At 40.5% G+C, this 57,671-nt stretch carries 56 protein-coding genes, 1 other RNA gene and 1 pseudogene (1 of these 58 cut by a window edge); 41 read left to right on the forward strand and 17 right to left on the reverse strand.

The features are described from left to right. Together bshB1 and MED217_RS12420 are read right to left on the reverse strand one after the other, a co-directional pair. On the reverse strand, positions 1-623 hold a 623-nt coding region (bshB1, locus tag MED217_RS12415), incomplete at its 3' end, for a bacillithiol biosynthesis deacetylase BshB1 (RefSeq protein WP_009780872.1). A 56-nt stretch (positions 624-679) separates the two neighbouring features. Further along, on the reverse strand, positions 680-1,855 hold the full coding sequence (locus tag MED217_RS12420; RefSeq protein ID WP_009780873.1) for a trans-sulfuration enzyme family protein: 1,176 nt from the start codon (positions 1,853-1,855) through the stop codon (positions 680-682). 130 nt (positions 1,856-1,985) lie between these two features. Here MED217_RS12420 and MED217_RS12425 point away from each other — a divergent pair, with 130 nt between their 5' ends. The 5 genes from MED217_RS12425 to MED217_RS12445 all read left to right on the forward strand — a co-directional run bounded on the left by MED217_RS12425 (position 1,986) and on the right by MED217_RS12445 (position 5,710). Next, positions 1,986-2,447 (forward strand): GNAT family N-acetyltransferase, encoded by a 462-nt coding sequence (locus MED217_RS12425; RefSeq protein ID WP_009780874.1) that lies wholly within the window; start codon positions 1,986-1,988, stop codon positions 2,445-2,447. Between the two features lie 72 nt (positions 2,448-2,519). Next, positions 2,520-3,323: an MBL fold metallo-hydrolase gene (locus MED217_RS12430; RefSeq protein WP_009780875.1), complete on the forward strand. Its 804-nt coding sequence runs from the start codon at positions 2,520-2,522 to the stop codon at positions 3,321-3,323. Positions 3,324-3,530: 207 nt separating this feature from the next. Continuing rightward, positions 3,531-4,655: a lactonase family protein gene (locus tag MED217_RS12435; RefSeq protein ID WP_009780876.1), complete on the forward strand. Its 1,125-nt coding sequence runs from the start codon at positions 3,531-3,533 to the stop codon at positions 4,653-4,655. Positions 4,656-4,694: 39 nt separating this feature from the next. Next, positions 4,695-4,928, forward strand: a complete 234-nt coding sequence (locus MED217_RS12440) for a hypothetical protein (RefSeq protein ID WP_009780877.1) — start codon at positions 4,695-4,697, stop codon at positions 4,926-4,928. 116 nt (positions 4,929-5,044) lie between these two features. Continuing rightward, entirely contained in the window at positions 5,045-5,710 is a 666-nt protein-coding gene (locus tag MED217_RS12445) for a hypothetical protein (protein ID WP_154648939.1), read from the forward strand. A gap of 3 nt (positions 5,711-5,713) precedes the next feature. Here the strand turns inward: MED217_RS12445 and MED217_RS12450 are convergent, their stop codons facing one another. The 3 genes from MED217_RS12450 to MED217_RS12460 all read right to left on the reverse strand — a co-directional run bounded on the left by MED217_RS12450 (position 5,714) and on the right by MED217_RS12460 (position 12,263). Then, positions 5,714-7,348, reverse strand: coding sequence for an amidohydrolase (locus MED217_RS12450; protein WP_009780879.1), 1,635 nt, complete (start codon positions 7,346-7,348; stop codon positions 5,714-5,716). Positions 7,349-7,446: 98 nt separating this feature from the next. Further along, on the reverse strand, positions 7,447-9,210 hold the full coding sequence (locus tag MED217_RS12455) for a TonB-dependent receptor (protein WP_230199268.1): 1,764 nt from the start codon (positions 9,208-9,210) through the stop codon (positions 7,447-7,449). A 29-nt stretch (positions 9,211-9,239) separates the two neighbouring features. After that, a complete protein-coding gene (locus MED217_RS12460; protein WP_009780881.1) occupies positions 9,240-12,263 on the reverse strand; it encodes a tetratricopeptide repeat protein in 3,024 nt (1,007 codons plus the stop codon). Between the two features lie 233 nt (positions 12,264-12,496). Between MED217_RS12460 and MED217_RS12465 the strand changes: the two genes are divergently transcribed. From MED217_RS12465 to MED217_RS12475, 3 genes are read left to right on the forward strand one after another with little or no spacing between them, the layout of a single operon-like run. Next, entirely contained in the window at positions 12,497-13,180 is a 684-nt protein-coding gene (locus MED217_RS12465) for a cell division ATP-binding protein FtsE (RefSeq protein WP_009780882.1), read from the forward strand. A gap of 15 nt (positions 13,181-13,195) precedes the next feature. Beyond that, the gene (locus tag MED217_RS12470) at positions 13,196-14,092 is read left to right on the forward strand and encodes a glycosyltransferase family 2 protein (protein WP_009780883.1); all 897 of its coding nucleotides are present in this window, start codon (positions 13,196-13,198) and stop codon (positions 14,090-14,092) included. After that, positions 14,079-15,008 (forward strand): glycosyltransferase family 2 protein, encoded by a 930-nt coding sequence (locus MED217_RS12475; protein WP_009780884.1) that lies wholly within the window; start codon positions 14,079-14,081, stop codon positions 15,006-15,008. Before MED217_RS12470 ends, MED217_RS12475 begins: the two co-directional genes overlap by 14 nt. Here the strand turns inward: MED217_RS12475 and MED217_RS12480 are convergent. Both MED217_RS12480 and MED217_RS12485 read right to left on the reverse strand, forming a co-directional pair. After that, positions 14,995-15,387 carry a sugar 3,4-ketoisomerase gene (locus tag MED217_RS12480; protein WP_009780885.1) on the reverse strand — a complete coding sequence of 131 codons (393 nt, stop codon included), beginning with the start codon at positions 15,385-15,387 and terminating at the stop codon, positions 14,995-14,997. The two genes, MED217_RS12475 and MED217_RS12480, sit on opposite strands and share 14 nt — an antisense overlap. After that, positions 15,380-16,480, reverse strand: a complete 1,101-nt coding sequence (locus MED217_RS12485; RefSeq protein ID WP_316907023.1) for a glycosyltransferase — start codon at positions 16,478-16,480, stop codon at positions 15,380-15,382. Before MED217_RS12485 ends, MED217_RS12480 begins: the two co-directional genes overlap by 8 nt. A 37-nt stretch (positions 16,481-16,517) precedes the next feature. Between MED217_RS12485 and MED217_RS12490 the strand changes: the two genes are divergently transcribed. Continuing rightward, on the forward strand, positions 16,518-17,714 hold the full coding sequence (locus tag MED217_RS12490) for a glycosyltransferase (RefSeq protein WP_009780887.1): 1,197 nt from the start codon (positions 16,518-16,520) through the stop codon (positions 17,712-17,714). On the opposite strand, the gene MED217_RS12495 is transcribed toward MED217_RS12490, so the two are convergent. From MED217_RS12495 to typA, 5 genes are all read right to left on the reverse strand, one after another. Beyond that, entirely contained in the window at positions 17,638-18,645 is a 1,008-nt protein-coding gene (locus tag MED217_RS12495) for an acyltransferase family protein (protein WP_040532806.1), read from the reverse strand. The genes MED217_RS12490 and MED217_RS12495 overlap by 77 nt on opposite strands. After that, positions 18,639-19,931, reverse strand: a complete 1,293-nt coding sequence (locus tag MED217_RS12500) for an O-antigen translocase (protein WP_009780889.1) — start codon at positions 19,929-19,931, stop codon at positions 18,639-18,641. Before MED217_RS12500 ends, MED217_RS12495 begins: the two co-directional genes overlap by 7 nt. Beyond that, positions 19,924-21,024 carry a DegT/DnrJ/EryC1/StrS family aminotransferase gene (locus MED217_RS12505; protein WP_009780890.1) on the reverse strand — a complete coding sequence of 367 codons (1,101 nt, stop codon included), beginning with the start codon at positions 21,022-21,024 and terminating at the stop codon, positions 19,924-19,926. The genes MED217_RS12500 and MED217_RS12505 overlap by 8 nt, the downstream gene beginning before the upstream one ends. Beyond that, positions 21,021-22,022: a GNAT family N-acetyltransferase gene (locus MED217_RS12510; protein WP_009780891.1), complete on the reverse strand. Its 1,002-nt coding sequence runs from the start codon at positions 22,020-22,022 to the stop codon at positions 21,021-21,023. The genes MED217_RS12505 and MED217_RS12510 overlap by 4 nt, the downstream gene beginning before the upstream one ends. A gap of 104 nt (positions 22,023-22,126) precedes the next feature. Then, positions 22,127-23,923, reverse strand: coding sequence for a translational GTPase TypA (typA, locus tag MED217_RS12515; RefSeq protein WP_009780892.1), 1,797 nt, complete (start codon positions 23,921-23,923; stop codon positions 22,127-22,129). 279 nt (positions 23,924-24,202) lie between these two features. Between typA and kdsA the strand changes: the two genes are divergently transcribed. Continuing rightward, on the forward strand, positions 24,203-25,018 hold the full coding sequence (gene kdsA, locus MED217_RS12520) for a 3-deoxy-8-phosphooctulonate synthase (protein ID WP_009780893.1): 816 nt from the start codon (positions 24,203-24,205) through the stop codon (positions 25,016-25,018). A 208-nt stretch (positions 25,019-25,226) separates the two neighbouring features. Then, complete coding sequence (locus MED217_RS18580; RefSeq protein WP_009780894.1) at positions 25,227-27,119, forward strand: redoxin domain-containing protein; 1,893 nt, start codon at positions 25,227-25,229, stop codon at positions 27,117-27,119. Between the two features lie 73 nt (positions 27,120-27,192). On the opposite strand, the gene MED217_RS12530 is transcribed toward MED217_RS18580, so the two are convergent. Next, complete coding sequence (locus tag MED217_RS12530; protein ID WP_009780895.1) at positions 27,193-27,543, reverse strand: DUF1801 domain-containing protein; 351 nt, start codon at positions 27,541-27,543, stop codon at positions 27,193-27,195. Between the two features lie 144 nt (positions 27,544-27,687). Here MED217_RS12530 and MED217_RS12535 point away from each other — a divergent pair, with 144 nt between their 5' ends. Then, positions 27,688-28,533: a hypothetical protein gene (locus MED217_RS12535; RefSeq protein WP_009780896.1), complete on the forward strand. Its 846-nt coding sequence runs from the start codon at positions 27,688-27,690 to the stop codon at positions 28,531-28,533. Here the strand turns inward: MED217_RS12535 and MED217_RS12540 are convergent. Further along, the gene (locus MED217_RS12540) at positions 28,530-30,077 is read right to left on the reverse strand and encodes an IS1182 family transposase (protein WP_009780326.1); all 1,548 of its coding nucleotides are present in this window, start codon (positions 30,075-30,077) and stop codon (positions 28,530-28,532) included. The genes MED217_RS12535 and MED217_RS12540 overlap by 4 nt on opposite strands. Positions 30,078-30,115: 38 nt before the next feature. Here MED217_RS12540 and MED217_RS12545 point away from each other — a divergent pair, with 38 nt between their 5' ends. From MED217_RS12545 to MED217_RS12590, 11 genes are all read left to right on the forward strand, one after another. Further along, complete coding sequence (locus tag MED217_RS12545) at positions 30,116-30,457, forward strand: hypothetical protein (protein WP_009780897.1); 342 nt, start codon at positions 30,116-30,118, stop codon at positions 30,455-30,457. A 14-nt stretch (positions 30,458-30,471) separates the two neighbouring features. Continuing rightward, positions 30,472-32,082, forward strand: a complete 1,611-nt coding sequence (locus MED217_RS12550) for a BCCT family transporter (RefSeq protein ID WP_009780898.1) — start codon at positions 30,472-30,474, stop codon at positions 32,080-32,082. 2 nt (positions 32,083-32,084) lie between these two features. Then, a complete protein-coding gene (locus tag MED217_RS12555) occupies positions 32,085-32,942 on the forward strand; it encodes a universal stress protein (RefSeq protein ID WP_009780899.1) in 858 nt (285 codons plus the stop codon). A 103-nt stretch (positions 32,943-33,045) separates the two neighbouring features. Further along, positions 33,046-33,684, forward strand: coding sequence for a hypothetical protein (locus MED217_RS12560; RefSeq protein WP_009780900.1), 639 nt, complete (start codon positions 33,046-33,048; stop codon positions 33,682-33,684). A gap of 33 nt (positions 33,685-33,717) precedes the next feature. Next, complete coding sequence (locus MED217_RS12565; RefSeq protein WP_009780901.1) at positions 33,718-34,017, forward strand: winged helix-turn-helix domain-containing protein; 300 nt, start codon at positions 33,718-33,720, stop codon at positions 34,015-34,017. Beyond that, a complete protein-coding gene (locus MED217_RS12570; RefSeq protein ID WP_009780902.1) occupies positions 34,010-34,516 on the forward strand; it encodes a hypothetical protein in 507 nt (168 codons plus the stop codon). Before MED217_RS12565 ends, MED217_RS12570 begins: the two co-directional genes overlap by 8 nt. An 11-nt stretch (positions 34,517-34,527) precedes the next feature. Then, positions 34,528-35,421, forward strand: coding sequence for an inner membrane CreD family protein (locus tag MED217_RS19340; protein WP_009780903.1), 894 nt, complete (start codon positions 34,528-34,530; stop codon positions 35,419-35,421). Positions 35,422-35,464: 43 nt separating this feature from the next. Continuing rightward, positions 35,465-35,905 (forward strand): inner membrane CreD family protein, encoded by a 441-nt coding sequence (locus MED217_RS19345; protein ID WP_009780904.1) that lies wholly within the window; start codon positions 35,465-35,467, stop codon positions 35,903-35,905. Positions 35,906-35,971: 66 nt separating this feature from the next. After that, positions 35,972-36,802 (forward strand): hypothetical protein, encoded by an 831-nt coding sequence (locus MED217_RS12580; RefSeq protein ID WP_009780905.1) that lies wholly within the window; start codon positions 35,972-35,974, stop codon positions 36,800-36,802. Positions 36,803-36,896: 94 nt separating this feature from the next. Beyond that, complete coding sequence (locus tag MED217_RS12585; RefSeq protein ID WP_009780906.1) at positions 36,897-37,571, forward strand: DUF1361 domain-containing protein; 675 nt, start codon at positions 36,897-36,899, stop codon at positions 37,569-37,571. Between the two features lie 3 nt (positions 37,572-37,574). Continuing rightward, positions 37,575-37,961 (forward strand): ribosomal maturation YjgA family protein, encoded by a 387-nt coding sequence (locus tag MED217_RS12590; protein ID WP_009780907.1) that lies wholly within the window; start codon positions 37,575-37,577, stop codon positions 37,959-37,961. On the opposite strand, the gene MED217_RS12595 is transcribed toward MED217_RS12590, so the two are convergent. Beyond that, complete coding sequence (locus MED217_RS12595; protein WP_009780908.1) at positions 37,940-39,154, reverse strand: NAD(P)-dependent oxidoreductase; 1,215 nt, start codon at positions 39,152-39,154, stop codon at positions 37,940-37,942. The genes MED217_RS12590 and MED217_RS12595 overlap by 22 nt on opposite strands. A gap of 149 nt (positions 39,155-39,303) precedes the next feature. Between MED217_RS12595 and MED217_RS12600 the strand changes: the two genes are divergently transcribed. The 9 genes from MED217_RS12600 to MED217_RS12635 all read left to right on the forward strand — a co-directional run bounded on the left by MED217_RS12600 (position 39,304) and on the right by MED217_RS12635 (position 46,494). Continuing rightward, complete coding sequence (locus MED217_RS12600; protein WP_040532810.1) at positions 39,304-40,131, forward strand: GIN domain-containing protein; 828 nt, start codon at positions 39,304-39,306, stop codon at positions 40,129-40,131. A gap of 39 nt (positions 40,132-40,170) precedes the next feature. After that, positions 40,171-40,571, forward strand: a transfer-messenger RNA (tmRNA) gene (ssrA, locus tag MED217_RS18765). Positions 40,572-40,856: 285 nt separating this feature from the next. Then, positions 40,857-42,101: a site-specific integrase gene (locus tag MED217_RS12605; RefSeq protein WP_009780910.1), complete on the forward strand. Its 1,245-nt coding sequence runs from the start codon at positions 40,857-40,859 to the stop codon at positions 42,099-42,101. A gap of 297 nt (positions 42,102-42,398) precedes the next feature. Further along, the gene (locus tag MED217_RS12610; protein ID WP_009780911.1) at positions 42,399-42,686 is read left to right on the forward strand and encodes a helix-turn-helix domain-containing protein; all 288 of its coding nucleotides are present in this window, start codon (positions 42,399-42,401) and stop codon (positions 42,684-42,686) included. An 18-nt stretch (positions 42,687-42,704) separates the two neighbouring features. After that, entirely contained in the window at positions 42,705-43,883 is a 1,179-nt protein-coding gene (locus MED217_RS12615) for a virulence-associated E family protein (RefSeq protein WP_009780912.1), read from the forward strand. 241 nt (positions 43,884-44,124) lie between these two features. Next, positions 44,125-44,979 carry a toprim domain-containing protein gene (locus MED217_RS12620; RefSeq protein ID WP_009780913.1) on the forward strand — a complete coding sequence of 285 codons (855 nt, stop codon included), beginning with the start codon at positions 44,125-44,127 and terminating at the stop codon, positions 44,977-44,979. An 87-nt stretch (positions 44,980-45,066) separates the two neighbouring features. After that, positions 45,067-45,363, forward strand: coding sequence for a mobilization protein MbpA (mbpA, locus tag MED217_RS12625; protein WP_009780914.1), 297 nt, complete (start codon positions 45,067-45,069; stop codon positions 45,361-45,363). Further along, on the forward strand, positions 45,360-46,187 hold the full coding sequence (locus MED217_RS12630) for a relaxase/mobilization nuclease domain-containing protein (RefSeq protein ID WP_009780915.1): 828 nt from the start codon (positions 45,360-45,362) through the stop codon (positions 46,185-46,187). Before mbpA ends, MED217_RS12630 begins: the two co-directional genes overlap by 4 nt. Beyond that, positions 46,180-46,494: a DUF6730 family protein gene (locus MED217_RS12635; protein WP_009780916.1), complete on the forward strand. Its 315-nt coding sequence runs from the start codon at positions 46,180-46,182 to the stop codon at positions 46,492-46,494. Before MED217_RS12630 ends, MED217_RS12635 begins: the two co-directional genes overlap by 8 nt. A 509-nt stretch (positions 46,495-47,003) precedes the next feature. Here MED217_RS12635 and MED217_RS19030 read toward each other — a convergent pair. Both MED217_RS19030 and MED217_RS12640 read right to left on the reverse strand, forming a co-directional pair. Beyond that, positions 47,004-47,264, reverse strand: a pseudogene (locus MED217_RS19030) (integrase core domain-containing protein); the annotation flags it as partial. 46 nt (positions 47,265-47,310) lie between these two features. Then, on the reverse strand, positions 47,311-47,661 hold the full coding sequence (locus tag MED217_RS12640) for a winged helix-turn-helix transcriptional regulator (protein WP_040533575.1): 351 nt from the start codon (positions 47,659-47,661) through the stop codon (positions 47,311-47,313). 193 nt (positions 47,662-47,854) lie between these two features. Between MED217_RS12640 and MED217_RS12645 the strand changes: the two genes are divergently transcribed. The 9 genes from MED217_RS12645 to MED217_RS12685 form a co-directional block, all read left to right on the forward strand. Continuing rightward, positions 47,855-48,643 (forward strand): NADPH-dependent F420 reductase, encoded by a 789-nt coding sequence (locus MED217_RS12645; protein WP_009780918.1) that lies wholly within the window; start codon positions 47,855-47,857, stop codon positions 48,641-48,643. A 129-nt stretch (positions 48,644-48,772) separates the two neighbouring features. Continuing rightward, positions 48,773-49,792 (forward strand): LLM class flavin-dependent oxidoreductase, encoded by a 1,020-nt coding sequence (locus MED217_RS12650; protein ID WP_009780919.1) that lies wholly within the window; start codon positions 48,773-48,775, stop codon positions 49,790-49,792. Then, positions 49,792-50,919: an LLM class flavin-dependent oxidoreductase gene (locus MED217_RS12655; protein ID WP_009780920.1), complete on the forward strand. Its 1,128-nt coding sequence runs from the start codon at positions 49,792-49,794 to the stop codon at positions 50,917-50,919. Before MED217_RS12650 ends, MED217_RS12655 begins: the two co-directional genes overlap by 1 nt. A gap of 52 nt (positions 50,920-50,971) precedes the next feature. Then, on the forward strand, positions 50,972-51,394 hold the full coding sequence (locus tag MED217_RS12660; protein ID WP_009780921.1) for an organic hydroperoxide resistance protein: 423 nt from the start codon (positions 50,972-50,974) through the stop codon (positions 51,392-51,394). A 216-nt stretch (positions 51,395-51,610) separates the two neighbouring features. Further along, positions 51,611-52,360, forward strand: coding sequence for an NADPH-dependent F420 reductase (locus tag MED217_RS12665; RefSeq protein WP_009780922.1), 750 nt, complete (start codon positions 51,611-51,613; stop codon positions 52,358-52,360). Between the two features lie 41 nt (positions 52,361-52,401). Continuing rightward, positions 52,402-53,712, forward strand: a complete 1,311-nt coding sequence (locus tag MED217_RS12670) for an NtaA/DmoA family FMN-dependent monooxygenase (RefSeq protein WP_225599919.1) — start codon at positions 52,402-52,404, stop codon at positions 53,710-53,712. A gap of 788 nt (positions 53,713-54,500) precedes the next feature. After that, positions 54,501-55,091, forward strand: a complete 591-nt coding sequence (locus MED217_RS12675; protein ID WP_009780924.1) for a TetR/AcrR family transcriptional regulator — start codon at positions 54,501-54,503, stop codon at positions 55,089-55,091. 31 nt (positions 55,092-55,122) lie between these two features. Further along, on the forward strand, positions 55,123-56,178 hold the full coding sequence (locus MED217_RS12680) for an efflux RND transporter periplasmic adaptor subunit (protein ID WP_009780925.1): 1,056 nt from the start codon (positions 55,123-55,125) through the stop codon (positions 56,176-56,178). A gap of 11 nt (positions 56,179-56,189) precedes the next feature. Then, positions 56,190-57,671, forward strand: partial view of an efflux RND transporter permease subunit gene (locus MED217_RS12685; RefSeq protein ID WP_009780926.1) — the 5' portion only. Its footprint extends 1,644 nt past the window's final position; only the first 1,482 of its 3,126 coding nucleotides appear in the window; it begins with the start codon at positions 56,190-56,192; its stop codon lies beyond the right edge, outside the window.

The following is a 57,671-nucleotide window of genomic DNA, read 5'->3' on the forward strand; positions in this document are numbered from 1 at the left end:
GCTCTATATTTTACGCTATCTTGAAAGTTCTTGCTCGATATCGGCGTATTGTTATCCGGGTTATTAGGATCATAAAACTGCGAACCGTAAGCAAGTACAGATTCCATCTTTACATCCATAAAACCGCTAATGTCTACCACAACATCGGGCTGCAAGTTTTTCCATTGAATGTAATGATATACGTGTTTAGGTCTCCAGGCTTCTTGAGCTTCGCCTTCAAAGGTTGTTTCGATCTTTTTCAAACCGCTTAAAAAACACGCGTCGCTGGCCAATTTGCTTCCCTTACCGTGATCGATATGTCGATCATCAATAGCATTGCACAGCACAATCTCCGGGCGGTATTTACGTATGATCTCAATAATACGCAACTGTGATTCTTTATCATTGGCAAAGAAACCATCGGCCAAAGCGATGTTTTCGCGCACGCTTAATCCTAAAATTTTTGCTGCGGCAGCTGCCTCCTGATCTCTGATTGCTGCTGAACCGCGTGTTCCCAGTTCGCCACGTGTAAGATCTAGAATTCCTGTTTTCTTTCCGCGGCTGGCTTCCTTGGCAAGAACACCACTGCAGGAAAGTTCTACATCATCAGGATGCGCACCAATGGCAAGTATATCTAATTTCAATAGTTGTTATTTTAAATCGTATCTATTTTCTGTCGGCAAGCAACAGCGAACCTAACTTAAATACTAAAGTTTAAACTGTCTTTCACCACTTTTTCAAGCGCTTGCTTGAGATCGGCAATCAAGTCTTCTTTCTCTTCGATGCCTACAGAAAAACGCAACAAGCCGTCTGCGATTCCTTGATTTTCGCGTTCTTCAGCACTTAACAAAGCATGTGAGGTTTGTGTAGGCGAAAGAATGGTCGACTCAACACCTGCAAGACTCATCGAGGGTTTGATCAACTTCAATTCTTTCATAAAAGCAGAAGCATCCAACTCGTCTGAAAGTTCAAAAGAAAGCATTCCGCCAAAACCGCTCATTTGCTTTTTAGCAAGTTCATAATCAGGGTGTGTTTTTAAACCGGGATAATACACCGCTTTTACATGCCCGTTTTGCTCAAGCCATTTCGCAAGTTTCTTAGCGTTTTTGTTTTGTTGCTTTACGCGCAAAACCATCGTCTTCAAACTACGTTCAAGCATCCAAACCGAAAAGTCACTTAAGCTTCCGCCCAGGTTCTTGGCTTTATTCCAGATCTTATCCATATGCGCTTCAGAACAGGCAACAGCACCGGCAAGAATATCACTGTGACCGCCCATATATTTGGTTGCACTGTGCAAAATAATATCGATGCCAAATTCAGCCGGATTCTGATTAACCGGAGAAGCAAAGGTGTTATCAATCATCGTGATTATGCCTTTAGCCTTTGCCAGATCTGCTACCATTTGCATATTGGTCACCGTCATCAACGGATTTGATGGTGTTTCAATATACACCACTTTGGTGTTTTCTTTGATTGCAGCTTCAAAGTCGGCTTGCTCTAGCCCAGAAGTGAACGTATACTCGATTCCCATTTTTGAGAATTCTTCTTCCACGAGATTAAAGGTGCCGCCATAAAGCGTCTTTTGTAATACAATATGATCGCCCGCATTTAAAAAAGCGAGTAAAGCGGTACTCACCGCAGCCATCCCGCTACCAAAGATCATCCCGGCTTCGGCACCCTCAAGGGCAGCGATCTTTTTACCCAGCATCTCTTGGTTAGGCGTATTGAAATATCTTGGATAACGCTTTACTTCAACATCTTCATAAGCGTAAGAAGTAGACATATATATGGGCGACACTGCGCCTTTGAATTGCTCATCTTTCACCTCACCCACGTGAGTGCAAATGGTATTTAAACCTAATTTTTGATCGGTCATAATAGGGTTATTTAGTCTGCTTCGAATTTACAAAAAGCCGACTGAACATCGCGTTAAGACTGCTTTAATTAGCATCAAATTGAATGCGTCAATTCCTTCTGTATTAACTTTGCAGCCCTAAATTTACCCTATGAAACTTGTTTTTGACACCTATAAGACTGAATATGATGCTCCTTTCAAACAACTTAATCTGCATTGGCTGGAGCAATACTTTGTGGTAGAACCACACGACGATGAAGTACTGAGCGATCCGTATCGTTTTATTATTGAACCCGGCGGCGATATTCTTGTGGTTCTCTTAGAAGGAAAGGTTGCCGGTGTGGTCGCCTTAATGCCCGATGAGAATGGAGTATTTGAAATGACAAAAATGGCTGTAGACACCAACCTAAGAGGACAGAAAATAGGTCAAAAATTATTGCAGTATACGCTTGATTTTGCACGCGATAAAGGCCTTGACCAACTCATCTTATATTCGAACCGAAAGTTAGAAAATGCGATTTACCTCTATCGTAAATTCGGCTTTGAAGAAATCCCTTTAGAAACCCCAAACCCCTATGAGCGTGCCGATATTAAAATGAAAATCAAGCTTTAAGGTTTACGATTTCTTTAATACATAAAGCTCATTTTTCTTAGTTCCTTTGTAGCTAAACCATTTAATACGACTATGAAAAAAATTATACTTTCTGTTTTTGTTGCTACGGCTTTATTAAGCTGTAAAAATGAAAACAAGACCGCAGATGATGCTACCAAAGAAACCGAAGAAGTAGCAATGAACACTGAAGCTTTAGAGGCAGAAGCAGAATTTAACCTTACACCTATTGAGCATGCTACTGCTGTTTTTGAATTTGGGGATAGCGTTTTTTATATCGATCCTGTAGGTGGTGCAGAAGCTTTTGAAGGCCAACCGGATCCAGACGTAATTCTGGTAACAGACATTCACGGCGATCATTTAAATCAAGCTACACTTAAGGCTGTTGCGACGCCTGAGACTACCATTTATGCGCCGCAAGCGGTTTTTGATCAACTTGAAGGTCCTATACGCGCTCAAGTAACTGTGATCAATAATGAAGAAGCTAAATCTTGGGATGGCTATACGTTGACCGCGATACCTATGTACAACTTGAGAGAAGAAGCCAAACAATTTCACACTAAGGGAAGAGGTAATGGCTATGTACTTGAGAAAGATGGAATGCGCGTTTATTTCTCCGGAGATACCGAAGATATCCCAGAGATGCGTAATCTGGAAAACATCGATAAAGCTTACGTTTGTATGAATCTTCCGTATACAATGACTGTTGAAAGTGCAGCAGATGGCGTGATCGCATTCAAACCGAAAGAGGTGTATCCGTATCACTTTAGAGGTAAGGACGGCCTAAGCGATGTAGAAAAGTTTAAAGGAATTGTAGATTCTGCAAATGTTGGCACCGAAGTGATGCTACTCGATTGGTATCCCAACGGCGCTGAATAAACTTTCAAAAATTATAAAATCCCAATACAACGTGTTGGGATTTTTTAATGCGATACTCTTTTAGGGCAACCTAAGTGGAAAAGCATTAGCTTCAAGGATCAAGTAATCTATTTCAAGGCAAGCCTATGAGAAATAAATCCTTTGGCGACGCCAATAAATACAGTATTTTTAAAGTTCGCTAAAGCGGAATAATTAAAAAAACAATCCATGAAAGCTGTATTCTTAAGTCTTTGCTTAACTGCGCTAATTTCCTGTAAAAACACCGAATCTCAAAAGGAAACTCCAATGACTGAAACTCAAAATACGGAGCATACCAGCTTTTATATTGGCACCTATACCGATGGCGATAGCCAAGGAATCTATAAAGCAAGTCTTGAAGCAGATGGCACCTTTACCAAACCGGTACTTGCTGCAGAAGTTGCTAACCCTTCTTTCCTCGCATTTAATGATGCTAAAGACATTTTGCTTTCGGTTACCGAAAGGGAACAAGGGAAAATAGGAACTTTTAAAGTTGCAGGCGATACCTTAACACCGATTAACGAACAAAACAGTGGCGGCGCAAATCCGTGTTTTGTAACGATAAACGAAGCCAATTATGTACTGGTTGCTAATTATACCGGGGGAAACGTCGGACTTTTAAAATTGAATGAACAAGACGGCAGTCTTTCAGAGTTGCTTGATGTGGAACAACACGAAGGCCAAGGCACTACCGATCGTCAGGAAGGACCACACGCACATTCCGCTTGGTTTTTACCCGATGGTAGCGGAATCGTCTCTGCTGATTTAGGAACCAACCAATTATGGTTTTCAAAGATCAACACACAAACAAATAAACTCGAACCTGCTGAACCACAAAAGCTGGATTTACCAGAAGGTGCTGGTCCGCGGCACTTGGTTTTTCATCCATCCAACGGCTTTATCTATGTGTTGAATGAGTTAGACAACACCGTAGCACAAATAGGTAAAGAGAATGAGCGTTATAGCGTTAAAACAGTGACTTCGATACTACCTGAGGACTTTGATGCCTTCAGTAAAGCAGCCGATATACACATCAGTAAAGACGGCAAGTTTATTTACGCTTCAAACCGCGGTCACGACAGCATCGCTATTCTTGAGGTGACAGAAGACGGAAGTTTAACCCTAATTGCAAACGAGCCTACAAAAGGAAAAGATCCGCGTAACTTTCAATTGACACCGGATGAAAAGTTTGTGATCGTAGCCAATCAAAACAGCAATAACCTCGTTTCTTACACCCGAGATCCTGAAAGCGGTTTGATGACCTACGCTTCAGAAATCACTGCTCCTACTCCGGTTTGTATTTTGTTTGAATAGATCTATTTTTTATCTTATCTCAAACAAAATCTTATAACCATGAACCGTTTTACAGTTATCTTTCTAAGTACGTTTGCTTTCTTTATCAGCTATGTAGGCATTTGGTATTTGCTGCAGTGGCTGTTTCCTAGCTTTGATGGTGCAGTTAAAGCCGCAACTTGTGCTGTAGTTACTGTGATCTTAACGCCACGAATTCAAAAAATAGATTCCCAATTGGGTAAAAAACAAACCCTGATCTCCTGGATGCTTGTGGGTAAAAGTTGGGTGGTTTAAACGTGCTGTTCACTTACTGATTCGTCAACATAATCTGAAAAACAACGACATTTCTACGCAACCAATCAAACAGTTAAGCATCTTAATAAGAGTTTAATAACTGAAAAATAAACTCCATGAGTTTATTTTCAAAACGCACTGTTTGTATGGCCAAAATATTCAGCTACCTTTTTCTTTCAATTGTTGTATTAGGTTGTAGTAAAGATGATTCGATACACGTAGACTTATCAAAGTTCGATACAATTACTGAACGTTTTCCATATACCGATTTGAATCCGGAGGTTACCTTTAATTACTATGAACTTTTGTATTCAATAGAAGGTAATGCAGATGAAGAACTTATTACCTCCGAAGGTACTCTTTGCGCTAATGTTTCTGATGCTGATACGTGTGCTGAATCATTCAACGCTATGGAGACGATGTTTGGTTTTGCAGGAGGTTGTCTACCTTCCTATTGTTTTCTATATATCAAATTGCAAGAAGAGGGCACCAATGCAATTTTGAACACGCCAGAGCAACTTTTGACATTCTTAGGTACAATAGACAGTGCATCTGAAGCTATACTTTGGGCTAATGTAAACGGGTATTCCCACAGTTCTAGCAGTAAAGAAACGGGGGCCATCCGAAAAGTAGACGACCATTTTGAACTTTTAGTTTCTGAACTTGTAAGTGGCTGCCTTCCTTATCAAACAGACCAAGTTCATTTGCGCATTGATTCAGACGGTAAAATTATTGAGCTGGGTAGAGCCGTTTTCTCCTATGCTAAAAACAGCTGTATCTAATCCTTACTTGACCTGCTTCCCGCCTAGCCAGGTTTGATTGACACTTAGATTAGGAATAGCATCTTCATCGATGGTCATAATATCCTGATCCATCACGATGAAATCTGCAAATTTACCGGCTTCGATGCTTCCTTTTTCGTTCTCTTCAAAATTGGAATAGGCAGCCCAGATGGTCATGCCGCGTAGAGTTTCTTCACGCGTTAAAGCATCTTTTTTCTGAAAACCACCTTCAGGAAACTGCATCAGATCCTTACGAGCGACGGCAGCATAAAACGTGTAAAACGGATTGACACGCTCTACCGGAAAATCGGTTCCTAATGCGATCACTCCGGCTTCATTCAATAGTTTTTTATACGCATAAGCGCCTTTCATTCGGCGTTCGCCTAAACGCTCTTTTGCCCAATACATATCGCTGGTTGCGTGTGTAGGCTGTACCGAAGGCAAAATATTATCATCAAAGTAATCAAAGTCATCTGGCGAGATCACCTGTGCATGCTCTACCTTCCAGCGACGATCAGATTCATCTTTTAAAGCTTCGGCATAGGCATTTAAGATCACCGTATTTGCCGAATCACCAATCGCATGCGTATTCATTTGAAAATCGGTTTTTGCCAGTTTTTTAGCCAAACTGTAAATACTGTCTACCGGCGTTACCATCGCTCCATAGTGGTTATGACGGTCAGAATACGGTGCACGCAAAGCAGCACCACGAGAACCTAAAGCTCCGTCGCCATAGACTTTAACCGATCTTACATTGAGTTTTTCAGTTTTTAAAATTCCGTTCTCAATAAAATAATCTACATCGGCTGCGGTATTGCTGATCATCGCATACATACGCATCTCAAGCGTTCCTGCCTTTTGTAAACTATCTATAAGTAAAATCGTGTTTCGATCGAGACCGGCATCATTTACCGTGGTCAAACCATAATCAAAACAATAGTCTTGTGCATCCTTTAGCGCTTGTATACTTTGTTCTCTACTTAATTTTGGCATGACATTATAGACCAGATCCATTGCATTATCGATCAAAACGCCGGTTACTTCTCCGCCTTCCTGAATGACTTCGCCGCCTTCGGTAATTGTGGTGTTATCAATTTTAGCAAGATCTAAAGCTTTCTGATTTACCAATAAGGCGTGACCGTCAATACGCTGAAGCGCTACAGGAATATCCGGAAAAAGAGAATCTAGTTTTGCTTTAGTAGGAAAGGCTTTATTTTCCCAATCGTTTTGATCCCAACCGCGACCAAAAACAAAATCACTAGGTTTTTCCTTCTGAAAAGCGGCAAGTCGATCTATGATCTCGTCATAACTTTGGGTACCTACCAGATCTGCATTTTGCAACGACTCACCAAATCTGTAGAAATGACAATGCGCATCGATGAGTCCCGGAAGTACGGTCTTTCCGGCAAGATCGGTCATCGTTTTAGCCGAATAGTTTGCCTGGATAGAATCGGTTAAACCTACTGCTACAAATTTCCCATCTTTTACTGCAAAAGCTTCGGCCTTAGAAAAACCCGAATCTACAGTATATATATTTCCGTTGTAAAAAATAGCATCGACCTCAACCTTATCTGAAGCCTTATCTTCACAACTCAACAACACCAGAAAACCTAATAAACCAAAAAGAACATTGCGCATAGTCTGTATTTTTTTGCGAATGTACAAATTAAGACGGCATTGCCTAAAACAAAAAAACTCCCAAAATTGGGAGTTTATATTGTAATGGTCCTGATTTTTCACCAGTCGAAGCGGTAGGTAGCACCTGCCATTCCCTGAATTCCTTGTACAGGATAGTTAACCCAACGCTGATAATTATTACCAAAAGCATTGTTTACACGCGCAAAAAATGATAACTGATCATTAACGCGATAACCCGCGTGCGCATTAGCATCAAAGTAACTCTCTAACTCCACCAACTGCGGATTAGACACAATCGAACTGGTTTGTACATCTACCTGATCGTTACGTGCGCCCACATAGAACAACGTCACCCCGGCAAACCAATGTTCATCGATCTGGTAATCTGCAAAGAATGAAGCTTGAAAATCGGGTAAATTCCAGGCTTCTTCTTCCATATCTGTATCGTAGCTAAAAGCTTCCCCGTTGATGCGCATTTTTAAATTGCTATTCACATCAAAGTTGAGCTCTCCAAAAATGGAAAGTGTTTTCAAGTTGTCATTCACGATACCAAAAGAATTACCAAACTGATAATTTTCTGCTCCTGCAAGTGTTCCTTCACTTACCGATCTGAAGTTGTTTTTGTACAATAATCTGTTGTCCTCTGCCAAATAGCTGGCGCGTAAATTATAGCTCATTGCGCTGCTTAACTTTCCTTTAATTCCCGCAAATAGATCGTATTTCTGATCGGTTGGTGAAAGTGAATCTAATGTTGGAGACACAAACGGATTTTCGGCAGCAAGCTCCTGATAGCTGTTTTGCATCAGACCTCCTTCAAGACCACCATAAGCAATAAAATATTCATCTACCACATTGTAGGAAGCCTGTACACTTGGATAAATATTGATATCTGTTTTGTCTGCGTCAGGATTTAGATCTGCGGCTACATTGACTCCCAGATCCAGCCTAAGATCCTCTAATAAAATCTGCAAACTAGGATTGGCACTCGCTATAAAATGCGTGTATTCTATAGCTTCTGAATTGCGATAGTTACGATCAAAACTTCCACTTAAATAATCCAATTTGAGATCGATGCTTATTTTCTGATCGGTAATAGGAATCATAAATTCCGGAGCAATGACTGCGCGTATTTCGCTCGACTCATATGAGTCACCAAAATATCCCAAACGTGCTGTGGCTCCTTCAAAAAAGCCTTCGTTAAATTCAACACCTCCGCTTAATCCGGCTTGGAAATAGCTGTGTACAGGATCTATACTTTCAACCAATGTAGGTGAAGCCGCTACAAACTCATCAAGGCCGTACCAATTAAAAAGTTTGTGGCCCAGGTCAAGATCTGCATACCAATTATAATCGCGATCTCGTGTAGCATAACTCAAATTCAAATCGGTATCGTAAAACTGATTATCCAGCACAACACCATCAATTTCTCCCTGAGACGAATTATGATTGAGGTATATTCCGAAATTAGAATCCCGGTCGATCTCAAAATTGCTGTAAAATTCAGCCAAAGCAGTGGTATAGGTACCAAAGCCCAAACGCGCATAATTGTCGTATAATTTTACAGGTTTTGCTTTTTCTACCTGAGCAGCCTTTCCTTTTGCAGGCGTAAAAGTAGAAGCTACCGGTACCGAAAAAATACCGTAGGTTACTTTTTTCTTAGCCGTATTTAAAGAATCATTTAAAGCCGGAGTCGCTTTGACTTTAAATGCATCACCAATCTCTGGAGTGTAGGGCTTAACCACATTTACTACTTCGGTTCCCAGATTCCCTTTATCCTGAGCCTGCGCAAGACTTAGCCCTGCCAGCATCAACGTGAGCGTGAAAATGGATTTTATATATTGAATCTTCATAGATGTTTTCATTAATGATTGTTTGCACATAAACCTCAACTTTAGTTATTTCCTTCCTCTAAAGAAGAATTGGTTTTAGATTCTGCAGCTTTAATACGGGTAAGTTCTTGTTGCGCTTCAGCAACAACTTCAGGATAATCTGTAAAATTGGTGATCACGTTATCTAATATATAAGTCGCTTGATACGCGTCATCCAACTCATAAAAGTTTTGAGCCATCAAGACCAAACCTTTTGCTCCGTACTCTTTATAACCACTATAATCTTTAGCCAGCTTTTGTACCGATGCATTAGAACCGGTATAGTCAGCGTTCTTGTTCTTAAAATACGCATCGTAGTACAAGGCTTCTGCGGCTAAGGCACCAGTTGCAATTTTTGAAACTTCGCGATAGGCTGCGGCTGCTTTATTCTCATCACCGGTTTGCATTGCGCTACGCGCGATAATCACCTGCGCATCACTTTTTACATTATTATCGATTTTGGAATTCGCCAATACTTTATCGGCATAACTTACAGCATTGGCATATTGCTGCAACTCGTAATAGGATTTCATCAAGTTACTTTGTGCAAAAATCACGTTCTGTGCACTATCCGCTTCGGTCTCCAGACGTTTTAAAACAGGAACCGCATCGGCATAATTGCTTTCACTCAAATACACCTGACCCAATCGTGCCAGGGCCTGCTCGGTAAATTCGCTGCGTTCTTTGTCGATCACATATTTATAATGCGACTTTGTTTTTGCATATTCATTCTGACCAAAATAAAGCTGACCTAAGTAAAAATGTGCTTCCATCGCACGTTGTCCGTTAGGGTATTCTCTCAGGTATTTTTCGAAATTCTGAATTGCTTGCGCGTTGTTGCTTCCTACCAATTGCTGCTCTGCAGAAGAGAAAGCCGCATCGTCCAATTCTGAATCTTCAACCGAAATATAATCTAGGGTATTGGCCCATCTTCCGTATTCATCAACCTGACCTTTGTCTATATAAATTAGTTTTGCTGAAGCTACCGCCTGCACACCCTCAGGCGTTCCCGGGTAATCTTGAGCTACACGCTTGAATAAATTCAATGCCTGATCGCTTCTACTGGTATTGTCGTAAATAAGCGCTTTTTTAAGCTGGGCTTTTGCTGCGAACTTGCTCTTTGGAATCTCACGCACCAGACGATCGTAGGCCTGAATACCACGCTCATTATCACCTGTAGCAACGTAAGTGTTTCCTAATTCATACAAAGCATCATCTCTGTAGCTCGACTGTGGAAAAACGTTAGCAAAATTGCTTAAGCCTTCGATCTTTTGCGCGTTGCGATCTACAAAACCGTAGCTTATCGATTTCTGAAAAGTCGCATAGTCTTTATTTCCACCAGGCATTGCGATAGCGGCATTGTAAGCTTCCATCGCCGGCCAATACTCACTTTCAATAAAATGGCTATCACCCAGACGCATATAGGCATCCATCTTTCTCACATTATCATCCGTTCCCGATTGGGTAAACTGACTAAAGTATTTTGTCGCCTGATTGTAGTTTTTCTTTTTGAAATAGGCATAGCCCAAGTTGTAGGCTAGGTTGTCATATTCTGGTAACGAGCGTGCGGCGCTGTTCTGTTCAAACTGCTTAAACGTCAACAACGCATCATCAATACGGTTTATGGTGTATTCACTTTCGGCTTTCCAATATAGCGCGCGTGCGGTGAACTCCGGAGTGCGTGGTTCACTTAAAGATTTTTCAAAATTGATGATCGCCTCTTGGTAGTCGCCGTCATTATAAAGTTCGATTCCGCGGTAAAAAGCCACCTTTTGATAGGCTACTTTATCTTCAAAATTTCGGTTATTCTCAATGAGTTCCATCGCTCCTTCATAATTCTTAGAAGTGATGTACGAGTCGATGAGTAAAGTTTGCAATTGCTGACGCTCGGGAGTGTCAGGATATTGTTCTAAATAGTTACCAATGGCTTGCGGAGCCGGCTCATAGGCATTCCCGATCTCATAACTCAACTTGGTGTAATTGAGTCCGCTATCTTCTTTGATCTTCGGTTCAAAATCCATTTGGTAAGCATTTCTAAACGCATTTAAAGCTTCCTGCTTTTTACCGGTTTTTAAATAGGCATCAGCAAGATGGTAATACGCATTTTGAGCAACGCTGTTTTTTCCATCTATAATTTTATTGAACTCCCCTATGGCGCTGTCATAATCACCTTGCTTGTAATACGCATAGCCCAGTTGATAGTAATCGGTGTTGCTCCAACGTCCACGTTTACCGCGATATTCTTTTAGGTAAGGAAGCGCTTCATCAAATTGTCCTAAGTTGAAATAACTCTCTCCAATGATCTTATTCAATTCAGATTGCTCGAGTCGGTTTGCAGTAGGAAGTTGTTCTTTGGCCAATTGGATCGCTTCTTCAAAATTACCTTGTTTAAAGTTTAGATCGGCTTTAAAATAACTCAGGTCTTCGCGGGTTCCTTCTTCGGCTTCTATTTCTTCAAAAAGCTGACTCGCCTCTTCATAATCATCATTTTCATACGCCATAAAACCTTCATAATACTTCGCCTGCGCTCCGTACTTTTCAGAATTGCGCACACGGCTAAAATACACTTTGGCCTCCTGAGGTCTGTTGGTTTTTAGATGAATGTACCCCATATTGAAATTATAGCGCTCGAGCTCGCTCCAGTTCAAGCGAGACAGGTCTACTTGCTCATACCAGCGCTTAGCTACCGAATATTTCCCGTTCTCGTAGTAATAATCGGCGACATCCTTATAAGCAGAATTGCGCTTGGTACTCGTAGGATATTCTTCAACAAATTTTTGCATCGCGGCATCGGCACCACTTTGGTTGAGGCGCACCGCAGCATTTGCGATATAATACGCACAATCTCCTTTGATCGTAGGATCGTCTGCTTCCTGTTTTATTTCGTTGAAAAGTGTTTGCGCGGCGAGGTATTGTTTGCTGTTATACAGCGAGAGCGCCTTGTTGTATTTTGCCAGATCGTTTGTAAAAGCGGCAGACTGCTGTGCCAAGAGAAGCGGCATTGTGAGCAGTGTGAGAAGCCCTATACAGGCATATTTCTTGATCATATGTTCTAGGTTAAGTTGCAAAAGCAGCACGTTCAAAAGTATGTTTTTTAAAAAGTGACTACTGTTAATAACGTTACAAAACTAGGATAATTATATCTACAGTAGGCTTCTTAAAAAGAACTTCCTTTCAGGAATTTAAAGGCTTCATTCAATAGACCCTAAAGCTACTATACAAATGAAATAGTTATTGTACTTTTGACGTTAGCTAATTATCAAATATTAGAAGCTTCTTTATGTCTACACCGGTTCTGCAACTTCAAAATGCCTCTATTTTTCAACGCGAAAGTCTTATTCTTTCTGAAGTAAGCCTTACGATCAATAAAGGCGAATTTGTGTACCTCATAGGGAAAACCGGAAGCGGTAAAAGTAGTTTTATGAAAACGCTTTACGGTGATCTCCCATTACAGCAAGGCCAGGGAACCATTGTAGACTTTGACCTGACGACTTTAAAAGAAAAGCAAATCCCATACCTACGCAGAAAACTGGGCGTTGTTTTTCAGGATTTTAAACTGCTGAATGATCGCACCGTAAAAGAAAATCTCAAGTTTGTTTTGAAAGCCACAGGCTGGAAAAACCAAAACGAGATGGACGACAAAATCGATAAGGTGCTGGATAAAGTAGGAATGAAAACTAAAGGCTTTAAATACCCTTACCAACTTTCTGGCGGTGAGCAGCAACGGGTAGCTATCGCGCGTGCGCTTTTGAACGACCCAGAATTGATTCTTGCCGATGAGCCAACCGGAAATCTCGATCCGCAAACTTCTGTAGAAGTTATGGGTGTTTTGCAGGAGATCAACAAAAACGGAAATACCATTTTAATGGCTACGCACGATTATGCACTGCTTTTAAAATACCCTTCCAAAACCCTCAAATGCGACGGAAATAAAATCTTTGAAGTCGTACAAAAGACGATTTAATTCTAATTTCGGGATATGTTATCCATTCTCATACCCGTCTACAATGATGCACTAGATAAACTTTTAGCCGGCTTGTCTAAGATGACCGGCGATTTGCAGATCGCTTTTGAGATCTGTATTGCAGATGATGCTTCGACAGCTAGTGAAATTCAAAAAGCAAATAAGCTACTTGCAGCGCAGCATAATTGCCGGTATACCCGATTTAGTGAAAATCGTGGCAGAACCGCAACACGCCAATTTCTTGCAACCCAAGCGCACTACGATCATTTACTCTTTCTCGATGCCGATGTGCTTCCGTTACGGAAAAACTTCTTAACGTCGTGTGTTGAACATCTTGATCAAGCTCAGGTGGTTTTTGGCGGTATCGCCTATCCTAACACACTTCCTCAAAAGGAAAATGCCTTGCATTATACGTATGGTAAAAACCGGGAGGTAAAATCGGTGTCTGAGCGTAATCAAAAAACCTATTTGGCTTTAATCAGTCAGCATTTAGTTATTGAAAAATCGGTATTCCTAAAATGCAATCCGGCTCAAGAAAAAGCCTACGGATTGGATCCCTATTTTTCGCATCGTTTAGAGCAACAACAGGTTTCGGTTTTACATCTAGACAATCCCACCGTGCATCACGGCATTGAAACTTCGGCTGCTTATTTATTAAAAACGCATCAGGCCCTGGAGACGCTTGTTCATTTAGAAGAGCAACAGTTGATTCCGCCAGATTATCGCCCGCTTCAGCGCGTGAGACAAGCCCTGGAAAAACGCAAACTAGCCCCCTTTTTACTTCGACAGTTTACGCGTTACGAGCATCGTATTTTAAAAAATCTCTGCGGAAGCAATCCCAACTTAAGACTTTTTGACCTGTACCGGCTGTGCTATTATTTAAAGTTAAAGCGAGAAGATGAAACACGTTAGTATCGTCATTCCGGTTTTTAATAAAGAGGCGTATCTGATAGAAACCATCACGTCTGTACTCCAACAAACCTACTCCAGTTTTGAACTCTTACTTATTAACGACGGTTCTACAGACGCCAGCCTCAACATTATGCGAAGCTTTGAGGATACACGCATACGTATCATCGATCAGAAAAATCACGGACTATCAAAAACCCGGAATCGCGGAGTAGCGGAAGCCCAATACGAACTTATCGCCCTTCTCGACGCAGACGATCTTTGGTTACCTAATCATCTGAAACACCTCGTAGAACTGTCTGAAAATTTTCCTGAAGCACAGCTTTTTGCGACAGGTTATCAAGAGCTCTTCAACTCCGGGAAGACTGTAAAACCCAAATTAAATACGGCACACAAGCACCCGTATATACTCACTGATTTTTTTACCGAAAGTTTGTATCAACCCCTGATCATTCCCAGCGCACTGGCTTTTACAAAAGCAAGTTTCAACACGCTGGCAGGATTTAATGAGCAAACTACTTATTCTGAAGATGTAGATTTTTTGATCAGAGCGCATCTAGAGTTTCAAACCGCATTTCATCCTGAGATCACCTGTACCTACCGTACCGAAGTCCCGGGGCAGATCAGTAGTCAAAAGAAGAGCGAGTTGCAAGCACCTAAATTTGGTAAACTGCTACGAGCACATCCCGATCATCAATCGTTGCGCATTTACATTCATACCAAACGCTATTTTCTCTGTATCTTTTATAAAACGGAAGGCAGAAAAGATCTCTTCAAAAAACTGAAGGCCAAACTTGATACTTCAGTATTAAATAAAAAACAACGCTTTCTGTTATATGCTCCACGCATCCTACTTGTGAGTATTAGAAAAGTGAAGATCTTCTTTTTAAAGCGCGGGATTCGCCTTACTGCTTTTTAAACTGGAGAAATGCTTCAAAATCCCGTATATAATCTGCTTCGATAAAAACAGCACTCGCCAGAACCAGGCAAATACCTCCACTCGAAAAATCATGAAGCTCGCGCCAATAGCCGTTGGGAATCAATAAACCTTCATCCGGTTTATTAAGCGTGTATGTTTGGGTATTGTTCCCATCGTGAATAACCACATCAAAACTTCCCGAAAGCGCGATTAAAAATTCGTTCTGCTCGATATGGGCATGTCCACCACGAGATGCACCACTGGGCACGTCATACAAGTAGTACACCCGCTTGAATTCAAAAGGCACAATATCCTTTTCAAGCACCGAAAGGTTACCTCTTCGATCTTCTATTTTAGGGAGTTTTATACGTTCAATCATTATACAGTGCGTTAAGGTAGCCTTGCCATTGCGGTGCAATCTGTGCGACATCAAACTTACGAATACTCGCTCGGGCTGCAGCTTTAAATCGGTTTCTTGTGTGCTCCTCTTGCGCCAGACAATTCATCGCCTCCTTTAAAGCTTCAAAATCCTGATGCGGAACCAGAATTCCATTGGTACCGTCAAGAAGTTCGCGCGGACCGGTAGGACAATCTGTTGAAATTACCGGAGTTCCGCACGCGAGACTTTCTAAGATCACCCGCGGAAAACCTTCAAAAGCACTGCACAAAACTGAAAATAGCGCATGGGTTACATAAGGTTCGGGATAATTTATAAAACCTTTAAAAACAACTTTATCGCTTATATTCAAATCTTTAGCAAGTTGCCGAAGTCCTGAAAGCATTTCGCCTTGTCCCAAAATATACAGGTCAATGCCTAGTTTTGGCAATTCACTTTTTGCATAGGTTTCAATAAGCTTATCAAATTGCTTCACCCCTCTTTGCAACCTTCCACTCGCTAGAATATACGGATGAGTTACATCATTGGGTTCAGGATAATTTCGCTCGTAAGCAGACAACTCAATTGCATTGGGAAGTACCTTAATTTTTTCAAAACCAAAACGTCGCTCTATGTTTTGCTTCATAGCTTCGGTAAGTACGCAGAGTTCTGCATCTTTAAAAAGTTGCTTTGCAACAACATCTGGCTCCGGAAAATAATAGCCAAAATTAGCACTACGCACCATAAACACAACTTTAAATCCCGGATACAAATACCGCTGAATTAAAAATTCTTTTAAGGCATTGCGACGCATTCTAAAGTCCAGAACAACATCAATTTCCTGCTCGTGCAAGTATTTTTTAAAACGACGGAACCGTTTTAATTTATTGAAGATGCCGTTGGTTGCATTCTTGTATTTTCCCAGATTGAAAAGCCTACCCGAAAATTCATAACCTATTTTATCGGTGATCGTGACGAGGTGAATCTCAAAACCAAGATCTGAAAGCATTTGGGTCAACAAAGCCGCCGAACGCTCTGCCCCACCGCCGGCAAGTGATTCAACGAGAACACAAATATTTTGAGGTTTTGATTTCAGAGTTTACGTATCTTTTCGCTTTAAATGTAGCGCATTTATGAGAATTCTTTTAGTGGGAGAATACAGCAATTTGCATAATAGTTTGCAAGCAGGCTTGCTCGCAAACGGACACGAGGTCACACTCATAAGTACTGGCGATGCGTTTAAGAAACTTCCTTCAGATGTGCTGATCAAGGCCAAACGCATTGAAGAAAGTCGCCTATTGCAGACGCTTAGAAAAGGAGTTTTCAAAATCACCAAATTCGATATTGCCACACTAGAAATAGGTTATCGCACGCTCGATTGGCTGGTTGATCAAACCCAATTTGATGTCATTCAGCTTATCAATGAATATCCTTTCAAAACACCCTATTTTATTGAAAGACGCATTATAAAACGCTTGCGACAGCTTACACCAAAACTCGTTATTTTAGCCTGCGGCGATGATTATATCTATTTGAACAACATTGATCAACTGACCTATCATCCTATTTTACAACACCCGGATATCGACTTTCCGTACAGCAAAAAATATTTAACTGCGGCACATAAAAAGTATCACGAATTGGTATTTGAACTGAAAGATTTGATCATCAGCACAGATCTGGATTATCACCCTATTTACAAAGGCCGAACGGATTATTATGGGTTGATTCCGAATCCGATCAAGCTTGATAAATTCGACAATGTCAAAAATACAGCCAACAAGCGCATTGTTATTTTTCACGGCGTTAACCGAAGTAATTATTACAAAAAAGGCAATTACTACTTTGATTCCGCCTTATGTATTATTCGTCAAAAATTCGGTGACCGCATTAAACTCATTTGCGTTACGAGTCTCCCCTATGCAGAATATATTGACTCCTATCGTGAGGCCGATATCATCCTTGATCAAACCTATGCCGAAGATCAAGGTTATAATGCGTTGGAGGCGATGGCACAAGGCAAAGTGGTATTTACCGGCGCCGGAGCTTCATTTTGTGAGCGTTATCAAGTAGCGTCCAACAGCGTAGCGATTCACACCATTCCGGATGCTAAGAAAATTGCTCAAGATCTGGAAGAACTTATTCTTAATCCCCAACGAATTGCTGAAATAGGAACTCATGCTATGCGTTTTGTTCAAGAACATCATAACTATTTAAAAGTCGCTGAGCACTATGTTAGCGCGTGGAATAGTATTAAAAGTGACGACGCAGTTTCTGCTTCATCGGAAGCTCAAAAAAGCGGTACGAAAAATAGCAAAACACAAGAATGAGCATAAAACTCAAACTGTAGAATTGCCAATCGGCAAGTGTGATTTCAAAATGGTTCACAGCGCGTCGTGCGTATCTCAAAATAAGCTGATGCCAGAGGTAAAATCCAAAACTCAAATTGCCTAAAAAAAGAAACACCGGTTTTGAAAGCAGTTTTGACAACGCACCTTTCTGCTGTGCAAAAACTCCGATCACGGCCAACATCGGCAACCCGTAATACACAGAATATCTTAGGACTTTCGGAAAAAGAGCTGCGGAAGAATAAAAGATCACGAGCAATGCAAGCGACCCAATTTCATACCAAGTGAATCTCGAATCGAATTTTCCGAAGGAAGCTTTTTTTAGGAGCTGAAAAAGCAACATTCCTAAAGCAAAATCAAAAATTCGCAATAACGGATTGATGTAGAAAAACCAGTGCTGCAATTCCTGAGGAACGATATACATCAAACTTAAAATGAGTAGAAAAAATAAGCCGAAAACTCCATAAATGATTCGATGCGTATATTTTCTGAACCCCCATAACAACACGGGAAACAGCGTGTAAAAAAAGAATAGATCTGAAATACTCCAGCCCAAACTGTTGAATGCAAAGTAATATTCGGCATTCGGGATAAAGCTTTGCAGCATAAACAAATTTGCCACAAACTGAAGCGTCCACTGTTCTGCATTACTCGCTAAAAATCCCAAACTTAAAGGAATCGCTGCAAACAAAGTCAACACGTAAAGCGGATATAGTCTGCTCAAGCGCAATTTTAAAAACCGGCTTAAACTAATTTGCTGTTCCGCGAAGCGTTCGGCATACACATAAGACAATATAAAACCGCTTAAAGCGTAAAAAAAGGCGTGACCTAAAGCATCCTGCAGCACATTTATATGATGCAAAAACACCAAAAACGCAAAAACAAATCGTAATGAGGCCAGAGATTTTAACACAACTTACCGAATAAAGCGTTTCGAAAAATAAGCAACAATACCAACAAATACAGCACATAACTTAGAAAATGTCCCATTGCTGCGCCCACAAAACCGTAATCCTGAATAAAGAAGACGCTACTAAAATAAATAATACTCAGCGAGAGCACTTGCGTACCTATAAAAAGCCAGAATTTATTTTTTGCTAGCATTTGGTAGGCGATCACCAAACTTGCGACTCTAAAGAAATCACCCGCCAACTGCCAGATAAAAACAGGCTGCATATCTAAGAAAGAAGGACTGTAAACCAGCCGGATAATCCAAGTTTTTATAAAGAACAGAACGATCAATCCCGCTCCAAATAGTGGCAAAAACGTCTTGTAAAACCGAAATACTTCAGCTCTGAATTCCCTTTTTGATGTCGCAGCAGACAGTTTCGGTAAAATGTAAAGTGTAAGCAAGGTAGTCGCGAACATTAAATAATAATCAGACAACCGAAGCATCGCATCCCAATATCCTGCATTTTCTAGTCCGTCAACTGCAATAATTTCTTGGCGAATCGCGATGTACACCCAAGGAGAAACAATTGCAGAAAACAGGGTCATTCCGCCGTAAGAAGCTAATCTTTTAAGCATAGAGCCATCAATCTGTTCTTGAAGCAATTCCCTAAAAAGACGTTGCTTTTTAAAAACAGTGCTCAGCGTAATGAGTAAACCAATACCCGCACTTAGCACCACGGCGAGCATCGCCCCATAAAGCTGATAGTTGACAATTAATATCACGCTAAGTGCTACACCGGCCACGTTGGTGATACTGTTGATCAGAATTACTTTTTTGTAATTGCCAATGCCGTTAATGATGTTGAGCATTAAAGCATTGAGTGTAAAAAACGGTAACACCACTGCAAACACCTTGATGATCGTGGTGTAATTTATTTTAGCATTAAAAACTTGGGTATTGATGACAGAAGCCGTAAAAAAGAGCGAAACACCCAAAAATACCGAAGCTAGAAAACCGACTTTCAAAACCGTACTTATCAGTTTTTGTAACCGGGTTTTATCTGTTTTGAATTCGGCGCTGTATTTGATCACACCGTTGCTGATGCCCAATTGTCCTATACTTTGCACCGAGCTTATAAAATTGCGTAAATCGCCAAGTACCGCCATCCCGGTCGACCCCAAATAAAAGGCAATAAGTTTTGACGTTACAAGTCCGCAAACCAAGCGCACACCAACACCCACAGCATTAAACGAACTGACTTTAAGCAGAACATGTTGCGCGATAAGTTGGCGTAAAAATTTAAGCATTATACCTATTTAAAACGCTGATGATTTGAGTCACTGCTTCAGCATCTAAAGTTGGATTCGAAGGAATACTCACGCAGGTCTGGGCTACCTTTTCGGTTAGCGGAAATTTCAAATGATTATGGGCTTTCAATGCTTTTTGCTGATACGGCGGAATGGCATAATGCACTCCAAAACCGATTTCAGAATATTTCAAATAATCGAGGAAATGCTCCCGGTTTTCTACCAAAACGACAAAGAGATGAAAAACGTGCTGCGCTGAAGTATCCCAAAACGGCAAAGTGATTTTCGGATTCTTGATTTCAGCGAGATAACGTGTGGCGATCGCTCTGCGTTGCAGATTGTCAGCATTCAAGTTTTTCAGTTTTTCACTTAAAAAAGCCGCTTGCAAAGTATCTAGACGCGAATTGAAACCGGCATAGCTATTTTCAGCAAAAGAGGTTCTCCCGTAATTTCGTAGACTTTTAATTACCGTCATCAAAGCTTCGTCATTAGAAGTTACTGCTCCGCCGTCTCCCAATGCTCCTAGATTTTTAGTAGGGTAAAAACTGAAAGCTGCCGCATCACCAAAACTCCCTGCTTTCTTAGTATCCAAAGTGGCTCCGTGCGCTTGAGCCGCATCTTCGATAAACAATAAATTGTGCTTTTGAGCATAAGCTGCAACAGCTGTTACCGGACCTAGTTGCCCGTACAAATGCGTGATCAAGATTGCTTTTATAGACGAATCAGGCTCGGGTAACTGCTCTAAATCTATATTGAAGGTGGACGTTTCAATCTCGACAAAAACCGGTTTTAAACCCGCGTGCATTACGGCTAGAACGGTCGCGATATATGAATTGGCTGCCAGCAAAATTCCGTTGCCCTCCTGCAGTTTCCCTAGTTGTTTATAGCCTTCAAAAATCAATTGAAGCGCATCAAACCCATTGCCTGTTCCTAAACAGTAGTTGGCACCACAGAAGTCAGCAAACTCATGTTCAAACCGGGTCACGGCCTCACCAAGAATATAATCGCCTTGGTGCAGCGTTTCTTTAAAAGCAGCCGTAAGTGCTTCTTCGTAAGGCGCATTGAGTTTCTTTAAATCTAAAAATGGAATCATATTACAACATTTTCAAGTTTAAAGCTGTTTTTCGTCTGCAACCTATAGGTACGCTGAATTCTGGTGCGTGCGCCAAAGGTTTCTTTCCAAAACTGTAAGCCAGCGTTGAGTTTGTTTCCTGCCTGCTCATTTGAAGTCCCAAAATCGAAATACCATTTATGAGAAAATCGTTCCTCGATCAATTGCTGAAATAAGAAGTCTAAAGCGCCTTGTTTTTTACCTTCAGGAGTTGCTGAAATATATTGCACGTGCGCCACCACTTGCGTTTCAAAAATAGTCGCACCTGCCAAAAGTTGGTGCTGCGCATCTCGCACTTCAAATTGATGAATATTGTATTTAAAACGCTTTGCAAGACTTGTAATTTCTTCTAAAGAATGTGTGGGTTCGGCATCATGCTGTGCCTCAAGGTTCGGGATGAGCACTTGATTCCAAAAGGGTTCAAAATCGGTAGTTTTTTCAACCGAAAATCCAGCTTTTACAGCTTGATTCACCGCATGTTTTCGCGAACTATTCAACGGAATACGATTGCGGTAATCGATCACTGCAGCGGTCTCAGCCTTAATGAGTTTAGCTTCCGTAAGAAAAAGAAGGTAATCCAGTTCGTCTCCCGGTAACTCCTGATAAAATTGCGGCAACATTTTAAGCTCGAGCTCTTCAATTCCGCTTTGCGAAAGAAAACCAAGAAGTTCTTGAAACAACTCCATGACTTCTTTCAGTCTAATTTCAGCATCTAAAACGAGTCCGCCATATGTCAAACCTTGATGCGAATAAAGCGTAGCTCCCACCCGATTTGCCGGTAATACTGCACGCAGTTTTTCCTCCTTAAAAATCAATAAACTGAAATCTTCAAAGCGGTCTTGATGGTATTCTATAAAATCCCGATGAAACAAAAAAGACGTGTTTTTTGAGCCTTTATAGGTTCCGTTTAAAGATGCTACAAAACGATCCCAGCGCGATTTGTATTCCTTAGCATACGGTATGATCTGATACTTTGACAAGGTGAAATTTTAAGGAAAAATACAAAAAAACAAAGCGGAATTAGTTCATAAAAAAAGCACCTCCAATTAAGGAAGTGCTTTTTCAGTCATTTATTCGCTTGCGCTTAGATCGCTTTGCTGCGCTTGCGCTCGTTTTCTGTAAGTAAAATTTTACGTAAACGTAAGTGATTTGGCGTTACTTCAACGTACTCATCTTTTTGAATATATTCTAAGGCTTCTTCTAAGCTGAATTTAATAGCAGGAACAATTTTGGCCTTGTCATCTGCACCCGAAGAACGTACGTTAGAAAGTTTTTTGGTCTTAGTGATGTTCACGGTCATATCATCTTGACGTGAGTTTTCACCAATTACCTGACCTTCATAAATATCTTCACCCGGATCAACGAAGAAACGACCACGATCCTGAAGTTTATCGATAGAATAAGGAATTGCTGTACCTTTTTCCATAGAAACTAATGAACCATTCAAACGCTCAGGAATACCTCCTTTTAATGGCTGATATTCTTTATAACGGTGCGCCATAATCGCCTCACCAGCAGTTGCAGTCAATAATTGATTACGTAAACCAATGATACCACGCGATGGAATGATAAACTCACAAACCATACGGTCACCTTTAGCTTCCATACTCAACATCTCCCCTTTTCTCAAGGTTACAAATTCAACCGCTTTACCAGAAACATTCTCCGGTAAATCGATCGTTAATTCTTCAACCGGCTCACATTTAACGCCATCAATCTCTTTAATGATAACTTGTGGCTGACCGATTTGAAGTTCGTATCCTTCACGACGCATCGTCTCGATCAAAACAGATAAGTGCAATACCCCACGACCGTAAACCATAAATTTATCGGCACTGTCTGTCTCCTCAACACGTAATGCAAGGTTTTTCTCTAATTCTTTAGTCAGACGATCTTTGATGTGACGTGAAGTCACAAATTTTCCGTCTTTCCCGAAGAAAGGTGAATCGTTGATCGTGAACAACATACTCATCGTAGGCTCATCGATCGCGATGGTTTTAAGCGCTTCAGGATTTTCAAAATCGGCAACAGTATCACCAATCTCAAAACCTTCAAGACCTACAAGAGCACAAATATCTCCTGCCTGAACTTCGCTTACTTTAATACGCCCAAGACCTTCAAAAGTGTGTAATTCTTTGATACGTGTCTTCTTGATCGTTCCGTCACGTTTTACAAGAGATACTTGCATATTCTCTTTCAAAGTACCACGCTGTAAACGACCAATCGCGATACGACCGGTAAATGAAGAGTAGTCTAACGAAGTGATCAACATTTGCACCGTACCTTCTTCGATTTTAGGAGAAGGAATGTGCTCCATCACCATATCAAGAAGTGGCTCAATATTTTCAGTTGGCTTTTGCCAGTCGTCACTCATCCAGTTGTTCTTTGCAGAACCATAAACGGTTGGAAAATCCAACTGCCACTCTTCTGCACCCAACTCAAACATCAAGTCAAAAACTTTCTCGTGAACTTCTTCCGGAGTACAGTTTTCTTTATCTACTTTATTGACAACCACACAAGGTTTTAGACCTAAGTCAATCGCTTTTTGAAGTACAAAACGCGTCTGCGGCATAGGACCTTCAAAGGCATCTACAAGAAGTAAAACCCCGTCTGCCATATTTAAAACACGCTCTACCTCACCACCAAAGTCGGCGTGACCAGGAGTATCAATAATATTGATCTTAGTATCCTTGTAGGTTACAGAAACGTTCTTTGAAGTAATGGTAATACCACGTTCACGCTCAAGATCATTGTTATCAAGAATGAGGTCACCGGTGTTTTCGTTTTCACGAAACAACTGGCAATGGTACATAATTTTGTCTACCAAAGTAGTCTTACCGTGGTCAACGTGCGCGATAATCGCAATGTTTTTAATATCCATAGAGGCCTTATTTTAAGGGCGCAAATATAGTGGTAATTAATGGATTATTAGCGACTTATTCCTATAATGTTTTAAGTGCCTGAAAAAGGCTTACAAAACCTGTAATATTTTGATTTTCAAGGTTAAAATACAACTGATTTTTGATGTTTACTTAACGTCATTTCTATTGAAATCAGACAGAACATCGCTTCAACATTCCTAAAAGACGCATTGAAAAGCGGTTCTTTCAAAAACATAATCTTGTACAAAGCCGTATCTTTACCGCCTAAATATATACTGATGAAACTTTCAAATATTCCTAAAATAAAACATACTGACGGTAATAACTTTTTCTTGCTAGCAGGCCCCTGCGCGATCGAAGGTGAAGAGATGGCGTTGCGCATCGCTGAAGAGATCGTGAGCATTACCGATAAATTGAAAATCCCATACGTTTTTAAAGGAAGTTTTAAAAAAGCCAACCGCAGCCGGATCGATAGCTTTACCGGAATTGGCGATGAAAAAGCACTGAAGATCTTACGCAAAGTTTCAGAGACTTTTGATGTTCCTACCGTAACCGATATTCACGTGAATGAAGACGCTGCAATGGCTGCAGAATATGTAGATGTGTTACAAATCCCTGCATTCTTAGTACGTCAAACCGATCTGGTGGTCGCTGCTGCAGAAACAGGAAAAGTAGTCAACTTGAAAAAAGGACAATTTATGAGTCCGGAAGCGATGAAACACGCTGTGACCAAAGTGACCGATACCGGTAACGAAAATGTGTGGATCACAGACCGCGGGACGATGTTTGGTTACCAGGATCTCATTGTTGATTTTAGAGGGATTCCTACTATGAAAAGTTATGCACCCACCGTGCTTGACGTAACGCACAGTTTGCAACAGCCTAACCAAAGTAACGGCGTGACCGGTGGTCGCCCGGAATTAATCGGTACGATGGCCAAAGCAGGTATTGCTGCGGGAGTTGACGGTTTGTTCATCGAGACGCATTTTGATCCTAAAAATGCAAAAAGTGATGGTGCCAATATGCTTGATCTAAGTTTATTGGAAGGCTTGTTGACCAAGCTCGTCGCGATACGCAAAGTGGTGATCGAATAAAAAGTTTCGGTTTTAACAGAATTCATATTTGATAATTCTAAGGTTCTTCAAGGCGTCGCTTTTGAAGAACCTTTATTTTTTCAATCCTATTCTGATAAATTATTAAAATGGAAAGCCTTTCCGCATTATGCACTAAAAATGTAAACGCTAGCAATTCAGCAGTAAACTAAATTCTTAGTACATTTAGATGCAATCAAAAGACATAATTATGAAATACTTACGCCTTCCGGCAGTTGTAGCCTTAACTGCATTAAGCCTTTTTTCGTGTTCCGACGAACCTAAAGAAACTCCGCTTACTATTGGTAATCTTGAACTTTCTGAAACCAAACCATCACCGGGTGATAGTCTAAAAATAGCCTACACTTCAAAAGATTCTCTAGCTCCTGAAGCTTTTTATGTATATACCGTAGCCTCATCGGCGTATCCTGTAGATCTTAATCTGGTTAAGGATGGTGAGCGTTATACCGAGGCTATCAAAATACCGGATTCTGCAGATGGTTTGATCTTCAACTTTAAGGTTGGGGAGAAATATGAAGCAAATGACGAAAAAGGATATTCGGTAAATTTATATGATAACGAGGGCGAACTATTACCTGAAAGTGAATCAAGTGTAACCTATTACAAAGCCACCAGAGGTGCTGATTACGGAATCAAATACGATCGTGAAGATGCCGCAGCCTTATTAAAAGAAAACTGGAGTAAACATCCTGACAACCTAACGTATCTCTATGTAATAAGTATTGGAGATAAAACTTTTGCTGATTCAATTTATGATGCAAAGCTGGCCTCTCTATCGGCTAAAGAGGATTTGGCGGAAGACGACTATAGCGATTTGATCACGATTTACAATGTAAAAAAAGACAAAGCAGCTTTAGATTCTATTACTCCGATTATCGTAGCAAAATATCCTCAAGGAGATCAGGCACAGCGCGCTTATTATCAAAAAATCTATGAGGCCAAATCGCTCGAAGATAAAGAGGCTATTGCTGCAGAATTTGAAGCGGCTGGTGGTGTAGCTTCTAACTACGGAAATTATATGTACTCTGCCTTAGCCCAAGCAGAATTGGCTGAAGGAAATATTGACAAGTTTAAAGAAGCTGCAGAAAAAATGAGTGCAGCATCTAACAAAGCAAGCCTATATAATAACGTGGCTTGGAATATGGCCGAAAAAGGAGAAAACCTTGAATTGGCCGAAGAATTATCGAAAACCTCTCTAGAACTTGTAGACGAACAAAAATCAGATAAACCTAACTACTACACGACAAAGCAGTTTGAACAGAGCTTAGCTTCTACCAAAGCCATGTATTCTGACACCTACGGCTTTATTTTATTTCAACAAGGAAAGATTAAAGAGGCGATCGCTGCTCAGGAAGTAGCCGTTGCAGACCGCGCAACCGCAGACGTGACCGAACGTTACCTACAATTTTTGACTGCTGATGAGCAATATGATAAAGTAGTTGAAAAAGCAACCGAATACATCAAAGACGGAAAAGGCACTGCAGCGACTAAAGACTACTTAAAAACCGCATATGCTGCAACTGATCAAGAGGAAGACTTTGAAAGCTATTTGAGCGGACTCGAAAAAATAGCACACGATAAGGCTTTAGCCGAATTGAAAAAAGAAATGCTTGATGAAGAAGCGCCAAGCTTCAGTCTCAAGAATCTTAAAGGCGAAGAAATCGCATTGGCTGATTTAAAAGGAAAAACCGTGGTTCTTGACTTCTGGGCAACCTGGTGCGGACCGTGTAAAATCTCGTTCCCGGGAATGCAAAAAGCAGTGACCAAATATGCTGATAACGATCAGGTTGAATTCTTATTCATCGATACTTGGGAAAGCACCAGCGGTGAAGCCCGTGAAAAAGGAGTGACTGATTTTATCACTTCTAATGAATATACCTTTAATGTACTTATGGATACGCCCAAAGAAGAAGGAAGCCGGGAATATGATGTGGTTTCTGCTTACGAAGTTGACGGAATTCCAACCAAATTTGTAGTAGGCCCAGACGGAAAAATCAAATTTAAAGCTGTTGGTTTTGATGGTAATACAGACGGTCTCGTTGAAGAACTTGATATGATGATCGCATTGGCTGCCGGGCAGTAAATTTGATTTAAACTTAAATATTGAAAAAATCCGTGTTTGAATATCAGACACGGATTTTTTTTATGTTGTAAAACTAACCTCTACAGATTTTGCGGAGTTGTTCAAGAAAATAAATAATAACCTCAGCATCGATATCTTCTACCCCTTTGTAACGCAGAGACCTCAACCGCTTTCTCCCCTCACCTGCAACCAAATGCCCTTCGGGATCATTCAGGTCTGTGCCGTAAACAAAACTCAAATCCACAAAACGCTTTCTAAAATTCAGAAAACAAAACATCTTTCCGTTTAAGTAATAGAAAGGTAAGTTCCATTTATAAAGCAGTTCTGCTTCAGGAGCAGTGTGCGCTATAAGCACTTGCAACTCGAGCAGCACGCTCTTAAACGGTTCTGGCTTAGATAGAATGTAGGCTTCTGCAGGTTTCATTTCAGCAATATTTAAAACTTGTGAAAAACTTAAAAAAATCTTTCAAAAACATTAAAAAACTATTAATACTTCTGTTTTAAAGGTGTTTTTTAGAAAATTCCCCCTATTTTTCCAATTCTTCGATAACCCTAACCCATTTTGTGAATGATCAAAAACTACGTTTGTTTTACACTGTTAACGGCTTTGATGCTCCCTATTTTAAGTTTTGGTCAAACTAAAGATAAACCAAAACTAGAACTCGGCGGCGCCCTAAGATTCAATTATGTCTACTCCTCTTGGAAAGAAGAACAGAAAACCAAAGGTGGCGAATTGGGCTACGATATGTTTCGCATCAATGCCAAAGCTTCTTATAAAAAGGTTTTTCTCAACGCCGAATATCGACTGTACTCAGAAGCATTTGGTGGCGGATTTTTAAAGCAAGGTTGGGTTGGCTATCAATTTTCTGAAAAAGATGAACTGCACGCCGGTCTGGTCTATGTCCCGTTTGGGATCAAGCAATACAATTCGCACAACTGGTTTTTCAACATTACGTATTACGCCGGTTTAGAAGATGACCACGATATGGGCTTAAAGTATTTGCACACCGGAACAGATTGGGAATATGCGATTGCGTTTCTAAAAAATGCCGAAGAACTCAATTTTGGCGGAGATGTTGAAAATGATTCCAGCCGATATTCTTACGATGTGGTGGGCAGAAATAAAGAAACCAATCAATTTAATATAAAACTGGTGCGCAAACTGGGTGCAACTGTTAAACACCGTATAGGATTTTCTGGGCAGTACGGTAGTTTGTACAATATTGACACAGACTCCAACGGTGATCATTATGCACTTGCGCTACACTATGAAGTCGATTGGAATACGTGGAATTTAAAGACTGAAGCGATCACCGTGGCGCATAATCCCAATAATGAACCGGGACAATCAAATGACATCATACAAATGGGTGCCTACGGCAGTCTGTCTCAAAACTACCTTTTTATGTTTTAAAAGTAGTTGAAGTGTATGCGATATCCAACAAAAACTGCATATGAGGTGTTTTGGGTATTTTGGTGATATACTTTAGGTTTGAGCCTTTCTAAGCCCTCTAATAGCTTTAAAACACTTAAAAAACTATGTTTTATCGCTGCCTCAAGAGATACTTTTAGCTTGAACAGTCTTTTAAGATTATAAGCTAGCAGCATAAGACCTAAATCTGCTGAAGCAGCTTGTATTCCTTTTTTGGTCAAGATATGATTAAATCCCCATTGACGCTTTATGGTGCCGTAAGGATGCTCAACTAGTGCTTGCCGCCTTTTGTAGAGTTCACCGCTTTGAGCAATACGTTTGGCATTATCCTGAATGTTCTGGGTGTACTGACTGCGCTGTATTACTTTTCCATTGACTTTTGAAGTGGTACAGTTCTCCCGCACCACACAGGTCTTGCAGGCTTTGGTTTTGTATTGTTTAAAAGTGTAGTTACGTGCTTTGTACTGGGTCCCGTTAGAGGTTAGTGTATGTCCCTGCGGACAGGTATAAGTGTCTGGATCTGAGTTATAGTTAAAATACTCTGCGTTGTATCTGGGGTTTGGTGCCTGACTTTTTCTTCCAATAGCAGGTATGGCAACCAAGGTAGCAATGCCTAAATGATCTGCTGTATGAAACTCACTTCCGGTGTGATACCCTTTGTCATAAAGGGCGGTGAAGTGGGTTGTGCGTAAGATGGTTTTAGCTCTGGCGAGCATACCGCCCATTGCTTTTTTATCATTGGCGTTGGTGAGTTTATAATCGATCAGGATTTTATTTTGAGCATCTACGGTGGTTTGTGCAGTGTAGCATACTTCGGTAACGGTCCCGCGTACAATTTGATGTCTGCTGTCAGGGTCAGAGGTCGATAGTTGCGGATTGGGAGAAGAGGTATCCTGCTCCAGTTGGTTTTTTATCTGCTGGTATTTTACACGTTGAGCTTTACGGGTGTGTATTTGCTGTTGTACTTCTTCTTTGTGATCTCCATCAGCATTAGCCAGTTCCCGGTTATGTTCTTCGAGTTTTTTATCAATGTAATCCAGATGGCGCTGTATCTTCTTTTTGTTGTAGTTATTCTTCTTGCTGTTTTGGGCTCTGAGCTTAGTAGAATCACCGGCGATGAGCGTAGCCCCGATCAGGTTGAAGTTACGTGCGAGTTGCACGCTCTGGCGGAACACGCGCTTAATAGCCTTTGGGTTGTCTTTTCTAAATCGGGCAATAGTATTATGATCAGGCTGTAGGTTTTTGATCAACCAGATGACCTCGATATTGCGCAGGCATTCTTTTTCTAAGATGCGGGAAGAGCGCATCCGGTTCATATAGCCGTAAATGTAAAGCTTCAATAAATCTGCAGGATCATAGGGAGGTCTGCCCTGTGAGGCTTTGGATTGAAAGCCCAGCGCTTGAAGATCTAATAGGTTTACAAATTGATCGATCAGACGAACACTATTATCTTGAGGGATCATATCGTCTAAACAGGTGGTGTACAGGGTAAGTTGCTCGCGGGGTTGTCCTTGTTGATATTCCATTCATGAAATTAATCTTTTTAAATGAAATATCCTAAGTTTTGAGACAGTCTGACGGTACACCCTATGAAGTTGCAGCCGATTTTAATATGTATACCGCTTCGCTTTCAAAAAAGGTCAAAGTGAACTGGGGACCGGTCTCCCAAATCGAGATTTATAATGATTTTGGGTATATGCAGAAAAAAGAAAAGGAGTTTACCGATTCTTTTCAAAACGTAACCGGTATATTGGTCACCGCAGGACAAGTCTACACCTATATCGATTATGCTGCCGGCTATAACCATTCTTGGCTAGGCGGAAATTTTGTAGACGACTTTTCTATCGGAAACCCTGATGCAAAATGGGAAGCCCGATTTAATATAAACATTGGATACTACTTTTAACAGATTATAATTTTATGGCTAAAAAAATTACGCGAAGTGACGAAAAGAAATCTATTTTTGGATTAGATGTAAACGGCCCGGTTTTTTTCACCTCAGCTATTTTTATCATCATAAGTATTGCGCTCACGCTTATTTACGAGAAACAAGCTGAAAAGATATTTGGCGACATTCAACACGCTGTTGCTGAGAAAGCCGACTGGTTCTTTATTCTTACCATCAATCTCTTTTTGATCTTTCTGGTTTATCTCGCACTCGGAAAGTACGGAAAACTTAGAATTGGCGGACAAAAAGCAAAACCTGAATTTAAAACCATGTCCTGGTTTGCGATGCTCTTTAGCGCCGGGATGGGAATTGGGTTATTATTCTTTGGTGTTGCCGAACCGGTAAAACATTTATTGAGTCCGCCTACTGCTGAAGCTAACACGGTAGCTGCCGCTCAAGAAGCGATGAATTTTACCTTTTTACATTGGGGCTTTCACGCCTGGGGCGTTTATGCCTTGGTAGGCTTAGCACTTTCCTACTTCACCTATTCTCGTGGATTGCCGCTGACCATTCGTTCTATTTTCTATCCGTTTCTGGGAGATAAAATACACGGTAAAATTGGTGATGCCATAGATATTTTTGCGGTGCTTGCTACTCTTTTTGGGCTTGCCACTTCCCTAGGATTTGGGGTTCAGCAGATCGCCAGTGGTCTCAATCATGTTTTTGGTCTTCCTGACGGAACGCTCACGCAGGTACTGTTAATTGCAGGAATCACCCTTGTAGCGACAACTTCGGTAGTGCTTGGTGTAGACAAAGGTGTGCGTATTTTAAGTGAATGGAATATGCGCGTAGCAGTGGTTCTATTGCTACTTGCTTTGATTTTAGGCCCTACCCTATTTATCTTCAGATCTTTTGTTGAAAACACCGGAAGCTACTTTTACAACTTCTTAAAAATTTCGACCTGGAGTGAAACCTTTAATGGTACCTCTTGGCAAAACGACTGGACCGTATTTTACTGGGGCTGGTGGATTGGTTGGTCGCCTTTTGTTGGGATGTTCATCGCCCGTATTTCTAAAGGAAGAACCATTAGAGAATTTATTCTTGGGGTGTTACTGGTACCTTCGCTAGTTACGTTTTTCTGGATGTCGGCTTTTGGTAGTGTAGCTATTGAGCAAGCTTTAGGAGGAGACGGTACCATCGTAGCCGCTGTACAGGACGATATCGCGACGGCACTCTTCGTGTTTTTTGAAGATTACCCGTTATCTATGGTGATCAATATCGTGGCAGTGATCCTCATCGCAGGCTTTTTCATCACCTCTTCAGACTCGGGTTCGTTGGTTGTAGATAGTTTAACTTCAGGTGGAAAAATTGAAGCCCCGGTTGGCCAACGTATTTTCTGGGCTGTGACCGAAGGTACCGTAGCCGCAGTACTTTTAATAGGTGGCGGACTCGAAGCCTTGCAAACCGCGACGATTGTTACCGGTTTGCCTTTTGCCATCATCCTGCTCATTATGTGCTACTCGCTTTATAAAGGACTTCGGGAAGATTTACAAAAGCTTGAAAAGAAAAAATCTGAAAAACAAATGGATGACTATGAAGAAGTCGTTAAAGAAATTGTGGAACGTAGAAACAAAAAAGCCTAAGTATGGAACGCGTTAAGAATATTCTTGTAGCCTTAGACCTGTCGTCGATAGATAATCACCTCATCGAATACAGCTCCTTTCTAGCCGAAAAAGTAGCTGCAGAAAATGTGTATTTTGTTCACAACATCAAGAAATACGAGATCTCAGAACTTTTTGAAGAAGAACTGCAAAAGGTAAACCTCGACCAACTCATTGGCGACGAGCTTAATGAAAAAATTGAAAAGAGATTTACCGCAACCGCTAATTGGGAGGTGCTTATTTCTGAAGATAGCAATACCGAATCGCTTATTCATTATATCGCAAATAAGTACCAGATAGATCTGACTATTGTAGGGAATAAACCCGCTACAGAAGGCACAGGTGTCGTTACTGCAAAATTATTGAGACTGCTCAAGTGCAGTATTCTGTCGGTTCCTAAAACGGCTAGAGTACAACTGGATAAGGTTTGGGTGGGTACAGACTTTTCGGGACATTCTAGAAAGTCTTTTGTGTTCGCTCAAGCGCTTAAAAGTAAATGGGATCTTGAGGTAAACGCTGTGCACATATTTCACGTGCCTATGCAGTTTTCGCCATATATTCCCAGAGAAGATGCAGCGCAAAAGATCGAAAAGCATTTGCTTCAGAAATCGGCTAAATTCTTTAGAAAACTTGGCGGGGCTGTTCCTGAAAACAACCAACTCATCTATGCTAAAGATCGAAGCGTAAGCCAAAGGTTTTTAGTGGAGATCGAAAAACAAAAACCAGATCTGATCATTTTATCAGATAAAGGTGGAAGCAATATTTCATCGCTCCTTATAGGAAGCCTCACCGAAGAATTGTTTGAAGAAAGCTTAAGCAGTCCGTTACTGGTAGTAAAGTAACTAGCGCTCTAAATACATTGAAAATCCTCATCCCACCGATGAGGATTTTTTATTTGTATAGCAACATAAAATACACTTACTTTGCATTTCAAAGTACTTTAGTATGACTAATAACAATTATCTACAGGACATTTCAGACATTAAAAATATGATGAGTAAATCATCGCGTTTTATGTCTTTAAGTGGGCTTTCAGGCATACTCGCCGGTATCTATGCCTTAGCTGCAGCGACATATGCGCATTTTAGAATTGCTACCTTACCCGATTATTCAGGTGACTCGGTGGTTTTAAATGCGGTAGGTAATTTTATGGCAGCCTACGATCTCGTTGGTGATTTGTTTTTTGTAGCTACGCTCACGTTGTTCTTAGCCATAGTCACCGGTGCTGTACTCACCTATCGCAAAGCCAAAAAACTGAATGAAAAAATATGGAATCCTGTTTCTAAAAGGCTCTTGGCACATTTCGGTATTCCTTTATTTGCCGGCGGCTTATTCTGCCTTGTTCTTTTGCAATACGGTATCGTTGGGCTCGTCGCTCCGGCTACCTTGATCTTTTATGGTCTTGCGCTGCTCAACGCCAGTAAATTCACTATTGGCGACATCAAATATTTAGGCATCGCCAACGTGTTTATAGGATTGATCGCCTCTCAATTTGTGGGCTACGGTTTGTATTTTTGGGCATTGGGATTCGGAATATTTCATATCATTTACGGGGTGATCTTATACAATAAATACGACCGTTAAGCTTCAGTTGAGCAAATATCAAAACCGTTTACTTTGAAGAATATCATTCAACATATCAATAAAGCCTTTGATCATCGGGTGCGCTTAGGCATTATGAGTATTCTCATGGTGAATGAGTACGCCGATTTTAATATGCTGAAAGAACTGCTGGGCGCAACAGACGGGAACATCGCGAGTCATACTAAAGCTTTAGAAAAAGAAGAATACATCAAAGTTGAAAAATCATTCATTAACCGAAAGCCCAATACCCGCTATATCGCAACCGCTGAAGGACGCGAAGCTTTTAGCAAGCACATTGAGGCTTTAGAAAAACTCATCAATCCTAATGACTAAATCTATTTTTTTATCCAGTTACTTTGAAATTCAAAGTACTTTATTAATAGTTCGAGAGCTTTTTGTAGGCGCCTCTTTTGATTTAACCAGTCGGTTGTATGTAAAAGTGAAACAAGGTACACCTTGGAACCTCAGCACCAGGCAACTTCTGGATTTCCCTGAAGATTCATTGGGTTTTCATTTGGGATGCTTTCTCTTACAACACAACTTTGAACCTCAACCCAAATGTGAAGACCACGATATTTTTCATGTATTAACCGGCTACAAAACCGATACTGCACAGGAGATCGCTTTGCAGTTTTTCTTATACGGCAATGGAAAACGCAGCCCCTTTTTGTCATTGGCTATGGGAGCCGGTTATCTTCTGTATCCCGATCAATATGCCACTTTTAAAGCGGCTAAAGTACAAGGCCACTTAGCTCCTCCTGTATACGATCTCGACTTCAAAGGGTTATTACACAAGCCATTCAAACAACTTAAATCTCAATTCATCAATTAAAATCGTTTATTATGTCTACTACAGATTCTCAAACACCCAATAAATTCATTCACTGGCTCAAGAATTCGATCACCGCACGTATGTTTATGGTGGGATTTCTCACGCTTATACTTTTGATCCCGCTCTTCTTTGTACAAAATCTTATTGATGAACGGGCACAGCGACAACAAGAGGTGGTGGCAGAGATCAATGAAAAATGGGGCGAAGAAGTGCTCATTTATGGTCCGGTCTTGAAGATCCCTTATACTACCGAAGTCAAAAAGACCGTGCAAAACAGGGAGACCAAAACATTTGAAACTCAGATTGAGGAGCAAGAACACATCGCCTATTTCTTTCCGGAAAATTTAGAGTTAACCACTCAGGTGAATCCCGAAATCAAAAACCGAAGCATCTATAAAACCACTGTTTATAATTCTGAAACCCATTTTGAAGGTCAGTTTGCTAAACCCGATTTTAGCGAAGCACCCTCAAAACCGGTTTCTATTTTATGGGGAAAAGCACGTGTGGTTTTTCAAACTTCAAACCTGAAAGGAGTTAACGAGCAAGTTAACATCAAGCTCAATACCCATACGTATCTGTTTACTTCTAAATACGAGCCGCGGCCGGCAAAAGCCCTGGAGCCCGTTGCGCTCTACACGATGGAAAGCGATTTCCTCAAAACAGAAAGCCTCCCTCAGGAATCCAAAGTGAATTTTAGTATGAAACTTCACATCAACGGAAGTCAGCAACTGCGTTTTATTCCTGTAGGTAAAACCACAGAAGCACAAATCACATCAGATTGGGAAACCAATAACTTTACCGGTAACTATTTGCCCTACAATCAAGACAAGCTTGACGGCAAAGGTTTTGATGCTAAGTGGAAAGTGCTGGACATCAATCGCCCTTTTCCGCAGCAGTTTTTTTGAACACTTACCGCACTTAAATGAATATGCTTTTGGGGTGAATTTTATGATTCCGGTAGATGAATATCAAAAAAGTGAACGTACCGCCAAATATGGTTTTCTTGTTATTGGTCTTACCTTTTTGATCTTCTTTCTCATTCAAAGCCTGAGTAAAATAGGCATTCATCCGTTTCAATATCTAATGATCGGTCTGGCGTTGATTATGTTTTACACCTTGCTTATTTCTATTTCTGAACACAGCAATTACTTTAATGCCTATCTAACGGCCAGTATTGCGGTGATTCTGTTGATCGCGCTATACGCACGAAGCATCCTTAAAAACATCAAATTCCCCATCTTTATCGCTTCATCATTGAGCCTGTTATACAGCTTTATTTATGTCATTATTCAGCTGGAGAGCTACGCGCTACTGGTGGGCAGTGTTGGCCTGTTTATTATTCTGGCGCTTGTAATGTATGTATCGCGTAAAATTGACTGGAATTCCTAATTTAGAGCAACCCTAAGCGCAGCTGCTGAGAATCAAAGTTGCTGCACTCGCTAACCTGATCTGTTTATGAAAAACTACTTCAACCGTTTTTACATTCACGTACGTCGCAACTTCTGGCACGCCCTGTTCTATTTGTTTTGCAGATGCACACTGGCTTTGGGATTTATCGTTGCCGGGTATGTAAAGATCATTGGCGAGCGTTTTGCAAGCGGCCTCTCAGTAAAACATCCTATGGGTGCCTACCTTGAGGCCTTGCATCATACGAGTTTTTACTATCCGTTTATTGGAATTATTCAGATAGCAGCGGGAATACTCTTGCTCATTCCGCGCACGGTAATTTTAGGCGGATTGCTCTACTTCCCCATTATTCTCAATATTTGGGTGTTGTCATGGGCGGTACGCTTTGAAGGTTCGTTGTTCACTTCTACTTTAATGGTATTGGCAAACGTGTACATTCTGCTTTATAATTATGAGCGATTGAAATTTATTTTGCCCATTCAGTCTAAAGCACTGAACTATAATGCGCCGCTTCAAGCTAGTGAAATTTCAGAAACCAGCATGCTTGCACCCGATCAACCGCTGCGCTTCACTCCCGGAATTGCCGCCTTTAAAAATCCTGCGATCAGTAAAAAATTCCCGTTCCTTTTTGCAGGGACGGTGTTGTTGATCGCCTTTTTGACGCTTGTAAGCACCAACCGAATCTATGAGATTATGCCGCGCAATTCTTATAACGATTGTGTGACGCGGCTTCCTGAAGCGCTCGAAGAAAATGCAGCGAGCTTTGACTTTTGCAATTGCATTCACAATCAAGGTAAACCGCTGGAAGCCTGTATTGCCGAATTTGATAAAACTAAAACTAACGGAAACGCTCCTGTTTCAACTAATAAACTACCTTAGGAAAAGCTCATAAGGCATTGCTTGAAACGAATTTTCAAATTTGCGGCAAGCCTCAGCGTAATAAACCCTTTGGCGGTGCCAAAAAAACATTAAAATGAAAGACTTTATCCTCAATAAATACAACACGCTCAAATACCTTTTTGGCGCATTACTGCTCTGCTTTTTCCTATTGGTTTTTCGTATTAAAACAACACACGATTTCTTTGGTCTCTTTCTGGTATGGAACCTGTTTCTTGCTTTTGTTCCTCTAGGGGTCGCTTGGTATGTACAGCATAGAAACACGCACTTAAACTCAATTTCAAAGTTTGCTTTACTCGTACTTTGGCTGCTCTTTCTTCCTAACGCACCGTATGTGATTACCGACGTAATTCATTTGTCTTACAGTCCGTCAAATTGGTTTATTTATGACGGAATCACCATTGGTGTTTTTGCGCTCTTAAGTCTTTATTTTGGTTTTCAATCGTTGATAGAAGTGCGTAAACTGTTTAAAAATGAAATAGCTGAAACCTGGTTGAATGCCTTAACTGTGGGCGTTTTGATCTTATGCGGTTTCGGGATTTATCTGGGGCGGGTGGTTCGTTTCAACTCGTGGGATTTGATCACCAATCCGCTCGATCTTTTCAACACCATTGGTCTGTATCTTATCAATCCTATTGAAAATAAAAGCGTCTGGATGTTCACTTTAGGATTTGGAATTTTCTTAAACTTCAGTTTTTTCTTATTTAGAACCTGGAAGCATAGATTACTAACCAAATCGTACACCTTTTAAACTATGCCCAAACGCGCAATCTATTTCTTGATTTTTCTATTCCTTTTAGGTGTGGAAATCGCCATCGCGACCTACTTAAAAACCGGCTTTATCCGGGCATATCTCGGCGACCTGCTTGTTGTGATCCTGTTGTATAGCTTGTTGATGAGTACGTTGAAACCTTCCGTAAAAAGGGGATTAATACTCACCCTTGCCATCGCTTTTGCGATAGAGTTACTGCAGTTGATAAACCTGACAAGATTCTTTCCGCAGGAATATAAACAGCTTGCAACCTTAGTTTTAGGAAGTCATTTCTCGTGGTTGGATTTATTGATGTACGTACTCGGAATCGTAGTTGCCGGAATCACAGAACTTGTGCTACACAAACGCTATTCTTTGCCGTCTACATAATCTTGCAAATAACTGAAGCGTTTGGTGAGTTTACCATCTTTAGTCATACGCGCACGGTAGAGGATTCCATCTTTATCGTCATTGAAAAAAGCGGGCAACACCCGTTCTACAAAGAGTTCGCCAAAACCTTCACTGGCATCTTTGGGCAACTCACAAGGCAGGTTATCAACCGCCATCACGGTAATAGCTCCCAGAGCATCAAAAGCGACTTCCTTTTCAGTCTGCGGGTCGTAGCCATAAAAAGGATCGGCGATCGTCGAGGCGCGTAAGGTAGAAGCCACGGGACCATCGATGTCACACGAAATATCGGCGATAACTTCAATATTAAAATCTTTGGCCTTGGCTTCTTCCCGGGTGAATAAGTACGGCGCACCATCGCCATAAAAATGCCCGGCGATAAATAACTGACTCACTTTAGCAAAACGCAAAAAGTTGGTCTCATAGCCCGTAGGATCTTTAATAAATTGTGCAAGGCTGCCTTTTACGCCATCCTTCCGCTTTGCGTAATCCATCACGCCGATTTTACAATACACCGGTTTTTTGAATTCCTTAGTGAGATATTCTTCAATGGTCACTTTTTTGATGCCCATAGCATCCAGAATTTCCTGAGCGCCACCGGCCACTTTCCCACTTCCGGAAAGGCAAATTTTAATAGCAGGGAGTTCAATCTTTTTCAGCTGCGCGATCAAAGCGCTAACATCGGTAAGCGAGTTTGCGGGTGGTAAATCAAAACGTTTATGCCTTTTACCATACGCTCTAAACGCATTGTAAGCGCCTACAAGCCCCGCATATCGACCAAAACCTATAAGGCGCAATCCGCTCTTTCGGGTAATGACTTCGTGATCGTAGAGTTCAATATTTTTCTCTAAAACCGCTTTGAGTAAGTCGCGGTTATAAGGTTGTTTTTTTATGGTATGGCTGAAGAAAAAATACTTCTTATTGGGGATCAAGGCCTCAATAGGCACTTCTTTTACACCCAGCATCACATCTGCCTCAGAAACATCCTCTTTAACCTCAAATTCGGCTTTCTCATAAGCCACATCAGGAAACACTCTAATGGGCGAAGCTTCTACCACAAAAGAAGCTTCAGGAAAGCGTTCCTGAGCCTTAGACATCGTAATGGGTGAAAGCACCGCACGACGGTCTGGCGGAGTTTTACGTTCACGTAACAGAGCAAATTTTAGAGGAGCCATAAAAGTAATATTTGGTGTAAAATACAATTTTACATAGAGAATCTTAAACCTATTTTAATGGAACTTTAATAGGTTCTTAGCAAAGCTTTAATAAGCCATTGGCTAATCTTGCCTGGCATTTTCGCTATATTAAAAGAAAAGAAAATACTATGAAAAAAATGTTGGGTATGGGCATTCTAATTGCCTTTATCGCAAGTTCTTGTGGAACGCAGAAAGAAAAAATTAAAGGGGATCGCGATGTGATTTCCGTAAACGGAAGCTTACAAACCGGGATCAACACCATAAGTGTAGACGATGCTATCGAAGTCGAACTGGTGCAAGCCCGAAGCAATGATTATATTCTTACGACCGACCGTAATCTGGTGAGCGTGGTTGATTTTAAAGTAGTTGATAGTGTACTTACCATCAGCACCAATATGGAAGTCACCAGCGCCAAGGAACTGTCTGTATACCTCAAGCTTCAAAATCCGCAACACATAATTCTTAAGAACGACAGCAAACTTGAAACGCCGGGACAACTTGAAGTGCCTGATTTTTCGGTAACCGCCGGCGCTTCATCACGAATTGATGCCAATCTTACCGCAACGAATGCGCGTATCAATTTACGCGAAAACGCCAGCGGACAATTAAATATTAAAAGTGAAAGACTTGCTTTAAAAATGAGCGACCGCACCGATGTTAAAGGAAAAATAAACACGCAAATCGCCGAATTCACGATGAGTGGTTCGTCTGAATTCAATCCGCGCGGTAAAACAAACGAGTTAAATCTTGCCCTTACCGGTAAAGCCGATTATAAAGGAGATGATTTTGATGTAGAAAATGCTGCAGTCACGTTAAGTGATCGTTCTGCTGCCGCAGTGAGTGCTGATGAAAGTTTATCGGTCTATGCACAAGATAAAGCGGTTATCAATGTCTATGGAAAGCCTAATATTAATGTAAAGGCACTAAACGATGATGCGCAAATCAATAAAAAATAATACCTTTGCTGCCCTCAAATTTTGAGGATTATCATCAATGGGGTCGATTTGGTTTTGACAGCGGGTCTAATTGAATGGTAAGCACGTCGAGCGCTGGGACATAGCTCGTAAATCTCAGGTTTCACACTTTTTAAACGGCGAGAATAACTACGCCATGGCTGCATAACCCGAATTATAGTACGGTTATCTTAATCTCACACAAGGTGTGAGACCATGATGCCTCTGAAAAGCCTTGGTTTACGGCGTTTCGCTAAGAGGCACCGAAAAAGTAAACATAGCCTGCTCAGGGTCTTGATGAGTAGGTGAACTTTAATCGAGAATAAGGTAGCAGTTGGTAGTTGCCGACCGGCTGTTGCACGAAAAACAATTGGCAAATAAACGTGTAGAAAGCTATTGAGTTGCCTGTTTGGACGGCGGTTCGAACCCGCCCGACTCCACTTTTTGAGTTTCAAACTCATTCAAAAACCCTGTAAATTATTGATTTACAGGGTTTTTAATTTTATTTAATATCATATATTATCGATTAAATGCAAAAAAATCGGGACCCTTTAGGCAGGTCCCGCCAATATTGAGCTTAGGGGGTCTCGCCAAGCTCATAACACCCTCTTTTTTAGTTTTTTACAAAAGTTAAAGTTTTTTGACCCTAAAAAATCATTTACTAATTTGACTTCAAGGTTCATATCCTACCTGCCACGAAGGTTCGGGAGTTACATAAAATTGAAGTCATGAAAAATAATTATTACGCACTATTTCATCTTATTAAAAGGAAGGTTAATAAAAGAGGTCTAGCTCCAATTTATCTTCGATTGACTGTTGACGGAAAACGAAAAGAGCATAGTATTTCTAGAAGAGTTGATCCTAGAAAATGGAATTCACGTCAAGAAAAAGCAATGGGCAATAGCCGTGAAGCTGTAGAAATAAATACACACATTAGTAATTTGAGGCATAAGCTCAATCAAATACACCAAACTTTTATTGAACACGATAAACATATTACCGTCAATTCATTACTTAAAGAATTAAAAGGAGAAAATCAACAAAATAAATTGGCACTGGAAGTATTTAAAGAACATAATGAGAAAATAGATCAATTAATTGGAAAAGACATTTCTGCTTCTTCTGCACAGCGCTATTGGACTTGCCATAATCACGTTCAACAATTCATTAACGAAGAATACGATGAAGAGGATTATAGGCTTAGAGACATTGACCATAACTTTATAATTAAATTCGAACATTTTCTTAAAACCAAGAGAAATTGTAATCATAATTCCGCTTTAAAATATGTCAACAATTTTAAAAAGATTGTCCGTATTGCTTTAGCTAATAAATGGATAAGTCATGATCCTTTTATAAACTACAAAGTAAAATTTGAACCTGTAGAACGCGAGTTTCTTACACAGGAAGAAATTGATGCATTGTGGGAAAAAGAGCTACATTTTGAACGTCTGATCTTGGTTAGGGATATGTTTGTTTTTTCCTGTTATACCGGTTTGGCTTATTCTGATGTTGAGAAATTATCTAAATCTGACATCACAATTGGAATAGATGGTAGTAAATGGATACGTATTCACCGTACCAAAACAGGCTCCAGAAGTAGCATCCCACTCCTCCCTGTAGCAGAACAGATTCTAGCTCGTTATGAAAATCATCCTCAGGTTGAGGAAAGTGAACGCGTGATCCCCGTACTAAGTAATCAAAAATCCAATGCCTTTCTGAAGGAAATTGCCATTATGTGTGATATTTCCAAACCACTTACTACGCATCTGGCAAGGCATACCTTTGCTACCACAGTAACACTAACTAATGGAGTGCCCATCGAGACTGTAAGTAGAATGTTAGGTCATCAATCATTGCGTACAACGCAGCACTATGCAAAAATTGTTGATCGAAAAATTAGCGATGATATGAATATTTTAAAAGAAAAACTAGCCGCACAAAAATCAAAGAAGGAGTCTAACACACAATAAAGCATTACGATTTCTAAACTTTTTTGTGTTGCTCTGTAAGATAGAAGTCGTAAATAAATGTTCATAACTCTCTGAAAACGTATCCAGTAAAGTTACTCTAGATTTCATTTAATACTAAATGAAATCAAACCTTATCAGATGAAAACAAAAAATATAAGAATCTAAAGACAAGGGTATTGTAAATAACTCTTTACTTCAAAAGGAGCAATTACGTTTTCACTTTCCTACTTTTAATTCAAGAATTCTACTTAATCAAACAAAGCGCTTTGTTCACTATTCACCTTAAAAAAGAATACGATGAACATTATTCAATTAGACGAAAGACTCGAGCGAATCGAATCGCTTTTACTTGCAAAAAAGAAAGTACTAACCCTTGAGGAAGCATGCGACTATGCAGGAATTTCAAGAAGCTATCTTTATAAATTAACTTCTACAGGGACCATCCCGCATAGCAAACCAAATGGTAAGCTCATCTATTTTGAGCGGGAAGAACTCGAGCGGTGGTTATTGCAAAACAAAACGTTTTCAAAGGGCAATTCGAAGGAATCAACTTGGAGTCATTCCAAAGGATCAAAAATTTCATAGAACTATAAAACAAGAGCTATGAAAAATGATAAACTCTATCAAGTTTCAGATCCTAAGAAAAAGACGGTTTACGATTATGCAATTGAATACCTGTTTGAGAAATACGATATACTTTACAATGAGATTTCTCACGATTTTCAGATATCACTGAAAAAGAAAAAGCAATGGAGCTATCTGAATCTGAATTCGCTTATTATTGAACTGACTAAAGCCGGGATTGACATCAGTACCTCAAAGCTTGAGATCTTGATTAAATCAGAGCTTATTGATAAGTATAATCCAATACGCGAATATTTTGAATCACTTGCGAGCTGGGACGGTCAGGATCACATAGAGAAGCTCGCTTCATTTGTTCCTCTTTATGAGCACGAGGTGTTTGTGTATCACTTTAAAAAATGGCTGGTAAGAGCGATTAAATGTGCTTTGGAGCCTGCTTACTTCAATAAGCAAGCGCTAATTATCAGTCATAGTGGTCAAAGCTCTGGTAAATCAACCTGGTGCCGCTATCTCTGCCCGCCGGAATTGGCAGAATATATGGCTGAAGATATCAATAGTGATAAAGATGCGCGTATTCAGCTCTGTAGAAATTTCCTCTACAATCTGGATGAACTAGCGGTCCTTTCAAAAAATGATGTGAATGCGCTTAAAGCATTTTTCTCAAAAACCTTTATCAATGAGCGTTTGCCCTATGATCGGAAGAATACAATACTTCCTCGCATATGCTCCTTTATGGGGTCTACCAATATGTCTTCCTTTTTAAATGATGAAACCGGTTCAGTACGATGGCTGTGTTTTGAATTAATGGGACCTATTGACTTCAGCTATAAAAAAGAAGTAGCTATTGCTGATGTCTGGGGTCAGGCTTACCATTTAGCATATAATGATCCAGACTTCAATCCCGAACTAACCGTGCAGGATGTAAATGAAAATGAGGAGCGCAATCAAAGGTATACTAAGATGACTACCGAGCAGGAACTCATTGCGAGATACTACGAAAAGTCTACAGATCAAAAGGATTTTGTAACAGCCACAGATATTATGGTAAGCCTGAACTGTCTGAATATACGCATCAGCCAGATCAATCTGGGGCGAGCACTTTCAGGCTTTGGTTTTCAAAAGATTAAACACCCCAAACGTAGAATTTACGGCTATTTAGCAAAGCGAAAGTTCGCAGAATCGCCTTATGAATTAGGCTGATGAAAGAAAAAAGAGTAAATCCTCTTACCATTCTACCACAAATCTTCTAAGACCTTATAAACATTAGGCTCATTTGTGGTAGGATCTTTTTAAATCATCTTACCACAACCTTACCCATCTTACCACAACAATGTGGTAGGATGGGTAGGATAAAAAACCTGTCTACCACGCTTGTTCGACCCCGTATTTGCTGGGATGGGTAAGATGGTAAGATGTTTTGGGATTTTTAAACTATTTTCAGATGAAAAAAGAAAAATTATCGTGTGAACAAGCCCGAAAAATATCCATCGTTAAGGCGCTGGCATTTTTAGGGCACCTTCCCACTCGCAATACGGAAAAGGAAGCTTGGTTTCTGAGTCCCCTGCGGTCAGAAACCCAAGCCTCCTTTAAAGTCTCTAAATCTTTAAACTGCTGGTACGATCACGGACTGGGTAAAGGCGGCAATTGCATCGATCTTATTTGTGAGCTTCAGAATATAGCTGTACGTGAAGCTTTAGCAATTTTAGCTCAAGTCAATACCGGAAACTATGCGCTTCCGAAACTACAACTACCGAAATTAAACGAATCTGGAATTGTAATCAGACAGGTAAAACCGATTCAACATCCGGCATTATTAGCCTATCTGAAAAGTCGAAAAATTAGTCCGGTTGTAGCGCAGGGGGTTTGCAAAGAAGTGCATTATACAATAAAGGAGAAGTACGTTTTTTCAATTGGTCTTAAAAACAATTCCGGAGGATGGGAACTTAGAAACAAATATTTTAAAGCATCAAGCTCACCAAAGGACTTGCGGTGTATCACTAATGGATCTCAAAAACTAATTGTCATAGAGGGAATATTTGATCTGCTATCTCTAGTTACACTTTTTCCAAACTTAAAAGGGGAAGCTGATTTTCTGATTTTAAACTCCATTGCTTTTGCAGAAAAAGCACTTCCCTATTTTGACACCTGCACTACTGTTGAATTGTATCTCGATCAGGATAAAGTCGGAAGAAAAACAACCTCATTCTTTCTGAACACTACTGCTACGTGTATTGATAAATCCTGTTTCTATAAAGCGGAAAAAGACCTTAATGCCTGGCTGATGAAAACCTTTTAAAACTGATTTCTGGGAAGCAGGGCAAGATGTGTGGCTGTGGCCACAATCTTGCTTTGCTCCCGGTGGTTGCAAAGAAAAAAACAAACGATGAAACGAGCACTTATCAAATTCAGGTGCAGCGTGTATGAGAAAAAATTGCTGCAGGTAAAAGCAAAAGCTGCAGGCTTAAGCCTGAGTGCTTTTTGCAGAAGAAGTTTGTTGGAGCAACAGATCACCGAGCGGATGAATGAAGAACATATTCATACCTATAAAATGCTGGTGAAGTATCACAACAATTTTAAACGTATCGGGAATATGTATAAAAAAGGTAATCCAAAACTTAGTGAGGAAGTCATTCAGGTAGCCGAAGAAATCAAGAAACATTTAAAAACCATAATCAAATGATTGGTAAAGGCAGTGCTATATCCAGTACCCTTGGCGCGTTGCGTTACGGTAATGATCCAGAGAAACAAGCAGAATTGGTATATAGCGATCTAGTGGTAGGTGATACTGCTGAAGAAATCACTCAAGAATTTAAAGCCGTGCAAGCGCTCAATCAAAATTGTGAGCGCAACACGTTGAGTTTTGTTCTAAGTCCAACGGTAACCGATGGAGCTCAAATGAACGCCGAGGATTTAGGTAAACTCACTAAAACCTTTATTCAACATATGAAATTACAAGAGCGCCAGGCAGTAGCGTATGTACATCGGGACAAAGCACATACTCATGTGCATCTCTATGTGAATCGCATCGATCTAAAGGGGAATGCTTATACTGATAGTTTTATCGGAAAGCAAAGTCAGTGGGCTGCTGAGCGGACCGCAAAGCAAATGGGTATTCAAACCGTACAGGAAGTTCAGCTTGAGAAAAATAAAGCCTTAGCACAGACGCGAGGTGAAATCCATAAAGCCCATCAGCAGGTTATTCAAGGCTCCACTAAAGATCTTCAGACTTACATCAATCATATGCAAAAGCAACACATTACCGTGATCCCGGTGATCAATAAATCCAAACAGCTGCAGGGTTTTCGTTTTGAATACAAAGGTCAAAACATTAAGGGAAGTGAAGTGCATCGCTCAATGTCGGCCAGTAATTTGCTTAAATCCATCAACCGCGCCAAAGCTGTTGTGTTATCTGGAGGAAGCATTCCTATTGCACCAAGCTTGGCCAAAGCTGTGGCTAAGAAAGTATTAAAACTAGTAATCGATAAAGGAATTGGATATGACTAAACTAGAACACCTATCAGAACTACTGGTTGAAGAATTGCATTCCTTCAAACAAGAGGTCAATCGCTTAGAACGCATTGAACAAGGTCTTAAGAGTACCTCCATACAAGCAGATAGTACCCAAATTGAAAAGATCGTCGAAACGCACCTTAGAAAATTGGAATTGGATCAAATCTCGCAGCAGGAAAATCGCAAGGAACTGCTAAGCAAGATCAAGCATACGCGAACGATCCCCAACTGGCTTGTCATCTTAGCCCTGTTTCTTTTTCTTTCACAAGCATTTTGTATTGTCTTTTTATTGCTGCGCTAAATAGTAATATTTGATTTAATTTTTCTTTCAAAAAGACCTGTCTTTTGTGAAGGCCTTTTCGAAAGAAAAAATTAGGATGAGGGAGATGTTTCACTTTCATAATAATCATATCAATAATTTTGGCAGCCTCATTAATCTTCTAACCCCTGTTTTTATCGTAGGCTGCTTTTATAATAAAGCGAATAATATATTTATTCTATCCATGCATTGAGAGATATTGATATCAATCTCGCAGAACACAGTGTTTATTAAATTGGCACAAGACCAGAGAAAAAGCTAAGGTCTATTGCTGATTCCGAAAATCTTATGATCCGTTAATTTGAAAAAGCTTGAACTGAATAATTCCCCTTATCCTCATCACCTGACTTACAAATAATATTAGTAAACCACTGACCTCTTCCCATATTCAGATTCTAGTTATAACTTGAGAATATAAACTGTTTGACCTCCTCCCATATTTAGGTACTGGTCATAACTAGAGAATCTGGGCTATTGACCTCCTCCCATATTTAGGTACTGGTCATAACTAGAGAATCTGGGCTATTTTCATTGACTTCAATGTACTCATTGGGTGACATGTCACCCAATGAACTGTGTGGTCTGAACCCGTTATAGTCTTCCCTCCAAATATCGAACTTTTCCTGAGCATCTTCCAAAGAGAAGAACCAATTTGTATTTAAACACTCATCCTTGAAAGACCCATTGAAGCTTTCTATAAATGGATTATTTGTGAGTTTGCCGAAGCGTGCGAAGTCACAATTAACACTGGATCTAAGTCATTGCTTTAGTCTATTGTGTAGTGGTTTCGAAAATCTTTTACTCTTTATTAAATATTTTCTTTTTGTGGTTAATCCCCCAATCTTTCAGTGCAAAAATTATCGGATTTAAGGTATCTGCATAAGGAGTCAATTTGTATGAGATTTTTACTGGATAATCGTCAATGACAATTCTTTTAATGAGTTGGTGTTGTTCCAAATCCTTCAGCTCTTTAGCCAGAACCTTGGGTGTTAATCCATCAATACTATCCTGAATATCCGTAAATCTTTCGTTACCAATACCCATTGAAATAATAATAGGTAATTTCCATTTACCATTGATCACCTCTAAGGTATCCCTCACGGGCCTTACCGTGTCCAGACAATTATAATATCCTTTTTTTACAGCCATATGATTTATTTTCTTACTTTCCTTTAGGAAAGGACTATACAAAGGAAAGTAGTTTTTATTAATTTTGCAAATGTAATTATACAGGAAGCTACTTTATAGATAAACTTTTGGTTGGCAAAGGTTGATGTAAAGTTCGATGTATGTAAACACGAAGAAATAAAACCTCTTATAGGTTGAACTAACGCGAAAAACGATGAAAATAGGAATAATTGGAGCAGGTTTAATCGGCAAGACACTTGCGAAAAAATTTAATGCTGCCGGACATCAGGTTAAATTAGGAGATGCTAAGGGAGCAGCTAGTATAGATACTATTGCTCGCTCTGCGGGTGTATCTGCGGTGGAAATGGAGGAGGTAACAAAAGATATAGAGGTGCTCGTTGTTTCTATACCACTTTTTGCGATCCCAGACCTTGCTAAATCACTACAAGGAAAGGTGGCTGATGATGTAATAATTGTTGAAACCACGAACTACTGGCCGCATCGGGATAATAAGATCGAAGCGATTGATAATGGAATGGTGGCCAGTGTCTGGGTGCAGGAGCAGTTTGGAAGACCGGTTGTAAAGACATTCAGCAATATCAATGCCTACAGTTTGACTGCGGAAGGTAAACCGAAAGGAGCTAGCGGAAGAATTGCCCTGGCTGTAGCTTCTGATGATCAGAAAGCAAAAGAGGTCGTATTAGGTTTAGTAGATGATGCGGGTTTTGATGCATTGGATGCCGGTATACTTGAAGATTCTTGGCGTCAGCAACCCTGTTCGCCAGCCTATTGTACCGATCTTAGCCTTTCTGAGCTTGCCAAAGCAAGAGCAATGGCTAATAGAGAAACCTTGAAAGAAAATCAGGAGCTTGCATTTGGCAAAATGCAACATCTTGGTGAGGAATATTTTAAAATTCTTATTTCAGGAGATTATCCAGATGGATTTGTAGATCACGCGGTAGATATTGCTCGTGAGATCAATAATTTACCGCCACGAAAGTAAAATAGCTCGTATACAGCAATTTAAAAGGACTCTGTAGCTCACGGATAAAACTGAAATTTATGGATTAGGTGCTATCGGGAGTTTATTAAAAGAATTACGTAAGTATAGATTAATAGCATTTCAGAATATATGAAGAAAGAAAAAATAGCATATTCCATTTTAGAACTGGCCGTTGTTTCGCAAGGAGATTCTATAAAACAGACGCTCAACAATTCACTGGCGCTTGCACAAGAAGCGGAAGTTTCAAACTACAAACGTATTTGGTTTGCCGAGCATCATAATTCAGATAATATCGCCAGTAGCGCTACCTCCTTGCTTATGGGCTATATTGCAGAAAACACCCACAGTATAAGAGTGGGTTCAGGAGGGATTATGCTTCCCAACCACGCTCCCTTAATTATAGCTGAACAATTTGGTACGCTGGCGCATTTGTATCCGAATCGGATTGATTTAGGTTTGGGGCGAGCACCGGGTACAGATCCTCAAACTGCCAAAGCTATACGATCTGATTTTATGCAGGCGGCACATTCATTTCCAGGAGAAATAAAGAAAATTCAGCAGTATTTTGCTCCGGAAAATAAAAAATCACCTGTACGGGCTACCATTGCTGAAGGAACAGATGTACCCCTGTATATACTAGGTTCTAGTACAGATAGTGCTCATTTAGCCGCAAAAGAGGGCTTGCCTTATGCCTTTGCGAGCCATTTTGCATCCAATCATTTACACAATGCCTTGAGAATATATAAACAGGAATTTCAACCTTCTGAATTTTTGCAGAAACCTTATACAATAGCAGGAATCAATGTGTATGTCGCAGATACCGACGAAGAAGCCGAGCGCATGTTCACCAGCTTGATCAGGATGTTTATGTCGGTCTTAACTGGCGGCAGAGATCCCCTGCAACCACCAACACCAATGACGGATGAACTAATAGGAATGTTTAAGCATCCTTCCTTACATCAAATGCTGAAATATTCTTTTGTAGGAAGTAAACAGACCGTGAAAAACCAGGTTCAGGATTTCTTAGGCAAAACCGAAGTGGATGAACTCATCGCGGTCTCTACAGCATACGTCTTAGAAGACCGGTTGAAATCCATTAGATTATTCGCAGAAGTTATGACAGAAATAAATACTGAAAATAATTCGTGATGAAAAAGAAGAAATTAAAATTGGCAGCCAATATTGATGGTCCGGGATGGAATTTTGTAGGTTGGCAGCATCCCGATATCCCGGCCGATTCTAGTGAAAATATTGATTTTTATATCCAACAGGCTCAGCTGGCAGAATCTGCAAAGTTCGACACGCTCTTTTTGGTCGATGTAAGTCATGTAGGTCCGGGGAATATTCCGCATTACCTGAGTATGTTCGAAGGTGTTTCGCTCATGTCTGCCCTTAGCATGCACACAAAAAAAATAGGTCTTTCGGCTACCGTTTCTACTTCTTATGCCGATCCGTATAGCGTAGCCAGACAAATCCTTTCGTTAGATAAAATAAGTAAGGGGCGTGCGTCCTTAAATGCCATTACCTCAAATCCGGGCGGCATGGTTAATTTCAGCCGTGGGCATTTGGGCAAGCAAGACCAAAGTCCCATGCAAAAAGAATTTTTGGAAATCCTCTTAGGATTATGGGATACCTATGAGGATGATGCATTTGTGAGGGATAAGAAAAGGGGCGTGTATCTAAATCCCTATAAAATGCATAGAGTTGATTATAGCGGGAAGTATTTTTCGGTGGAAGGTCCCTTGAATATTAGTCGTTCTATACAAGGGCGTCCGGTGCTGTATACAGCAGGGATGTCAGCAACCTTATTTGATCACGCCACAACCTATACAGATGGAGTATTTACTCATGGCAACACACTTGAAGAGGCTGTGGGAATCGCAAATGATATCAGGCGAAGATTAATTAAAAAAGGAAGAAAGCCTGAGGACTTTATCATATCCATCTCACAAAACCCTATCGTTGGCAGAACAGAACAAGAAGCGCAAGAAAAATATCTGGAGCTCCTACGGTTAAAGCCAAATAATAGTCTTCCTCGTCCACTGTTTTTTGGATCTGCCGAAAAAGTGGCCAATCAGGTGCAGCAATGGTATGAAGAGGGCGCAATAGATATGCTGATACTCCGCCAGGATCACCCCCATGGATTGAAGGATTTCATTGAATTAGTGGTACCTATTTTACAGGAGCGTGGTATATACCGAACCGAATATGAATCTGATAAGCTCAGAGGAAATCTGGAAATCCCTAAACCTTCATTTAGAAAAATTAGTACATAAAGTAATAAAAGAAAATAATCCTTAATTAATTAGAATTTTAAATTAAATCACAATGAAAGCAATGTATACAGCCGAAGCAACGGCAACAGGTGGCAGAAATGGTCATGTTAAATCAGATAATGGTGTGTTGGATATTCAGGTTAGAGCACCTAAAGCCATGGGGGGTGCCAATGATGATTACACCAATCCTGAACAATTATTTGCTGCGGGTTACGCCGCATGTTTTGATAGTGCTTTAAACCATACTATACGGCAGGAAAAAGTAAAAACAGGTGAAACTTCTGTAACAGCTAAAGTATCTATCGGTTCAACAGAAAACGGAGCCTTTGGCTTGGCGGTAGAACTGGCAGTTAATATCGCAGACGTATCAATCGAAGAAGCACAACGGCTTACGGATCGAGCTCACCAAGTTTGCCCCTACTCAAACGCTACCCGAAATAACATTGAAGTAAAACTTAGTACAACTAACAATTAAAAAGCTTGAAAACGGGGAATGAATGAAAATGCAGTAGTGCTTATTGATGTTCATCCAGTATTTCCTTTATGCAAAATGTGGATGTGGTTAATCACCTTGCGTTAATTCAGCTACCTGATTTAAACAATATATTAACGCTTTCCTTTAGGAAAGTACTATACTAAAGAAAGTGTGTTTTAGTAAATTTGTAACTAAGCTTTTAAAAATAATAATGATATGAAAATAGGAATTTTAGGAGTAGGTCATATAGGAAAGACCTTAGCGCTAACATTGCCCGACTCAGGGCATAAAGTAGAAGTAGCCAATTCAAGAGGCCCAGAAACTATAGAGCAAGCGGCACTTGTTACAGGAGCAGAACCTGTTACCGCTGAGCAAGCGGTTAAGGGTAAAGATGTCATCATCTTATCGATCCCTTTCAACCGAATTCCGGAGATCAAACCCCTTCTTGCAGAAGTACCAGAAGACGTAACCATAATAGATACCTCTAATTATTATCCGTCACGAGACAACAATATCCCCGCTATTGACGAAGGTCAAGTAGAAAGTTTGTGGGTAAGCGAACAATTAGGAAGACCTATTGCCAAGGCTTGGAATGCCATAGGATATATTTCTTTTGAAGAAAGCGGAAAGCCGGCCGGAAGTTCAGATCGTATTGCCATTCCTATTGCGGCAGATCGTGACCAGGATCGTAAAATCACGATGCAATTAGTGGATGAGACCGGATTTGATGCTTTCGATGCAGGCTCACTGGCTGATTCCTGGAGGCAACAACCGGGTTCCCCTGTTTACTGTACAGATCTTTCTCTGCACGAAATAGAAGAATTGATTGATACTGCGGAAAAAGAACGTTTGCCAAAGCGTAGAGATCTGGCGGTTGCGGCTGTCGCAGAGCGGGCAGATGGCGAAATGAGCTCTGTAGACAATAAGTTTCTTGTAGGCCTAAACAGGGTTTTATATATTATGTAGTTCCCAATATGCAGAACAATGCAAAAAAAATACTGGTTGCTATGCACCTGGGCAATGGCTATGGCTCCCAACCCGGAGCCTGGCGCATGCCCGGCGTAGACCCGGAAAGTTTCACAAACTTTGATGTCATGGTAAAACAGGCGCAGGCAGCCGAACGCGGTAAACTGCATTTTCTGTTTTTCCCTGATGGGCCGGCCAGCGAAAGAGATATTGAGACCCAACCTCCCGGCCCTAATATCGATGTGATGATGACCATGGCCGCCATCGCACGGGAAACGAAACGGATTGGGTTGGTAGCAACCGGTTCTACAACATTTAACGAACCGTTCAATCTGGCAAGGCATTTCAAAGCTTTGGATGTAATGAGCCACGGCCGGGCAGGGTGGAATGCAGTTACCTCGAGTACAGATGATACCGCAGCTTATTACGGCAAGAGGATTCCATCGAGTGAGGAGCGCTATGGCCGAGCCCATGAGATGATTCAGCTGATGCAGGCACTTTGGGGAAGCTGGGGAAAGGATGCCTGGGTCCACAACAAAGAAAATAGCGAATTCACAAAAAAAGGGGCTATCAATGCCATTAATCTGCAAGGCGAATATGTAGGCGCTAGCGGACCGCTGTATGTTCCACCATCAGCGCAAGGACAGCCTGTGATCGTTCATGGCGGTGGTAGCCCTAATGCCCACGAACTCGCAGGACGTTTTGCCAATGTTGTGGTTGGCGCTACCTTCACCATTGATGATGCGCGGGCTCAACGCAAAGCGTTTAGAGATGCAGCTAAGCGGTATAGTCGTGATCCTGATGAGATCAAATTCTTTGCAGGTCTCATGACCACGATTGCCAAAGACAGGCGTACCGCTTTAGATCGCAGGATTCAGTTAACGGAGAGTAATTTCCCGGAAAGAGTCGCTTACCTGCAACGTATGCTGGGTATTCCTCTTGATATCAATCGATTGAACGAACCGCTAAACCAAGCACAGTTAACAAATGCACGCCCGTCTCCTTATGATCCTAGGTCTGCTCATGCGTTAAAAATTGCAAAAGAAGGCTGGAGTCTTCGCGATATTATTGCCCATGGTGTTATTGATTACCATCCGGTGATTGTTGGACCGGGTGTAGAAGCCGCAGATCATATGCAGGAATGGTTTGAAGCAGGCGCTGTAGATGGATTTTGGATTACACCAGATGTGAATGCTGATGGGATCGATGCTTTTGTAGATGAAGTGGTGCCTATTCTTCAGCAGCGTGGTTTGTTCCATGAGGATTATGAAGGGGAAACATTTCGAGCCAATCTGGGAGTGCCAGATCAATACGGTATTGATCCTAGAATAATGAATCATAAAAACAAATAAGAATAATTGTTGGCAGATTGATAAGGAAACACCAGCTCAGAAATTTAGCAAAAAGGGACATCAAATAATAATTACCAATTCCAGAGGACCGCATACGATCGATTTCGCAGGTCAAACAGGTGTCAAAGCAGTCAAAATTGAATAGGTAGTTTTAGACAGAAGATCCTGTTATTCTGCATCTCTTTCAGGAAAGTCACGGGATTACCAAAGGATTTGTTCAGTCAGTTGGAGATAGCGATACCTATGATCGGTATCTCCAATTATTTTCCATCCCGAGATGGTGTGATCGAAGAATTAGAACAAGGTTAACTACACAGCCTTTGGGTTGAGAGGTAAATTGGCCGGCCGGTAGTGAAAACTTTTAGCACTAGTATCGCACCCAGTTTTGTAATGGGTGTCCTGCCGAACGGAACGCCGGGAAGAATAGTTCTAACAGTATTAGGAGATCGTTAAAGCAGTATAGAAACAGCCATGCAACTGGTCAATGATACGGGATTTGATGCCTACAACACAGGTTCTATTGCAGAATCCTGGAGCTTATTAATTTTCAATCTTTAAAACCAGACTATTTCGATATAATCTTCTACATAACGTTACCTAACAGGCATTTTTTGTAATGTTTTCACAGGTTGGTTTAGATCTATATTGATAAAACTTAACAGTCTTCAATAGCAGCGATCCATTAGATTGATTTTGGCATTTAGAAAAAATTCAACTCTTGATTATTTTATTTTTAGACAAAAACACTATATTTGTCTAAAATTAGACGTAATATTATTTTTTGCTGAATGAAAGATGATTTAGTTAAAGAGCACATTATCAATTCTTCCGTAGCGGTATTTAAAAAATTAGGATTTGATAAAGTCACAATGGACGATATTGCTAAAGCCGCAAATAAAGGAAGGAGTACACTCTACTATTACTTTAAAAACAAACACGAGGTTTTTGAGCAGGTGGCCGAGATGGAATATCTTTCTATAATAGAACCGGCTAAAGCAAAAATTAAAAAATCCAACAACATTGAAGAAAACCTACGGTTCTATAATGAGATTAAACTCAAAAGTCTCATAGACAAAACCAAAGAATATACTTTTCTACTAGAAGATATCAGGCAAGACTTCAATATTGCTCATTCCCTATTTATGAAGTTAAGACATATAGAGAATAGTATTTTTCAAGAAATACTCACGTGGGCAATCCATAAAAAAGAAATCGCTCCCATTAATCAGGAAAATAGGCAATTTTTAGCAATGACTATGGTAACCGCCTATAGCGGTTTAGAAAAAGAAATGCTCCTTTACGGCATCATAGAAAATATGTCAGTAAGGCTCGATTGGCTTGTCAATATTCTTATTAAAGGTTTAAAATACGATCAATAACTAAAATCCTCACAAATTAAAATTATAACATATGCGCAAGTTTCATTTCATCCTTTTGTTTTGTTTGGCAACGTTAACGCTTCAAAGTTGTAAAAAAGAAGAAAAAGAAAGGGAAATTCAACCCATCGAGGTTAAAACCGTAATGGTAGGCAACACTTCTTTAGAAAGTAGTGGAGCCCATTTTTCTGCCACTGGTAGAATTGCTGCCGATAAAAGCGTAAAACTAAGTTTTCAGGTATCCGGGACCATTGAACAATTTCCGGTAGGTATGGGCGATTTTGTACAAAAAGGAAGCCTAATTGCCAAAATAGATGGTACAGCCTATCAAAAACAGTATGAAGCAAGAAGAGCGCAAGCTGAAATGGCAAAAGACAATTACAATCGTGTAGAAGAAGTCTATAAAAAAGGAAGTATTGCTGAAGTAAAAATGGTAGAAGCACGCTCCAATTACAAACAGGCCGAAGCAGCCGCGCAAGCCAGCTACCAAAACGTGAAATTCACCCGTATTACCGCTCCTTTTACGGGTTATATTGGTGAAAAAATGATGGAAACCGGAGATCTGGCATCACCCGGGCAACCCATCGTCGATTTTTTTGATATTGATAAGCTTAAAGCCATTATTCCTATTCCAGACGATCAGGTTAATCAATATCAAACCGGAGATAAAGCTATTGTGAAAATAGAGGTCTTAGATACCGAATATGAAGGTGAAATTACCGAAATATCCGTACAATCAGATAGCAATACTCCGAGCTATACCGCAAAAATTACCATTACTAATCAAAACAAAAAAATAAAGCCCGGTATGGCCTGTACGGTTATACTTCCCGAAAAGGAAAAAACTTCAGAAGAGGACTCTAAAATTTTCATTGTTCCTGTAGAAACCGTTTCGGTAACCGAAAAGAATGAAAATTTTGTCTATGTAGTCAATGAAAATAAGGCAGAACGACGCATTGTAAAAACCGGAAAACTATACAACAATGGCATCGCCATCACCGAAGGTTTACAAAAAGGAGATCAACTTATCACTTCAGGCTATCATAAGCTTACGCAAGACACTCCGGTTACCATTAAAAACAAACAATAAGTGCTTATTTTATGAAAAAACAAGGTTCTATGATAGAATGGGCAATGAAAAACAAAGCTTTTCCACTGGCATTAGCTTCTGTTTTTGTGGTGATTGGCTTGTTAGGGCTTTTCAATATGCCCCGTAACGAATTTCCTGAATTTACGATTAGACAAGGAGTGGTAATGGGGTTTTATCCCGGTGCCAATTCACAAGAAGTAGAAGAACAACTTACCGCTAAAGTCGAAAAATTCCTGTTCAGCTATAATGAAGTAGACAAAGAAAAAACCTACTCTTATACCCGTGATGGCGAAATGTACATTTATGTGGAAGTAGCCAACCGTGTAGGCCACAATGAAACTGAACAATTTTGGAACAAGCTTAAGAATGATCTATTAATCTTTCAGCAACGTAGTGTCCCTCCCGGCGTTAAGGGAATTATAGTGAATAGTGATTTTGGAAGTACTGCCGCGATGATCCTGGCCGTAGAATCTAAAACCAGACCTTACAAAGACCTGCAAAAACACGTAGAAGAAATAGAAGATCAACTTCGGCAGGTGAAAGGGATGGCAAAAATTAGCCACTCCGGCGGACTTACCGAGCAAATTTCGGTTTACGTAGATCAAAATAAACTGGCACAATACGGAATTAGCCCAGGCACTTTAATGCAAAGCTTGCAATCGCAGGGAACCATACGGCCCAACGGCACTTTAGAGTCGCCCACTTTTGACCGTCCTATAAATATGGAGGTGTTTCTTAAAAATGTGACCGATATTTCAAACCACATTGTAAGCACCGATCGAGACGGTCGCGTGATCCGTATAAGAGATATTGCCAAAGTAAAAAAAGAATACGAAGATCCAGACTCCTTTATTACCGCCAATGGAACCAAAGCGATGATCATCACGCTCGAAATGGCTTCCGGTAACAATATTGTACAATTTGGAGACCGAATTGATGAAAAACTCGACACCTTTAAAGAACAACTTCCGCAGGATATTCAGTTAAGAAAAATTGCCAACCAGCCCGAAGTAGTTCATCATTCCATAACCCACTTCCTTAAAGAATTCGGCTTTGCCCTAGCCGGGGTAATTATTGTAACGCTACTGCTCCTACCCTTTCGTGTAGCTTCAGTTGCCGCAGCCACCATTCCTATTACCATTCTCGCCACCCTTGCGTTAATGTTTATGCTGGGAATGGAGCTAAATACCGTAACCTTAGCCGCCCTAATTATCGTATTGGGAATTGTGGTAGATGATCCCATTGTGGTCATAGATAACCACGTAGAGAAACTAGATGAAGGACAATCGGTTTGGAAAGCCGCCCTTAACAGTGCCAAAGAACTTTTCCCATCGGTATTTACAGCAACCCTTGCCATATCGGCCACCTTCCTGCCTTTAGTATTTTTTATGACAGGAACCGAGAAAGACTTTTTAAGTACCTTCCCCTATACTATAATGCTGGCATTATTCCTTTCGCTGGCCATTTCTGTATTATTAGTGCCCTTCTTCAAT

The sequence above is a fragment of the Leeuwenhoekiella blandensis MED217 genome, assembly GCF_000152985.1.
Classification (GTDB): domain Bacteria; phylum Bacteroidota; class Bacteroidia; order Flavobacteriales; family Flavobacteriaceae; genus Leeuwenhoekiella; species Leeuwenhoekiella blandensis.

Bases quoted from the DNA above. Each gene is read 5' to 3' on its own strand.
- MED217_RS12420 (WP_009780873.1), bottom strand. From the start codon at position 1,855: ATGACCGATCAAAAATTAGGTTTAAATACCATTTGCACTCACGTGGGT.
- MED217_RS12425 (WP_009780874.1), top strand. From the start codon at position 1,986: ATGAAACTTGTTTTTGACACCTATAAGACTGAATATGATGCTCCTTTC.
- MED217_RS12430 (WP_009780875.1), top strand. From the start codon at position 2,520: ATGAAAAAAATTATACTTTCTGTTTTTGTTGCTACGGCTTTATTAAGC.
- MED217_RS12435 (WP_009780876.1), top strand. From the start codon at position 3,531: ATGAAAGCTGTATTCTTAAGTCTTTGCTTAACTGCGCTAATTTCCTGT.
- MED217_RS12440 (WP_009780877.1), top strand. From the start codon at position 4,695: ATGAACCGTTTTACAGTTATCTTTCTAAGTACGTTTGCTTTCTTTATC.
- MED217_RS12445 (WP_154648939.1), top strand. From the start codon at position 5,045: ATGAGTTTATTTTCAAAACGCACTGTTTGTATGGCCAAAATATTCAGC.
- MED217_RS12450 (WP_009780879.1), bottom strand. From the start codon at position 7,348: ATGCGCAATGTTCTTTTTGGTTTATTAGGTTTTCTGGTGTTGTTGAGT.
- MED217_RS12455 (WP_230199268.1), bottom strand. From the start codon at position 9,210: ATGAAAACATCTATGAAGATTCAATATATAAAATCCATTTTCACGCTC.
- MED217_RS12460 (WP_009780881.1), bottom strand. From the start codon at position 12,263: ATGATCAAGAAATATGCCTGTATAGGGCTTCTCACACTGCTCACAATG.
- MED217_RS12465 (WP_009780882.1), top strand. From the start codon at position 12,497: ATGTCTACACCGGTTCTGCAACTTCAAAATGCCTCTATTTTTCAACGC.
- MED217_RS12470 (WP_009780883.1), top strand. From the start codon at position 13,196: ATGTTATCCATTCTCATACCCGTCTACAATGATGCACTAGATAAACTT.
- MED217_RS12475 (WP_009780884.1), top strand. From the start codon at position 14,079: ATGAAACACGTTAGTATCGTCATTCCGGTTTTTAATAAAGAGGCGTAT.
- MED217_RS12480 (WP_009780885.1), bottom strand. From the start codon at position 15,387: ATGATTGAACGTATAAAACTCCCTAAAATAGAAGATCGAAGAGGTAAC.
- MED217_RS12490 (WP_009780887.1), top strand. From the start codon at position 16,518: ATGAGAATTCTTTTAGTGGGAGAATACAGCAATTTGCATAATAGTTTG.
- MED217_RS12500 (WP_009780889.1), bottom strand. From the start codon at position 19,931: ATGCTTAAATTTTTACGCCAACTTATCGCGCAACATGTTCTGCTTAAA.
- MED217_RS12505 (WP_009780890.1), bottom strand. From the start codon at position 21,024: ATGATTCCATTTTTAGATTTAAAGAAACTCAATGCGCCTTACGAAGAA.
- typA (WP_009780892.1), bottom strand. From the start codon at position 23,923: ATGGATATTAAAAACATTGCGATTATCGCGCACGTTGACCACGGTAAG.
- kdsA (WP_009780893.1), top strand. From the start codon at position 24,203: ATGAAACTTTCAAATATTCCTAAAATAAAACATACTGACGGTAATAAC.
- MED217_RS18580 (WP_009780894.1), top strand. From the start codon at position 25,227: ATGAAATACTTACGCCTTCCGGCAGTTGTAGCCTTAACTGCATTAAGC.
- MED217_RS12530 (WP_009780895.1), bottom strand. From the start codon at position 27,543: ATGAAACCTGCAGAAGCCTACATTCTATCTAAGCCAGAACCGTTTAAG.
- MED217_RS12535 (WP_009780896.1), top strand. From the start codon at position 27,688: ATGATCAAAAACTACGTTTGTTTTACACTGTTAACGGCTTTGATGCTC.
- MED217_RS12540 (WP_009780326.1), bottom strand. From the start codon at position 30,077: ATGGAATATCAACAAGGACAACCCCGCGAGCAACTTACCCTGTACACC.
- MED217_RS12550 (WP_009780898.1), top strand. From the start codon at position 30,472: ATGGCTAAAAAAATTACGCGAAGTGACGAAAAGAAATCTATTTTTGGA.
- MED217_RS12555 (WP_009780899.1), top strand. From the start codon at position 32,085: ATGGAACGCGTTAAGAATATTCTTGTAGCCTTAGACCTGTCGTCGATA.
- MED217_RS12560 (WP_009780900.1), top strand. From the start codon at position 33,046: ATGACTAATAACAATTATCTACAGGACATTTCAGACATTAAAAATATG.
- MED217_RS12570 (WP_009780902.1), top strand. From the start codon at position 34,010: ATGACTAAATCTATTTTTTTATCCAGTTACTTTGAAATTCAAAGTACT.
- MED217_RS19340 (WP_009780903.1), top strand. From the start codon at position 34,528: ATGTCTACTACAGATTCTCAAACACCCAATAAATTCATTCACTGGCTC.
- MED217_RS19345 (WP_009780904.1), top strand. From the start codon at position 35,465: ATGATTCCGGTAGATGAATATCAAAAAAGTGAACGTACCGCCAAATAT.
- MED217_RS12580 (WP_009780905.1), top strand. From the start codon at position 35,972: ATGAAAAACTACTTCAACCGTTTTTACATTCACGTACGTCGCAACTTC.
- MED217_RS12585 (WP_009780906.1), top strand. From the start codon at position 36,897: ATGAAAGACTTTATCCTCAATAAATACAACACGCTCAAATACCTTTTT.
- MED217_RS12590 (WP_009780907.1), top strand. From the start codon at position 37,575: ATGCCCAAACGCGCAATCTATTTCTTGATTTTTCTATTCCTTTTAGGT.
- MED217_RS12595 (WP_009780908.1), bottom strand. From the start codon at position 39,154: ATGGCTCCTCTAAAATTTGCTCTGTTACGTGAACGTAAAACTCCGCCA.
- MED217_RS12600 (WP_040532810.1), top strand. From the start codon at position 39,304: ATGAAAAAAATGTTGGGTATGGGCATTCTAATTGCCTTTATCGCAAGT.
- MED217_RS12605 (WP_009780910.1), top strand. From the start codon at position 40,857: ATGAAAAATAATTATTACGCACTATTTCATCTTATTAAAAGGAAGGTT.
- MED217_RS12610 (WP_009780911.1), top strand. From the start codon at position 42,399: ATGAACATTATTCAATTAGACGAAAGACTCGAGCGAATCGAATCGCTT.
- MED217_RS12615 (WP_009780912.1), top strand. From the start codon at position 42,705: ATGAAAAATGATAAACTCTATCAAGTTTCAGATCCTAAGAAAAAGACG.
- MED217_RS12620 (WP_009780913.1), top strand. From the start codon at position 44,125: ATGAAAAAAGAAAAATTATCGTGTGAACAAGCCCGAAAAATATCCATC.
- mbpA (WP_009780914.1), top strand. From the start codon at position 45,067: ATGAAACGAGCACTTATCAAATTCAGGTGCAGCGTGTATGAGAAAAAA.
- MED217_RS12630 (WP_009780915.1), top strand. From the start codon at position 45,360: ATGATTGGTAAAGGCAGTGCTATATCCAGTACCCTTGGCGCGTTGCGT.
- MED217_RS12635 (WP_009780916.1), top strand. From the start codon at position 46,180: ATGACTAAACTAGAACACCTATCAGAACTACTGGTTGAAGAATTGCAT.
- MED217_RS12640 (WP_040533575.1), bottom strand. From the start codon at position 47,661: ATGGCTGTAAAAAAAGGATATTATAATTGTCTGGACACGGTAAGGCCC.
- MED217_RS12645 (WP_009780918.1), top strand. From the start codon at position 47,855: ATGAAAATAGGAATAATTGGAGCAGGTTTAATCGGCAAGACACTTGCG.
- MED217_RS12650 (WP_009780919.1), top strand. From the start codon at position 48,773: ATGAAGAAAGAAAAAATAGCATATTCCATTTTAGAACTGGCCGTTGTT.
- MED217_RS12655 (WP_009780920.1), top strand. From the start codon at position 49,792: ATGAAAAAGAAGAAATTAAAATTGGCAGCCAATATTGATGGTCCGGGA.
- MED217_RS12660 (WP_009780921.1), top strand. From the start codon at position 50,972: ATGAAAGCAATGTATACAGCCGAAGCAACGGCAACAGGTGGCAGAAAT.
- MED217_RS12665 (WP_009780922.1), top strand. From the start codon at position 51,611: ATGAAAATAGGAATTTTAGGAGTAGGTCATATAGGAAAGACCTTAGCG.
- MED217_RS12670 (WP_225599919.1), top strand. From the start codon at position 52,402: ATGCACCTGGGCAATGGCTATGGCTCCCAACCCGGAGCCTGGCGCATG.
- MED217_RS12675 (WP_009780924.1), top strand. From the start codon at position 54,501: ATGAAAGATGATTTAGTTAAAGAGCACATTATCAATTCTTCCGTAGCG.
- MED217_RS12680 (WP_009780925.1), top strand. From the start codon at position 55,123: ATGCGCAAGTTTCATTTCATCCTTTTGTTTTGTTTGGCAACGTTAACG.